This window comes from Mycetohabitans sp. B8, from assembly GCF_021991875.1.
Lineage (GTDB): Bacteria > Pseudomonadota > Gammaproteobacteria > Burkholderiales > Burkholderiaceae > Mycetohabitans.
In genome coordinates, this window is the sequence record NZ_JAHLKR010000019.1 from 287,644 (window position 1) to 345,314 (window position 57,671).

General features: G+C 62.4%; 52 protein-coding genes, 1 tRNA gene and 3 pseudogenes. 25 read left to right on the forward strand and 31 right to left on the reverse strand.

The genetic code is table 11. The annotated features are described in order from the left end of the window. Positions 1-106 precede the first annotated feature (106 nt). The 3 genes from KQH60_RS12040 to KQH60_RS12050 are packed head-to-tail and all read left to right on the forward strand — an operon-like array spanning position 107 to position 2,752. The gene (locus KQH60_RS12040) at positions 107-1,003 is read left to right on the forward strand and encodes a metal ABC transporter solute-binding protein (RefSeq protein ID WP_237576659.1); all 897 of its coding nucleotides are present in this window, start codon (positions 107-109) and stop codon (positions 1,001-1,003) included. Then, a complete protein-coding gene (locus tag KQH60_RS12045) occupies positions 1,000-1,965 on the forward strand; it encodes a metal ABC transporter ATP-binding protein (RefSeq protein WP_237576660.1) in 966 nt (321 codons plus the stop codon). Before KQH60_RS12040 ends, KQH60_RS12045 begins: the two co-directional genes overlap by 4 nt. Continuing rightward, complete coding sequence (locus KQH60_RS12050) at positions 1,958-2,752, forward strand: metal ABC transporter permease (RefSeq protein ID WP_237576661.1); 795 nt, start codon at positions 1,958-1,960, stop codon at positions 2,750-2,752. Before KQH60_RS12045 ends, KQH60_RS12050 begins: the two co-directional genes overlap by 8 nt. A 253-nt stretch (positions 2,753-3,005) precedes the next feature. On the opposite strand, the gene KQH60_RS12055 is transcribed toward KQH60_RS12050, so the two are convergent. The 4 genes from KQH60_RS12055 to KQH60_RS12070 form a co-directional block, all read right to left on the reverse strand. Further along, complete coding sequence (locus tag KQH60_RS12055; protein ID WP_237576662.1) at positions 3,006-4,445, reverse strand: MFS transporter; 1,440 nt, start codon at positions 4,443-4,445, stop codon at positions 3,006-3,008. A gap of 439 nt (positions 4,446-4,884) precedes the next feature. Beyond that, a complete protein-coding gene (locus KQH60_RS12060) occupies positions 4,885-6,396 on the reverse strand; it encodes an efflux transporter outer membrane subunit (protein ID WP_237576780.1) in 1,512 nt (503 codons plus the stop codon). 10 nt (positions 6,397-6,406) lie between these two features. Continuing rightward, entirely contained in the window at positions 6,407-9,580 is a 3,174-nt protein-coding gene (locus tag KQH60_RS12065; RefSeq protein WP_237576663.1) for an efflux RND transporter permease subunit, read from the reverse strand. A gap of 18 nt (positions 9,581-9,598) precedes the next feature. Beyond that, the gene (locus tag KQH60_RS12070; protein ID WP_304611070.1) at positions 9,599-10,867 is read right to left on the reverse strand and encodes an efflux RND transporter periplasmic adaptor subunit; all 1,269 of its coding nucleotides are present in this window, start codon (positions 10,865-10,867) and stop codon (positions 9,599-9,601) included. Between the two features lie 403 nt (positions 10,868-11,270). Here KQH60_RS12070 and KQH60_RS12075 point away from each other — a divergent pair, with 403 nt between their 5' ends. Continuing rightward, positions 11,271-11,909, forward strand: coding sequence for a TetR family transcriptional regulator (locus KQH60_RS12075; RefSeq protein ID WP_237576665.1), 639 nt, complete (start codon positions 11,271-11,273; stop codon positions 11,907-11,909). A gap of 16 nt (positions 11,910-11,925) precedes the next feature. On the opposite strand, the gene KQH60_RS12080 is transcribed toward KQH60_RS12075, so the two are convergent. The 4 genes from KQH60_RS12080 to KQH60_RS12095 all read right to left on the reverse strand — a co-directional run bounded on the left by KQH60_RS12080 (position 11,926) and on the right by KQH60_RS12095 (position 14,796). Further along, positions 11,926-12,084, reverse strand: a complete 159-nt coding sequence (locus KQH60_RS12080) for a hypothetical protein (protein WP_237576666.1) — start codon at positions 12,082-12,084, stop codon at positions 11,926-11,928. A gap of 100 nt (positions 12,085-12,184) precedes the next feature. Continuing rightward, the gene (locus KQH60_RS12085; RefSeq protein WP_237576667.1) at positions 12,185-12,616 is read right to left on the reverse strand and encodes a carboxypeptidase-like regulatory domain-containing protein; all 432 of its coding nucleotides are present in this window, start codon (positions 12,614-12,616) and stop codon (positions 12,185-12,187) included. A gap of 155 nt (positions 12,617-12,771) precedes the next feature. Further along, complete coding sequence (locus KQH60_RS12090) at positions 12,772-14,127, reverse strand: ATP-binding protein (protein WP_237576668.1); 1,356 nt, start codon at positions 14,125-14,127, stop codon at positions 12,772-12,774. A gap of 9 nt (positions 14,128-14,136) precedes the next feature. Continuing rightward, positions 14,137-14,796, reverse strand: coding sequence for a response regulator transcription factor (locus tag KQH60_RS12095; protein WP_237576669.1), 660 nt, complete (start codon positions 14,794-14,796; stop codon positions 14,137-14,139). 199 nt (positions 14,797-14,995) lie between these two features. On the opposite strand from KQH60_RS12095, the gene dacB reads away from it, so the two are divergent. After that, a complete protein-coding gene (gene dacB, locus KQH60_RS12100) occupies positions 14,996-16,777 on the forward strand; it encodes a D-alanyl-D-alanine carboxypeptidase/D-alanyl-D-alanine-endopeptidase (protein ID WP_237576670.1) in 1,782 nt (593 codons plus the stop codon). Between the two features lie 412 nt (positions 16,778-17,189). After that, a complete protein-coding gene (locus tag KQH60_RS12105) occupies positions 17,190-18,281 on the forward strand; it encodes an SGNH/GDSL hydrolase family protein (RefSeq protein ID WP_237576671.1) in 1,092 nt (363 codons plus the stop codon). 74 nt (positions 18,282-18,355) lie between these two features. On the opposite strand, the gene KQH60_RS12110 is transcribed toward KQH60_RS12105, so the two are convergent. The 11 genes from KQH60_RS12110 to KQH60_RS12160 form a co-directional block, all read right to left on the reverse strand. Further along, the gene (locus tag KQH60_RS12110) at positions 18,356-19,399 is read right to left on the reverse strand and encodes an L-threonylcarbamoyladenylate synthase (RefSeq protein WP_237576781.1); all 1,044 of its coding nucleotides are present in this window, start codon (positions 19,397-19,399) and stop codon (positions 18,356-18,358) included. A 77-nt stretch (positions 19,400-19,476) separates the two neighbouring features. Beyond that, a complete protein-coding gene (locus KQH60_RS12115; protein WP_237576782.1) occupies positions 19,477-20,628 on the reverse strand; it encodes a 5-(carboxyamino)imidazole ribonucleotide synthase in 1,152 nt (383 codons plus the stop codon). A 192-nt stretch (positions 20,629-20,820) separates the two neighbouring features. Beyond that, positions 20,821-21,393: a 5-(carboxyamino)imidazole ribonucleotide mutase gene (gene purE, locus KQH60_RS12120; RefSeq protein ID WP_237576672.1), complete on the reverse strand. Its 573-nt coding sequence runs from the start codon at positions 21,391-21,393 to the stop codon at positions 20,821-20,823. A gap of 12 nt (positions 21,394-21,405) precedes the next feature. Continuing rightward, positions 21,406-22,302, reverse strand: a complete 897-nt coding sequence (locus tag KQH60_RS12125) for a phosphoribosylaminoimidazolesuccinocarboxamide synthase (protein WP_237576673.1) — start codon at positions 22,300-22,302, stop codon at positions 21,406-21,408. Between the two features lie 126 nt (positions 22,303-22,428). Next, positions 22,429-23,493 (reverse strand): class II fructose-bisphosphate aldolase, encoded by a 1,065-nt coding sequence (gene fba / locus KQH60_RS12130; protein ID WP_237576674.1) that lies wholly within the window; start codon positions 23,491-23,493, stop codon positions 22,429-22,431. Between the two features lie 169 nt (positions 23,494-23,662). Then, on the reverse strand, positions 23,663-25,099 hold the full coding sequence (gene pyk, locus KQH60_RS12135) for a pyruvate kinase (RefSeq protein ID WP_237576675.1): 1,437 nt from the start codon (positions 25,097-25,099) through the stop codon (positions 23,663-23,665). Between the two features lie 160 nt (positions 25,100-25,259). Continuing rightward, positions 25,260-26,474 (reverse strand): phosphoglycerate kinase, encoded by a 1,215-nt coding sequence (locus tag KQH60_RS12140; RefSeq protein WP_237576676.1) that lies wholly within the window; start codon positions 26,472-26,474, stop codon positions 25,260-25,262. Between the two features lie 220 nt (positions 26,475-26,694). Further along, a complete protein-coding gene (locus KQH60_RS12145) occupies positions 26,695-28,176 on the reverse strand; it encodes a glycosyltransferase family 39 protein (protein ID WP_237576677.1) in 1,482 nt (493 codons plus the stop codon). A gap of 78 nt (positions 28,177-28,254) precedes the next feature. Further along, the gene (locus KQH60_RS12150; protein ID WP_368669350.1) at positions 28,255-29,220 is read right to left on the reverse strand and encodes a glycosyltransferase family 2 protein; all 966 of its coding nucleotides are present in this window, start codon (positions 29,218-29,220) and stop codon (positions 28,255-28,257) included. Between the two features lie 772 nt (positions 29,221-29,992). Further along, entirely contained in the window at positions 29,993-30,316 is a 324-nt protein-coding gene (locus KQH60_RS12155) for an AzlD domain-containing protein (protein WP_237576678.1), read from the reverse strand. Next, complete coding sequence (locus KQH60_RS12160) at positions 30,313-31,068, reverse strand: AzlC family ABC transporter permease (protein ID WP_237576679.1); 756 nt, start codon at positions 31,066-31,068, stop codon at positions 30,313-30,315. Before KQH60_RS12160 ends, KQH60_RS12155 begins: the two co-directional genes overlap by 4 nt. A gap of 272 nt (positions 31,069-31,340) precedes the next feature. Between KQH60_RS12160 and KQH60_RS12165 the strand changes: the two genes are divergently transcribed. The 6 genes from KQH60_RS12165 to KQH60_RS12190 all read left to right on the forward strand — a co-directional run bounded on the left by KQH60_RS12165 (position 31,341) and on the right by KQH60_RS12190 (position 35,814). Next, positions 31,341-32,261 carry a branched-chain amino acid transaminase gene (locus tag KQH60_RS12165; RefSeq protein WP_237576680.1) on the forward strand — a complete coding sequence of 307 codons (921 nt, stop codon included), beginning with the start codon at positions 31,341-31,343 and terminating at the stop codon, positions 32,259-32,261. Positions 32,262-32,292: 31 nt separating this feature from the next. Next, the gene (locus tag KQH60_RS12170) at positions 32,293-32,487 is read left to right on the forward strand and encodes a zinc-finger domain-containing protein (RefSeq protein WP_237576681.1); all 195 of its coding nucleotides are present in this window, start codon (positions 32,293-32,295) and stop codon (positions 32,485-32,487) included. Between the two features lie 165 nt (positions 32,488-32,652). Continuing rightward, positions 32,653-33,678, forward strand: a complete 1,026-nt coding sequence (gene waaF / locus KQH60_RS12175; protein ID WP_237576784.1) for a lipopolysaccharide heptosyltransferase II — start codon at positions 32,653-32,655, stop codon at positions 33,676-33,678. 71 nt (positions 33,679-33,749) lie between these two features. Then, positions 33,750-34,196 carry a nuclear transport factor 2 family protein gene (locus tag KQH60_RS12180; RefSeq protein WP_237576682.1) on the forward strand — a complete coding sequence of 149 codons (447 nt, stop codon included), beginning with the start codon at positions 33,750-33,752 and terminating at the stop codon, positions 34,194-34,196. Continuing rightward, entirely contained in the window at positions 34,174-35,187 is a 1,014-nt protein-coding gene (locus KQH60_RS12185) for a hydrolase (RefSeq protein WP_237576683.1), read from the forward strand. Before KQH60_RS12180 ends, KQH60_RS12185 begins: the two co-directional genes overlap by 23 nt. A 6-nt stretch (positions 35,188-35,193) precedes the next feature. Next, entirely contained in the window at positions 35,194-35,814 is a 621-nt protein-coding gene (locus tag KQH60_RS12190) for a DUF2946 family protein (RefSeq protein WP_237576684.1), read from the forward strand. A gap of 30 nt (positions 35,815-35,844) precedes the next feature. Here the strand turns inward: KQH60_RS12190 and KQH60_RS12195 are convergent, their stop codons facing one another. Then, positions 35,845-37,581: a M48 family metalloprotease gene (locus tag KQH60_RS12195; protein WP_237576685.1), complete on the reverse strand. Its 1,737-nt coding sequence runs from the start codon at positions 37,579-37,581 to the stop codon at positions 35,845-35,847. Between the two features lie 280 nt (positions 37,582-37,861). On the opposite strand from KQH60_RS12195, the gene moaC reads away from it, so the two are divergent. Then, the gene (gene moaC / locus KQH60_RS12200) at positions 37,862-38,341 is read left to right on the forward strand and encodes a cyclic pyranopterin monophosphate synthase MoaC (RefSeq protein WP_237576686.1); all 480 of its coding nucleotides are present in this window, start codon (positions 37,862-37,864) and stop codon (positions 38,339-38,341) included. A 78-nt stretch (positions 38,342-38,419) separates the two neighbouring features. On the opposite strand, the gene KQH60_RS12205 is transcribed toward moaC, so the two are convergent. Next, positions 38,420-40,225 (reverse strand): PglL family O-oligosaccharyltransferase, encoded by a 1,806-nt coding sequence (locus KQH60_RS12205; RefSeq protein ID WP_237576687.1) that lies wholly within the window; start codon positions 40,223-40,225, stop codon positions 38,420-38,422. A gap of 160 nt (positions 40,226-40,385) precedes the next feature. On the opposite strand from KQH60_RS12205, the gene KQH60_RS12210 reads away from it, so the two are divergent. Then, the gene (locus KQH60_RS12210; RefSeq protein WP_255779122.1) at positions 40,386-40,964 is read left to right on the forward strand and encodes a pilin; all 579 of its coding nucleotides are present in this window, start codon (positions 40,386-40,388) and stop codon (positions 40,962-40,964) included. 251 nt (positions 40,965-41,215) lie between these two features. Here the strand turns inward: KQH60_RS12210 and KQH60_RS12215 are convergent, their stop codons facing one another. The 6 genes from KQH60_RS12215 to recA form a co-directional block, all read right to left on the reverse strand. Further along, entirely contained in the window at positions 41,216-41,929 is a 714-nt protein-coding gene (locus tag KQH60_RS12215) for a YjbE family putative metal transport protein (protein WP_237576786.1), read from the reverse strand. A 186-nt stretch (positions 41,930-42,115) separates the two neighbouring features. Then, the gene (gene sucD, locus KQH60_RS12220) at positions 42,116-42,997 is read right to left on the reverse strand and encodes a succinate--CoA ligase subunit alpha (protein ID WP_041754466.1); all 882 of its coding nucleotides are present in this window, start codon (positions 42,995-42,997) and stop codon (positions 42,116-42,118) included. Between the two features lie 86 nt (positions 42,998-43,083). Next, positions 43,084-44,250 (reverse strand): ADP-forming succinate--CoA ligase subunit beta, encoded by a 1,167-nt coding sequence (gene sucC / locus KQH60_RS12225; protein WP_237576688.1) that lies wholly within the window; start codon positions 44,248-44,250, stop codon positions 43,084-43,086. A 17-nt stretch (positions 44,251-44,267) separates the two neighbouring features. Beyond that, positions 44,268-44,897, reverse strand: coding sequence for a DUF2889 domain-containing protein (locus KQH60_RS12230; RefSeq protein ID WP_237576689.1), 630 nt, complete (start codon positions 44,895-44,897; stop codon positions 44,268-44,270). A gap of 158 nt (positions 44,898-45,055) precedes the next feature. After that, positions 45,056-45,484: a recombination regulator RecX gene (gene recX / locus KQH60_RS12235; RefSeq protein WP_237576690.1), complete on the reverse strand. Its 429-nt coding sequence runs from the start codon at positions 45,482-45,484 to the stop codon at positions 45,056-45,058. A gap of 54 nt (positions 45,485-45,538) precedes the next feature. After that, positions 45,539-46,603, reverse strand: a complete 1,065-nt coding sequence (recA, locus tag KQH60_RS12240) for a recombinase RecA (protein ID WP_237576691.1) — start codon at positions 46,601-46,603, stop codon at positions 45,539-45,541. Between the two features lie 321 nt (positions 46,604-46,924). Between recA and KQH60_RS12245 the strand changes: the two are divergent. The 7 genes and pseudogenes from KQH60_RS12245 to KQH60_RS12270 all read left to right on the forward strand — a co-directional run. Continuing rightward, positions 46,925-47,138 (forward strand): annotated as a pseudogene (locus tag KQH60_RS12245) (response regulator); the annotation flags it as partial. Positions 47,139-47,221: 83 nt separating this feature from the next. Further along, positions 47,222-47,298 (forward strand) — tRNA-Met (locus KQH60_RS12250). Between the two features lie 307 nt (positions 47,299-47,605). After that, positions 47,606-47,767: a hypothetical protein gene (locus KQH60_RS12255; RefSeq protein ID WP_237576692.1), complete on the forward strand. Its 162-nt coding sequence runs from the start codon at positions 47,606-47,608 to the stop codon at positions 47,765-47,767. A gap of 297 nt (positions 47,768-48,064) precedes the next feature. After that, positions 48,065-48,541: a BsuBI/PstI family type II restriction endonuclease gene (locus KQH60_RS12260; protein ID WP_237576693.1), complete on the forward strand. Its 477-nt coding sequence runs from the start codon at positions 48,065-48,067 to the stop codon at positions 48,539-48,541. Between the two features lie 302 nt (positions 48,542-48,843). Beyond that, positions 48,844-48,982: pseudogene (locus KQH60_RS15090) on the forward strand (LysR family transcriptional regulator); the annotation flags it as partial. 126 nt (positions 48,983-49,108) lie between these two features. Further along, positions 49,109-50,200, forward strand: coding sequence for an AI-2E family transporter YdiK (ydiK, locus tag KQH60_RS12265; RefSeq protein ID WP_237576694.1), 1,092 nt, complete (start codon positions 49,109-49,111; stop codon positions 50,198-50,200). Positions 50,201-50,287: 87 nt separating this feature from the next. Further along, positions 50,288-50,792: pseudogene (locus KQH60_RS12270) on the forward strand (alkaline phosphatase); the annotation flags it as partial. A 511-nt stretch (positions 50,793-51,303) separates the two neighbouring features. On the opposite strand, the gene KQH60_RS12275 reads toward KQH60_RS12270, so the two are convergent. From KQH60_RS12275 to KQH60_RS12285, 3 genes are all read right to left on the reverse strand, one after another. Continuing rightward, the gene (locus KQH60_RS12275; RefSeq protein WP_237576695.1) at positions 51,304-52,569 is read right to left on the reverse strand and encodes an Nramp family divalent metal transporter; all 1,266 of its coding nucleotides are present in this window, start codon (positions 52,567-52,569) and stop codon (positions 51,304-51,306) included. An 87-nt stretch (positions 52,570-52,656) separates the two neighbouring features. After that, on the reverse strand, positions 52,657-52,932 hold the full coding sequence (locus KQH60_RS12280; protein ID WP_255779140.1) for a DUF6723 family protein: 276 nt from the start codon (positions 52,930-52,932) through the stop codon (positions 52,657-52,659). Between the two features lie 383 nt (positions 52,933-53,315). After that, a complete protein-coding gene (locus KQH60_RS12285; RefSeq protein WP_237576696.1) occupies positions 53,316-53,468 on the reverse strand; it encodes a DUF6566 family protein in 153 nt (50 codons plus the stop codon). A 2-nt stretch (positions 53,469-53,470) separates the two neighbouring features. On the opposite strand from KQH60_RS12285, the gene KQH60_RS12290 reads away from it, so the two are divergent. The 4 genes from KQH60_RS12290 to KQH60_RS12305 all read left to right on the forward strand — a co-directional run bounded on the left by KQH60_RS12290 (position 53,471) and on the right by KQH60_RS12305 (position 55,786). Next, entirely contained in the window at positions 53,471-53,674 is a 204-nt protein-coding gene (locus KQH60_RS12290) for a hypothetical protein (RefSeq protein ID WP_237576697.1), read from the forward strand. Positions 53,675-53,906: 232 nt separating this feature from the next. After that, positions 53,907-54,776: a manganese catalase family protein gene (locus tag KQH60_RS12295; protein ID WP_237576698.1), complete on the forward strand. Its 870-nt coding sequence runs from the start codon at positions 53,907-53,909 to the stop codon at positions 54,774-54,776. Positions 54,777-54,873: 97 nt separating this feature from the next. Next, on the forward strand, positions 54,874-55,059 hold the full coding sequence (locus KQH60_RS12300; protein ID WP_237576699.1) for a hypothetical protein: 186 nt from the start codon (positions 54,874-54,876) through the stop codon (positions 55,057-55,059). 76 nt (positions 55,060-55,135) lie between these two features. Next, entirely contained in the window at positions 55,136-55,786 is a 651-nt protein-coding gene (locus tag KQH60_RS12305) for a phosphoribosyltransferase (protein ID WP_237576700.1), read from the forward strand. A 128-nt stretch (positions 55,787-55,914) separates the two neighbouring features. On the opposite strand, the gene KQH60_RS12310 is transcribed toward KQH60_RS12305, so the two are convergent. Next, complete coding sequence (locus tag KQH60_RS12310; RefSeq protein WP_237576701.1) at positions 55,915-57,357, reverse strand: F-box domain-containing protein; 1,443 nt, start codon at positions 57,355-57,357, stop codon at positions 55,915-55,917. Positions 57,358-57,671 lie beyond the last annotated feature (314 nt).

A 57,671-nucleotide genomic window follows, 5' to 3' on the forward strand; every position in this document is an offset into this window, starting at 1 on the left:
TCTACTCTCGTGCGATGACGCCAGCACGCCCGCGCCCGGCCACCGTCGGAGCGGGCCCTTCGTCGATCCCGGTCCGCCGCGTCGCGGGCCTATCCGGAGCCGTTTGATGAAACGCCTTGTCGCGACCGTTGCTGCATCGATCGCCCTCTGCCTGCCGCTACTCGCCGCACCCGTACACGCTGCAGCCGCCCAGACAATCCAAGTCGTCGCAGCCGAGAATTTTTATGGCGAACTGGTCCAGGCGCTGGGTGGCCCGCATGTGTCGGTCACCAGCATCCTGAGCAACCCCGATCAGGATCCGCACCTGTTCGAAGCCAGCCCGAAGACCGCGCGGGCGCTCGCCTCAGCGCAACTGGTCGTCTACAACGGCGCGAACTACGATCCATGGTTGCCCAAGCTGCTCGCCGGCTCGCGTGCAAGCCGCCAGCCGCGCACCGCGATCGTCGCCGCCGAGCTGGTCGGCAAGAAACCGGGCGACAATCCGCACCTGTGGTACCTGCCCGCGACCATGCCGGCAGTAGCGCGTGCGGTCAGTGCATTCCTCATGCAGGCGGACCCAGCACACAAGGCCGACTATGCTATCCGGCTGACACAATTCATCGACTCGCTCAAGCCAATCGATGAGAAAATCGCCGCACTGAAGCAACGTTATCAAGGCGCACCGGTGACCGCGACGGAACCCGTGTTCGGCTACATGGCCGAGGCTATCGGCTTGACGATGCGCAACGAACGTTTCCAGCTTGCGGCAATGAACGAGACTGAGCCCAGCGCAGCCGATGTCGCCGCCTTCGAGCGCGACCTGAGGACGCGGCAGGTGAAGGTACTGATTTACAATAGCCAGGCCAGCGACACGTCAACCCAACGGATGCTGAAGATTGCGCAGCAGTCACATGTGCCGACGGTGCACGTCACTGAAACGGAGCCGGACGGCAAAACGTACCGGCAATGGATGCTGGAACAACTCGACGCCTTGGAAAAGGCATTGCAAGGACAGGCTCAATGACTGACCCGGCGATCGAGCTGAATCGCGTCACGCTCGAATTGGGCCCGCGCCGTCTGCTCGACGATGTCAGCTTCACGGTGGGCAACGGCGAGTTCATCGGCGTACTGGGTCCCAACGGTGCCGGCAAAACCACGCTCATGCGTGCGCTGCTCGGCCTGGTGCCCCCCGCCCACGGCACGCTACGCGTGCTCGGGCAGCCCGTCACGCGCGGCCATGCCGCGATCGGCTACATGCCACAGGTGCGCAGCACACCGGCGGCGCAGCGCCTGTGCGGCCGGGACTTTGTCGCATGCGCGGTCGACGGGCACCGCTGGGGGATCACGCTGGCCCGAGGCCGCACACGCCGAGCGGTGGACGACGCGCTGGCGATTGTTGGCGCGTTGGCGCTGGCTGGTCGGCCCCTCGCCGAACTGTCCGGCGGCGAACGCCAGCGCCTGCTGCTCGCGCAATGCCTGCTCGGCCAGCCCCGATTGCTGTTGCTGGATGAACCGCTGATCAGCTTGGATCCGAACCACCAAGCTGGCGTCGTCGAGTTGGTGCGTCGAGTGCAACGCCAATTGGGCATCACCGTGCTATTCAGCGCCCATGAACTCAATCCACTGCTCAACGCGATCGACCGTGTGCTCTACCTAGGCAACGGCCGCGCCGCGCTCGGCACCGTCGACGAGGTCATCACACCACCGGTGCTGTCACGGTTGTATGGCGCGCCGATCGACGTCATGCGACTTGCCGGACGGATCTTCGTCATGTCTGGCGGCGTGGAAATCGACAAGCGCGATCACGCGCACGAAGATGACGGCGGCCACAGCCACAGCCACAGCCACAGCCACAGCCACAGCCACAGCCACAGCCACAGCCACAGCTATCAGCATAGCGCTGCGCCGGGCCCTGGCCCTGATCACCTGTCGATGGCACGCCAGCCCGACCACGCCCTCGCGCGCCGTGGAATACACGATGTTTGAATACGAGTTCATGATCAACGCGTTCGCAGCGTCCGGTATCGTCGCGATCGTCGCCGGCATCGTCGGCTTCTTCCTGGTGATGCGCCAGCAGACCTTTGCAGGACATGCACTGTCGCATGTCGGCTTCACTGGCGCCACCGGCGCCGCGCTGCTCGGCGTTTCACCACTGTGGGGCATGATCGGCTTCACGGTCGCGGCCGGCATTGCGATGGGCGCGCTCAGCGAACGCTTGTCTGGACGCGACGTCGCCATCGGCATCACACTGTCGTTGTCGCTCGGCGTCGGCTTGCTGTTCCTGCATTTTTTTACCGCCTATGCAACGCAGGTCACCACGCTGCTGTTCGGCAACGTGCTGGGCGTGAGCACCAGCGTACTGGCATCGCTTGCCTGGCTGGCGCTGCTGGCCCTTGCCGCGTTAGCGGCCATCGCCCGGCCACTGATCTTCTCGAGCCTGCAGCCCGACTTAGCTGAAGCCAAAGGCGTATCGCTGCGCGCCGTATCGGTGCTGTTCCTGGCGATCGTCGCCATCGCGGTCGCGCAATGCACGCAAATCGTCGGCGTGCTGCTCGTGTTCACGCTGATGGTAGGGCCGGCCGCTGCCGCGCAGAATCTCACCACGCGGATCGGTGCCGGCGTCGCATGCGCGGCCCTGCTCGCGCTCGCGCAGGCATGGAGCGGCATCACGTTGGCGTTCTACACCGACTGGCCGACGAGCTTTTGGATCACCACGCTGTCCGCCCTCGCGTACGGCGCCAGCCTGCTAGTACGGTGGCGGCGTCGGCTATAACGGCTTGCAATCGACGTCCCCCGTTTGCGTGCCGTCATCAGCTCCCGAACGCGGTCCGTCAGCCGCAACTCACACTTGCGGCCACCAACGAGCAACACACCGGCGGCCATCGACCTGCATCCTGTACGGGCCCGCTTCGGTGATGGGTACGTTCATACCGCACTTGGGCAGCGTCCACGTGGGCAACCTGCTGTTCATCGTCGGCCGCTACGCATTCTCTGAGCGCGGCAGCATCATGTCCGCCGGGCCCGGGTCAATCAGTCAGCACCGCATGAGCGTCGGGCGCGGGCCACTTGACACGCAGCAGTGTGGAACCGAGCACGCCGGCCAATAACGCAAATAGTGCGCCGATGCCAAACACGGCGTGATATCCGGCGTTGAGCGCAGCTTGCGCCATGGTGCCGGATGCGGCCAGCGCGTCGGTGCGTGCCGCCGCGACGCTGGCCAGCACGGCCAGTCCCAGCGCGCCCCCCATCATGAACGCCGTATTGACCACGCCGGACGCGAGCCCCGATTCGGATGGCTCCACTTCGCTCATTGCGGCCAACAGCAACGGATTGAACGCAATGCCCGCGCCCACGCCCAGCAGCGCCATGCCAGGCAGCACGTCCAGCAGAAAGCCGCCGTCCAGCGGCGCGCGCGCAAACAGCGCCAATCCGAGCGCCGCGGCCAGCAAGCCGACGCCAAGCGGACGGCGGATTCCGAAGCGCATGATCAGCCGGGCTGACAACCCCAGCGAAAAAAACGCCATGATGAGGTTCCCCGGCAGGAACGCGAGCCCCACTTCGAGCGGGTTGTAGCCGAGCACGCGCTGCATGTACAGCGCAGAGATGAAGAACCAGGCGAACATGGCCGCGGCCCACAACACGGCGACCAGGTTCGCGACTGAGACGTTGCGCAGGCGAAACAACCCGAGCGGCATCAGCGGCGCGCGCACCCGCGCCTCGATGACAATGAAGCCGATGAGCAGTGCAACGGCCAATGCGAGCAATCCGAGCGTCGTGGGCGAGAACCAACCGGCTTGGTTGCCGTTCACGATTGCGTAGACGGCCAACATCAGCGAGGCGGTCACCGTGATGGCGCCGCCAATGTCCACGCGTGCCGGCGGTGCGTCGGCACGGCGCGATGGCAGCCATGCCGCGCACAGCCCATAGACCGCGATGCCGATCGGCAGATTGACCAGGAAAATCCAGTGCCAACTCAACACGCTTGTCAACAAGCCGCCAAGCAGCACGCCAATGCTGCCACCGCCGGCGCATACAAAGCCGTATATGCCCATCGCGCGCGCGCGCTCGCCCGCTTCGGTAAACAGGTTCATGATCAGTGACAGCGACACCGCGGATACCACCGCTCCGCCCAGGCCTTGCACCGCGCGTGCGGCGACCAGCGCATGCTGCGTCGTCGATAGCCCGCATGCAAGCGACGCAAGTGTGAAAAATACGATGCCGGCCAGGAATACGCGACGGTGACCGTACAGGTCACCGAGCCGGCCGCCCAGCAGCAGGAAACCGCCGAAGGTCAGTATGTAGGCATTGACGACCCACACCAGTGTGGTTTCCGTAAAGCCGAGATCGGCACGGATCGACGGCAGGGCGACGTTGACGATCGTCGTGTCGAGCACGATCATCAGCACGCCAAGACAGAGTATCACTAACGCGAGCCAGCGTTTGCGGTGGTCCAGGCTGGCACTCATGTATGACAGTCTCCTTCGAAGCCAATGTGCGCCACCGCGCGCGGCCATGACCGCACGCAGTCGCATCGCGAGAGTGGGGGTAAGCCAAACTTACAATGGGTTGGCGCGGTATAGAACTATGAGAGCCGCTTGGTCGCCCCGCCCCCTCTCGCCGCCCTTCCCGCCGCGCGCGCCGCGAAGGCCAGCCCGGGACGACTGGGAGCGAGCGCAGGACGCCAACGAACGTCACGCGCATCGATGCAGGCGGATTGCACCCGTGCTGATACGGTACCAGCGCACGCCCACATCGTGCGTCCCAGTACGGTTCGACATGACCAGCATACAACTGAAATACGACCGGATGTACCGCAACGAAGCCGGTACAGCCTAGCGTGATGGTCCCTCCCGTTACGACCCGAAGGGTCCGGTGCGAATCGCCACACCGGAGCGCACATCGCGCTTAGCCGGCGCTCGCCGACGTCGCCACTGGCGCGCTCGCCGCACCCAGCACCGCCGGCGCGTCAGCCGGCCTCGGGGTATCGCCGGTGTGCTGCAGCCAGCCACCACCAAGGTATTGATACAGATCAACGAGGTTCGTCAGCCGGTTCAACCGCGCCGAAATTAGCGACTGCTGCGCGCCGTAGAGGTCGCTTTGTGCAGTCAGCACATTCAGATAACTGTCGACGCCATGGCGATAACGCAACTCGGACAACTCGAGCCGCCGTTGCTGCGAAGCCACATAGCGGTCCAGCGACTGAATCTGCTGATCATACGTGCCGCGCGCGGCTAGGCCATCGGCCACTTCGCGGAATGCAGTTTGAATCGCCTTCTCGTACTGCGCGATCGCAATTTTCTTGCCGACGTCGGCCAATTGCAGATTCGCGACGTTCAACCCGCCTTCGAAAATCGGCAAGTTGATCTTCGGCGTGAAGCCCCAGGCAGCCGATCCCGGCTTGAACAACCCGCCCAGCGTCGGTGATAGCGTACCGAAGTTGCCGGTCAACGAGATATTCGGGAAAAACGCGGCACGCGCGGCGCCAATATTCGCGTTAGCTGCCAGCAACCTCTGCTCGGCCTCCATCACATCCGGACGTCGCATGAGCAGATCCGACGGCAGGCCGGCCGGGATATCGGCAAGCAGGCTCTGCGCGTTCAGCGGCAGGCCGGCCGGCAGATCCTCCGGCAGCGGCTGGCCAACCAGCAGCACGAGAGCATTCTCGGCCTGCGCGCGTACGCGCTGCTGCGCCTGCAGGTTAGCACGCGCCTGCTCGACGATCCCCTGCGACTGGCGCAGGTCGAGCTCGGAGCCGGTACCGGTGTCGAACTGCAGTTTCGCCAGTTGATACGACGCGTTTGCGGTATCGAGCGTGCGCTGCGTGACCGCGAGTTGCTCGTCCGCGGCCAACACCGCCAGGTATTGGTCGGCAACCTGCGACACCAGCAAGATCTCGGCGGCTTTGCGCGCCTGGGCGGTCGCCAGATACTGCGCGAGCGCCTGATCTTTCAGGCTGCGCAAGCGGCCCCAGAAGTCGATCTCCCATGACGCCGACAAGCCAACCGAATACTGGTTGCTGATCGTATGGTCGAAGAACGACAAACTTCTCGGCGTACGCGTCTTGGTCTCGCGGCCCACCGCGTCCAGTGTCGGCAACAGGTCCGCGCGGGTCACGCGATATTGCGCGGCGGCCTGCTGCACCTTCAAGACCGCGACCGTGAGATCCCGGTTGTTATTCAGCGACAACTCGATCAATCGTTGCAAGCGCGGATCGTTGAAAAACTCGCGCCAGCCGATATCCGCAGCGGCCACGCCGTTGGCGCCCTGCTGGCCGGGCGCCACGCGCGGCTGCGTCACATACACGCCGCTGTGCGGAAATGTCGACGCGACGGGCGGCGCTGGGCGCTCATACTTCGGCTGGAATGTGCACGCCGATACCAACGCAGCAACGGCCACGGCGATCGCAAGCTTACTCATCGGTTTCATATCAATGCCCTTGCTGGTTCGAGCCGCTACCTTCAATGCGTGACCGCGTCGGCTCACCCGCCGGCTTGTTGTCCGAGCTAAAACGATCGCGGATCACGACATAGAACATTGGGATCATGAAAATCGCCAAAAACGTTGCGGTCAGCATCCCGCCGATCACGCCCGTGCCGATCGCGTGCTGGCTGCCCGAACCCGCGCCGCTGCTCACCGCGAGCGGGAACACGCCAAGAATGAACGCAAGCGAGGTCATCAGGATTGGACGCAACCGCAGGCGCGCCGCTTCCATCGCCGCAGCCATTGCGCTCATGCCTTCCTTCTGCTGCAGCTCGCGGGCGAATTCGACAATCAAGATCGCGTTCTTCGCGGACAAGCCCACCGTGGTCAACAGGCCCACCTGGAAGAACACGTCGTTTTCCAGCCCGCGCAACGTCACCGCCAACAGCGCACCGATCACCCCGAGCGGCACGACCAGGATCACGGCGAATGGGATCGACCAGCTTTCATACAGCGCCGCCAGACACAGGAACACGACGAGGATCGAGATCCCGTACAGGATCGGCGCCTGCGATCCCGACTGGCGCTCCTGGAACGACAAGCCGGTCCATTCAAAGCCGATGCCGGCAGGCAGTTTCGCGGCAATCGCCTCCATCGCCGCCATTGCCTGGCCGGTGGACTTGCCGGGTGCGGCCTGGCCCTGGATCTGGACTGCCGAGATGCCGTTGTAGCGCTCCAGCTTCGGCGAGCCAAAGGCCCAATTACCCGTGGCGATTGACGTGAACGGCACCATCGTGCCCGACGCGCTGCGCACGTACCAGTTTGCCAAATCCTCCGGGTTCATCCGGAACGGCGCATCCGACTGCAAGTACACTTTCTTGATCCGGCCATCGGTATCGAGAAAGTTGTTCACATACTGCGACGCCCACGCGATCGAGAACGTCTGGTCGATCGACGACGCAGACACACCAAGCGCCTGTGCCTTTTCGCGATCAATGTTGATCTTGAACTGTGGCGTGTCGTTCAATCCGTTTGGACGCACCAGCGCGAGCATCGGATCCTTCGCGGCCATGTCAAGCAACTGGTTGCGCGCCTCCATCAGTTTCTCGTGGCCAAGCCCGCCCCGATCCTGCAGCTCAAAATCAAAGCCCGATGCGGTGCCAAGCTCCGGAATCGACGGCGGATTGACCGGAATGACCTTCGCATCCTTATACGACGCGAAGTGACCGAACATGCGCTGCACAAGCGCCTGCACCTTTTGATGCGACGCATGCCGCCGCGAGTAATCCTTCATCCGGACGAACGCCAGCCCGGCATTCTGGCCACGGCCCGCGAAGCTAAAGCCGTTGACGGTGAACACCGACTCGACGACATCTTTCTCGTCTTGCAGCAAGTAGTTCTGCACATCCTGCAGCACCTTGGCAGTACGCTCCTGCGTGGAGCCGGCCGGCGCTTGCACCAGCACGAACATCGTGCCCTGATCCTCATCAGGCAGGAACGATGTCGGCAGCCGCATGAACAGCAACCCCACCGCGACGATCACGGCTAAGTAGATCATCAGCCAACGCCCGGAGCGCCGAATGACGTGCCGCACACCATCGTGGTACTTATCGCGACTGCGATTGAATGTGCGGTTGAACCAGCCGAAAAAGCCCGTTTTCTTCTCGTGATGACCGGCCGGGATCGGCTTGAGGATCGTTGCGCACAACGCCGGCGTCAGAATCAACGCGACCAGCACCGACAGCACCATCGCGGAGACAATGGTCAGCGAGAACTGCCGATAGATTGCGCCGACCGAACCACCGGATAGCGCGACTGGCACAAACACCGCCGACAACACCAGCGCCACGCCAATCAGCGCGCCGGTAATCTGCCCCATCGCCTTGCGCGTCGCCTCACGAGGCGACAATCCTTCCTCGGCCATCACCCGCTCGACATTCTCCACTACCACGATGGCGTCGTCGACCAGCAAGCCAATCGCCAGCACCAGGCCGAACATCGATAGCACGTTGATCGAGAAGCCCGCCGCGTTCATGATCGCGAACGTGCCAAGCAGCACCACTGGCACCGCGATCGTCGGGATCACAGTCGCGCGCAGGTTCTGCAGGAACAAGTACATGACCAGGAACACCAGCACGATACCCTCGAGCAGCGTCTTGACCACTTCCTCGATCGACAGTTTGACGAACGGGGTCGTGTCGTACGGGTACTCAACGACCAGCCCCTGCGGGAAGTACTTCGACAGCTCGTCGATCTTCTGGCGCACCGCCTTGGCCGTGGCCAGCGCGTTCGCGCCAGTGGCCAGCTGAATGCCGAAGCCTGCCGTCGGTTGACCGTTGTACTTGGTATCGAAATTGTAGTTCTCACCACCAAGCTCCACGCGCGCGACATCCTTCAACCGCACGCGTGAACCGTCTGGGTTCACTTTTAATAAAATGTTGCCGAATTGCTCCGGCGTATTAAGCAGCGTGGCCTCCGTGATTGTTGCTTGCAACATTTGCCCGGGCTTCGCAGGCGTGCCGCCAATCTGGCCGCCGGCGACCTGCACATTTTGCGTCAGCAACGCCTGCTGTACATCGATCGGCGTCAGGCTGTAGTTCGTCAACTTGGCCGGATCGAGCCAGATGCGCATCGCATATTGCGAGCCGAACAGCGTAACCGTGCCAACGCCATCGATCCGGCTAATCGGATCCTGCACCTTCGAGGCAACATAGTTTGCGAGGTCGTACTTCGACATGTTGCCGTCTTTCGACACGAACGCCATCACCAGCAGGAAACTGCTGCTCGATTTCGTCACCTTTGTGCCAAGCTGCTGCACCACTTGCGGCAGCAATGGCGTAGCCAGCTGCAGCTTGTTTTGCACCTGGACCTGCGCAATATCCGGATCCGTGCCTGGCGCGAACGTGAGCGTGATCGTCGCGCTACCGGAGTCGTCGCTGGTGGATGACAGATACAGCAAGTGATCAAGCCCGCTCATTTGCTGCTCGATGACCTGCGTGACGGTATTCTCAACCGTTTTCGCGGATGCACCCGGATAGTTTGCGCTGACCTGAATCGCCGGCGGCGCAATCGTTGGATACTGCGCGACGGGCAACTGGAAGATCGACACGCCCCCCGCCAGCATCAAAATAATCGCGATCACCCAAGCAAAGATCGGGCGATCAATGAAGAATTTAGCCATGAAGCGATGCTCCTCGGATTATTGCGCGGCGCTAGCACCGGCCGACGCGCTCGCGGCAGCCTGGCTGGCCTCACCGGGCTGCACGCCGGATGCGGCCGACGCCGCGTCGGGCGACGGGCTCGCCGTCATTTCGGGCGGCAGTTGCGCAGGCACCGGCTTGACGGTTGCACCCGGGCGCACCTTCTCGGTGCCCTGCACGATGACGCGCTCACCCGGGTTCAGGCCGCTTTCGACAATCCAGTTCGCGCCATAGGTTCGGCTGGTAACCAGCTGGCGCAGCGTGACCTTGTTGTCCGAGCCGACCACCAGCGCGGTCGGCATGCCTTTCTGGTCGCGCGTAATCCCGACCTGCGGCACGACAATTGCCCGCTCGTTGACCCCCTCGACGACCCGCGCGCGCACAAACATACCGGGCAGCAGCACGCGATCCGGGTTTGGAAACAATGCCCGCAGGATGACCGAGCCGGTGGACTGGTCGACCGTCACGTCAGCAAACTGCAGCTTGCCCTCGATCGGATAAAACGTACCGTCCTCGAGCATCAGCTGCACTTTCGCGCTGTTTGGGCCCTGGGTGCGCAAGCGCCCCTCCTGGATCTCGCGCCGCAATCGCAAACCATCAGCGCTCGATTGGGTCAGATCGACATACATCGGATTGAGTTGCTGCACAGTGGTCATCAACGTGGCCTGGTTCGCCTGCACGTATGCGCCCGGCGTAACAACGGACAGACCGATGCGGCCATGAATCGGTGATACCACGTCGGTATAGCCCAGGTTAATGGCCGCCGTCTGCACCGACGCCTTGCCAACCGCGACATCCGCCTCAGCCTGCCGCTCGGCGGCTACCGCATTGTCGTACTCCTGCTTGCTGATCGCATTCGACGCAACTAGCACCTTGAAGCGCTCCGCCTGAGCACGGGTCGATGCGAGATTGGCTTGCGCCTTGGCGAGCGACGCCTTCGCACTGGCGAGCGCGGCCTCGTACGGCGCCGAGTCGATTTTGTACAGCCGCTGGCCGGCCTTGACCTCACTACCCTCGGTGAATTCGCGGCGCTGCACGATGCCGTCCACGCGCGCGCGCACCTGCGCGACGAGGTACGCGCTGGTGCGCCCGGGCAAATCGGTGATCACCGGCACCGGCGTGGGCTCCACCGTCACCACGCCGACTTCGGGTATCTGCGCTGGTGGAGCGGCCGGCTTCTTGCCGCACCCGGCAAGCATGAAAGCTGCGGCTACCGCGGTCGCCGCGGTAACGGGGAAAAAACGTACTCGAACCCAATCGACGCGCATGGAACGCACCTCTGTATCTGACTGTGGCTAAGAATTGGAAGGACCCCACGCCTAGAACTGCCGGGTCGCGTCTGCCGACGCCTGATCGCCGGCCGTGCGCAGTACTGCGGCGCCCGGAACCCAAATGCGCCGCCTAAGTTGCATGCGACTGAGGAACGCAGCGAGCTTGACTTCGCGTCACGCGCGCCGATCAGCTACCGTACCCGGCGCGTCGTGCACTCCCGGAGAAAACGCCGGTTGGCCTGACGATCAACGGATGCTATTGTATATACATTCATTGCTGAATGTATATTACCGTAAAATTTTGATAGCCATCGATTGCGCACTGGCCCACGTCATGTGCGATCCACCCGGGCCGTGCCGGCTCTGCGATTCGCACAAGAGCGCTTGCAGCAACGAGACCATGAGAAGGACCAAAGAAGAAGCCCTTGAGACGCGCAACCACATTCTTGACACAGCCGAAAGAGTATTTTTTGAACGGGGTGTGGCGCGCACGTCACTTGCGCACGTCGCCGTGGCAGCCGGGTTGACGCGCGGCGCGATCTACTGGCATTTCAAAAACAAGGCCGACCTGTTCACCGCGATGGTCGACCGGGTCACGCTGCCAATGGAAACGCTGGTCGAGGCCACCGTTGACTCGCGCGAACAGGACCCGCTTGGCAGATTACGCGACGTATTCGTGTTCTGTCTGCGCGATGCCGCACAAAATCCCCGCAGCCGGCGGGTTTTCGAGATCCTGTTCACGAAATGCGAATACACGGAGGATATGGGCCCCGTGTTGGAGCGTCACCGCAACGCGACCCGCGATGGCCGTGCGCGGCTGGAGATCGGGCTGCGCAACGCGATGGCCAAGGGCCAATTGTCCGCCGAGTTGGATCCGCAGCGCGGCGCACAGTTGCTGCACGCGTTCTTCGGCGGCATCCTGCGCGATTGGCTGCTTGACCATACGTCAATCGCGCTGGCGCAGGAAGCGGAACGCATCGCGGACAGTGGTTTCGCGATGCTGCGCAGCAGCCCGGCGACGCTCGCCGCGCCCTGCTGACACGCCGCCAACGCGCTTACCGGCTCAGGTACAGCGCCCAGTAGTACGCGAGCGCGAGCATCGCGGTCAGGCCCCCGGTGATCGCGGCAGCCGACATACGTCCGTGGTGCGTGTGCTCATCGCGCGGTGCCAGCCCGTGCAGCGGCGCATCGGCACTGGGCCGCCGCTTGGACACGGCAGGCCGCGCGTTTTGTGGCCGTCATGATGTCTGCACCTAGTATTGGCAAAATTGCGCTGCCACACATCGTGCGTCGCGCCCGCAAAACGCGCCGCGTTTACGACTGCGACCAGCGAAACGCAAGCGTCGCGTGGCGCCCCAGTGCAATCGACTTAGTCTGCGCCGCGTCCTTGTACTGCACGCGTACCGTGTAGCGTCCGGGCGCGAGCTTGACCAGCATGTACGGACCCTCCGAAATTGTATCGAGCACGCTCTGGCCGCCCGCCTGCGTGATGGTTACATGCACGTCGGCCAGGTATTCGTTGCGCGAGCCGGTGAACTGCAACGCGAGCGGCCAATGCGGCGCCTCGCGGCGCAACGCCTGCGACTCGTCCAACCCAACGCCGCCCGACGTATAGCTGACCTCGCCTTGCGTGCTGACCGGCGGCAAGCCGTTGTTGTCCTGCGCCCCGGCCCGTGTAGCAAAGCCGGTGACGCCGAGCAAGCCGGCCGCCAGCATGGCAAGCCCCATTCGATGGCGGTTTTTCATCGTGTCACTCCTCTCCTAGACTGGTTCAAGGACGGCAGGTCCGCGGCGCGCCGCGCACACGGACCTCCCTACTTTACCGACCCGATCAACGGCATACGGTTCCAGCGAACCACGCGGCCAGTAAAATTTGTTACCCTGGCGTTTTTCATGGGTCGTCACATCGGGGCCGGAGTAGCTGCGCGCGCGCCGCCCGAGTGCCGCGCAAAGGTGACGCTGACGCGCAATCCGCGTCCGCCCGGTCCGTCGTCCAACTGTAATGACGCACCGTGCTGCTGCGCGACACCCCGCACGATGGCCAGGCCCAACCCGCTGCCACAGATTTGTGCGAGCGACTCATCGCGTGCCGGCATTCGATAGAATCGATCGAACACGCGCGCGCGCTCCGATGCTGGGATGCCGGGCCCGGTGTCAACGATCTGCACGCGCGGCCGGCCAGCGCCGTCGACATCGATCGACACGTCGACGCGCCCGTCCCGTGGCGTGTACTTGACCGCGTTATCGACCAGGTTGCCGATCATCATGCGCAACGCGTCGGGGTCGCCGGACACCGTCGCGTCCGCGGCCCCGTCCATGCCCAGGTCTACGCCGCGTTGCGCGGCGAGCGTCGTATACGCGCGCACGCTATCCTCGACCACCGCGCGCAACGACACGGGCACCCCTGCGCTGACGCAGTCCGCGCAGGGCTCGGCACGCGCGAGCGCCAGCAATTGCTCGACCAGCCGCGTCGCGCGCTCGACCCCGTGCTTCAGGTCCGCCGTCGCCTCCCGCCGCGCCGCGTTGTCCCGCGCACGCTCCAGCAGCTGCACCTGGATCTGCAACGCGGCCAGCGGCGTGCGCAACTCGTGCGCGGCATCGGCGACAAACGCGCGCTGCGTATCCAGCGCATGCGCCAGCCGCTCGAGCAATCCGTTGAGCGCGCGCACCAGCGGCTGCACCTCGTTGGGCAGCCGCCGGTCCGGCAACGGGTCGAGCGCGTCCGGTTGCCGTGTGTCCAACGCAAGCGCCACGCGGCGCAACGGCTTCAGCCCGCGGCCGATGACTAGCCAGACGGCCACGCCCAGCAGCGGCAACAGCATCAGCGAAGGCCACAGCGTGCGCAGCGCCACTTCCGCCGCCAGCCGGCTGCGCACGCTCATCGGCTGAGCGAGTTGCACAACATTGTCGCCCACCACCGCGCTATAGACCCGCCAGTCGCCACTGGACGTGTGTTCGGTCGAAAAACCCAGCCTGGCGCGCGGCGCGAGGGGGGCGCGTGGGTGCGAATAGTACAGTTGCACGCCTTCGCGGCTCCAGATCTGGATCACGACACCGCCGCTTTCCGGATCGCCCGCGCCAAACGCGGAACTGAACGGCTCCGATGGCAACGCCGCGGCAGTCTGCTGTAATTGGAAGTCGAACAGTTCATTGGCTTCAGCCCGGGCCTGCCGAAAAGTGAGCCAGCCTGCCAGGCCGAAGCCCGCTAGCAGCACCGCGATCAGCGAAATCAGCAGTTGTCGGCGAATCGAATTCATCGGCCCGCGTCACGCCTTCGGCATCATGTAGCCCAGCCCACGCACGGTACGAATCATTTCCGCACCAAGCTTCTTGCGCAGTGAATGGATATAGACTTCGACCGTATTGCTGCCAATCTCCTCGCCCCAGCCATAGATCTTTTCCTCCAGCTGGCTCTTGGAGAACACCGCGCCAGGCCGCGCGAGCAGCGCCTCGAGCAACCCATACTCGCGCGCGGACAACGCAACGGGCACACCATCGAGCGTGACCTCGCGCGCGGCCGGATTCAACGTCAAGCCGCGGTGCCGAATCACTGTCTCGGCCCGACCGGCCTGACGGCGCACCAGGGCCCGCATGCGGGCGCCAAGCTCGTCCAGATCGAACGGCTTGACCAGGTAATCGTCCGCGCCCGCGTCAAGCCCTTTGACACGATCGGCCACTGCATCACGGGCGGTCACGATCAGCACGGGCAGCACATGTTTTTTGGCGCGCACCGTCTTGAGCACATCCAGGCCGTCGCGCTGAGGTAATCCGAGGTCAAGCAGCATCAGGTCGTACGGCTCGCCGTCAGCGGCCAGGATCGCCGCGGCGCCGTCCTGGACCCAATCCACTGCCCAGCCGTCCGCGCGCAGCGCCTTGCGCACACCTTCAGCGATCATCGGGTCGTCTTCGACGAGTAAAACACGCATGGGGCTGACTGTTCGTCCCTCCACAATTGAGTCATGCGCACATTCTATCCTTGTCGCCACACCGGTTTGGCGCATCACCGCACCGTGTCAAATTTTGTATCGTGGAGCCGTCAGCCTGCCACTGTCACTACAATGAGCACTTTGCGCGCAACCAGCCGCCATGTCGGCGTCAGCGCGTTTTTATCGCTCGCGCTTCTCTATGCTTCCGCATCCGTTCGCTTTCTTTGGCCGCGTCCCCCGGCTCGGCCTCGCCCGTCTCATCCTGTCCGCTGTCCGATCGCTCAGCCGTAATGTCGATGTCCGCCAGGGCACTGCGTGCGTCACGACCCTCCCGCGGCAAGCGGGCGTGGCGGCACAGCGCTCGCGCCGCCAGTGGCTGGCCGCGATACTCGCGTGTGCGGCATGGGTTGCACTGCCAAGCGTGCCCACGCCGGCCTTCGCCGACGCGAAGCCCCAGGTCAAGGGAAGGCAAGCCAAGAGCAAGGCAAGTCGCAACGCGACGGCCAACGCATCGTACGTCAAGGCCCGCCCGAAGCGCTGCAAAGGCAAGACCGCCGACTGCGCGGTCAACGTACCGTCCGGCCCGCTGCCCGCGCCGGTGATGGACGGGCTCGCGCGTGCACGGGTGCCGCCCTCGTCGGTCAGCGTCGTCGTGCAGCGCGTGGGCGACACGCGGCCGTTGCTCGCGTGGAATGCGCGCGCGCCCATGCTGCCCGCCTCGACGATGAAACTGGTGACCACCTACGCCGGCCTGTCGATCCTCGGTCCGGATTATCGGTGGCGCACGAGTGCATACCGGGACGGCAGCATCGACGCCTCCGGCGTGCTGCACGGCAACCTGTACATCCAAGGCACGGGCGATCCGAAGCTCACGCCGGAAGAATTGCTCGACCTGGTGGACAAGATCCACAAGCAAGGCATCATTGCGGTGGACGGCGACCTGATCCTGGACAAGCGATGGTTTGACGCATCCACGCGCGACCTGCCTGCGTTTGACGAGAACACCAACTCACCGTACAACGTCGGCCCAGATCCGCTGCTGTATGCGTTTAAGTCGCTGTCCTTTACGTTGAACCCGTCGCCGAGCGGCGACGTGGCCATCAACATGACGCCTGCGCTCGCGCAACTGAAGATCGTCAACCAGTTGCGCGAGACGCGCGGCGCGTGCACCAGCGTGCTGCACAGCATGACCCCAGCCATCAAGCTCACGCCGCAAGGCATCGTGCAAGCGGTATTCAGCGGCGACTATCCGACGCGCTGCGGCGAGCGTACCGTCAACATGGCTGCACTGGATCACTCGAGCTTTTTTGCCGGTGGTTTCCTGGCACTGTGGAAGCAGACCGGGGGCACCTTCACCGGCACGGTGCGCGAAGGTGCGACGCCACCCAACGCCCACCTGGTGGTCACCCATCGTGGGATAGAACTCTCGACGATCGTGCACGACATCAACAAGTTGTCGAACAACACGATGGCACGCAACCTATTCCTGTCGATCGGTGCAGTGGGCGCGCGCCCGATTGCGTCGCACCTGCCCGTCAATCTCGCCCCGCCGGTGCCGTCCACGCCCGCGCGCAGCGCGCAGGTCATCCGTGACTTTTTGGCCAAAAGCGGGCTGGCGATGCCCGAGTTGAAACTGGACAATGGCTCCGGCCTGTCGCGCAACGAGCACATCAGCGCGGCCTCGATGGCTAAGCTGCTGGTGGCGGCCAACGCCAGCCCTGTCGCGCAGGCCTTCGTCGCGTCGTTGCCCATTGCCGGCGTGGACGGCACGATGCGTCACCGGCTCACCGGGGCACCAGTGGGCGGCAATGCGCGGATCAAGACGGGCACATTGCGCAACGTGCGCGCGATTGCCGGCTATGTCGCCGCTGCGAGCGGCGAAAGCTACGTGGTCGTGAGCTTGATTAACGATCCACGCGCCGCCGCCGCGCGGCAGGCACACGATGCCTTACTCGAATGGGTCTACCAACGCGCCCGGTAACGCTCGCTGGCGCCGTAGTTTCAAGCATCCAGAAAAACCCTGACGGCACGCGCGGTTGACCGTGTCTTATTGAATAAAGCCTCTAGCTGATAGACGCAATCATCGATCAGAGTCGGTGTACCCTTAACCCGTTCTTGCCGTGGCTGCTTAGACGGCTCTAGCGGGACGAAGCGCCGGTGCACCCCGCCCGGCATAACAATGACAATGCACGAGCGGCACCATGCCGCTCGAGACGCATATCGGAGGACGCGAGTGCGGTTCGACGCCATTTGGCTGCTGCCGGCGTCGGGGAAACATTTCGTTATCCATATCGATTTGATCCGCCGCGATGTCAACTCGGCAAGCGCGTGGCGCGCGGCCGCTTACGATCCATCCGGCCTGATGGCACGACCTATTTATATCAGGAGACACAATGAAGAATCAGAAGAACACGTTGCAGCGCTTCGTGCGCACAGCGATCGCATGTTCCACATTTGCGCTGCTCGCCGCGTGCGGCGGTGGTAGCAGCGGCGATCCATCGACGCAGACTCCAGCGGGAAACATCCGACTGCAAGTGGTCGCGTTCGGCGACAGCCTATCCGATGCCGGCACCTATGCAGTGACCAGCACGAGCACCGCCGGCCCGCTCGCGTTAGGCGGCGGCCGCTTCACGACCAATCCCGGGCAGGTGTGGACGCAGAACGTCGCGCAATACTACGGTGATACGCTCACGCCGGCGTTCAAAGCAGGCTTCGGCGTGCCGTTGACCGCGGCGGGCGGCTTGGATTACGCGCAAGGCGGGGCCACGGCCAATACCCGTGGCTCGACCACCAGCGCCGGCATGACGGCCGAGCCCGTCACCTGGCAGGTCAGCGCCTACTTGCAGGCGCACGGCAGCTTCAACAGCAACCAATTGGTGCTCATCGAGGCCGGGGCCAACGATGTGCTGAACAACGCGCAAGCGCTGGCGGCCGGCCAGATCACGCAGGCCGCGGCGATACAGAACATCACGACGGCGGCCATCACGCTCGCCCACGTAATCGACCAGATACTGCAGGCTGGCGCAACCAAGGTGGTCGTCGCGAACCTGCCCAACATTGGCGTGACGCCGCTCGGTGTGTCCAGCGCCGATGGCGGCGCCGAACTCACGCAACTGTCGGCCGGCTTCAACACCGCGTTGAAGGCGGCGCTCGCGCAAGGCGGCATCGACCAGAAGGTGATCCAGCTCGACGTATTCTCGTGGATCACCCACCTGGCAGCCAACTATCAAGCCAATGGGTTCAAGGTCGGTGCCACCGGCACCGCATGCGATTTGACCAAAATGGTCGCGTCGGCGCAACAGGCCGGCGAGCCCAATCCGGCCTCGTACGGCACGTCGCTGCTGTGCGCGCCGGACAGCTACACCGAGCAGAACGCGGACCAGACCTATATGTTCGCCGACCAGATCCACCCGACGACTCGCACGCATCAGTTGTTCGCGCAATTCGCGCAGGAGCAGATCGTGGCGCACGGCATCGGCAAGTAATTGCCCGGTAACGCGCGCAAGCCACGCGTGGATAGCGATGGGGCGCTCGACCGGGCTCCCCCGGTCCGGTCGCGTCAGACGCCGGCTTCGAACGCCGCCGCCGCGCGCCGCAGCCGGTCGTTGACCGCGGCCCACTCGGCGGTCGCCGGCAATGGCTCGATGAAGATACGCAGCACGTTCGCGCCGTCCAACTCGCGCAGCATCCGGTACAGTTCGCGCGCATACACATGCGGATCGTCGGGCGCGGCGACAAACTGCAAGTTGGGCCGCGCACGCAACGCCTTGGCCTGTGGCAGGCTGGCGCGCGCGATGACCGCCAGTCGTTCATGCGGCGCATGGGCGGCGACCTCGCACAGAATCGCCTCGAGCGGCAGCAACGCGAGCGGCGTGCGCGGCGCATAGTGAGCCTTCAGCGTGCCGGAGGCGCGCGGCGCCGTGGCATCGCTACCGTCGGGCAGCCGCGGCGCTGCGCCGAGCACGTCGGCGAGCTGCTGCGGGGTGATCCGCCCAGGGCGCAGCAATGCCGGAAAGCCACGCGACAGGTCGATGATTGTCGACTCGATGCCGACATCGCATGCACCACCGTCCAGTACGTGCACGCTGTCGCCAAACTCGTCGCGCACATGCTGTGCAGTCGTCGGACTCACATGGCCGAACTTGTTCGCGGACGGCGCGGCCACGCCGCCGTGGCCGCGCTGCAAGTCGGAGAACGCGCGCAGCAACGCCTGCGCCACCGGATGCGACGGACATCGCAGCCCGATCGAGTCTTGCCCGCCGCTCACCGCGTCCGGGATCGCGTCGGCTCGCTTCAGGATCAACGTCAATGGCCCGGGCCAAAACGCATCGATTAAGCGACGTGCGTCCGCCCCCAGCGTACGGACCCAGCCACCAGGATCGTCACCTGGCGCCAAATGGACAATGACGGGATGGGTCGCAGGCCGGCCCTTGGCTGCGTAGATGCGCGCCACGGCCTGTGGATTGCGGGCATCCGCGCCCAATCCGTACACTGTCTCGGTCGGGAACGCAACCAGTTCGCCGGCGTCCAGGCGGCGCGCGGCGGCATCGATCGCGGCCGGCGCCGGCCACCCGCGCGTCGGCGCGTCGCTGCCGGCAGACATCGGCGTTGGCGCATCACTGTCAGCAGACGTCGGCGTTGGCGTGCCGCGCCCGTCGTTACGTTGCCGGGTGCCGTTCATTAGAGTGGGATATGCAAAAGGCGCGCGCAATCGCGCGCGGCCGCCCGGGCTTCGTCCAGCGTCAGCGCAGTCAGCGTCAGATGGCCCATCTTGCGCCCGACGCGGGCTTCTTCCTTCGCGTACAGGTGCAGGTGCGCACCCGGTATCGCGGCAACCTCGTGCCATGGCGGCACACGCGGCGTCTTGTCTGCAAACCACACATCACCGAGCAAATTCAGCATGACCGCGGGCGAATGCTGGCGCGTGCAGCCCAGCGGCATGCCCGTCATCGCGCGTACCTGCTGCTCGAACTGGTTCGACACGCACGCATCGATCGTATAGTGGCCGGAATTGTGTGGCCGAGGCGCCATCTCATTGGCCACCAGCGAGCCGTCCTTTAACACAAAGAACTCCACGCACAGTACACCAACATAGTCTAATTGTGCCGCAATCGACAGCGCCGCAGCCTGCGCCCGCTCGATGAGCGCCGCATCCGCACCTGGCGCCGGCGAGATCGTCTGCGACAGAATGCCGTTAAGATGGATATTCTGTGCGACTGGAAACACCACCGTCGTGCGGTCCGCGCCGCGCGCGACGATGGCCGAGATCTCGTACGCGAGCGGCAGCCGCTGCTCGAGTACGCACGCGACGCCGCCCAGCGCCGCATGCGCGGCGCGCACCTCGTCCGGGTTGCATACGCTCATTTGCCCCTTGCCATCGTAGCCGAGCCGCGCGGTCTTCAGGATGCCCGGCAGCACCGCCGCCAGGGCCTCATCGGACAGGGCCTGCAGCGCGGACGACGACTCGATCACCACGTGTGGTGCGACCGGTACGCCGGCCTGCTCGATCCAGCGCTTTTCGGCGATACGGTCCTGCGCGATGGCAACGCACTGCGCAGACGGACTTACGCAGGTGGTGCGCGCCAGCCAGTCCAAGCTGGCAGCGGGCACATTCTCAAACTCGGTCGACACCGTCGCGCACAGCCGTGCCATTTCAGCGAGCGCCTCGCGATCGTCATACGCGGCACAAAGATGGCGGTCCGCAACGCCGCCCGCCGGACAGGTCATCTGCGGATCCAGCACGGCGACACGGTAGCCCATCGCCTGCGCGGCAAAACAGAACATGCGGCCGAGCTGGCCGCCGCCGATCATGCCTAGCCATGCGCCCGGCATGATCGGCGCGCGCGGATAGGCGGCTGCGCCGAATGTGGGCGAGCCGGCACGCACGGCGGAGGAAGAACCCGCATTCACGGGTAAACAAGCGTCTGTCATCTTGTCAGGATAATTAGATCGGCGGCTGGGCCCCTGGGACACACAGTTCAATGCCGAGGACGCTGCCAGCGCCTCGACCTGCGGCGCTTAGCGTCAGTCTGCCGGCAGCACCATCGCCCGCGCGGCGTCGTTCTGGCGCACGCGGAACGCCGCGAGCTTGGACGCAAAGCCGTCCGCGTCGACCGGCGCGCCGGCGCTGCCCGTGCTCGCGAGCAACGCAACGGCGAACAACGCGGCATTGGCCGCGCCGGCCTCGCCGATCGCAAACGTCGCGACCGGCACGCCTTTAGGCATCTGCACGATCGAGTGCAGCGAGTCTACACCCCGCAGGTACTTGCTCGCCACCGGCACGCCGAGTATCGGCACCGTCGTCTTGGCCGCGAGCATGCCCGGCAGGTGTGCAGCGCCGCCCGCGCCGGCAATGATCGCGCGCAACCCACGCGAACGCGCCGCTTGCGCATACTCGAACATCTCATCGGGCATCCGGTGCGCGGACACGACGCGTGCCTCGTAAGGCACGCCGAACTCACGCAGGATCGCCACGGCGTGCTGCATCGTATCCCAATCCGATGACGACCCCATAACCACGCCAACCAGCGGGCTCGGGTGACTGTGCACACCGCTGGACTGTGCTGGCTGCTTTGCTAGCTGCTGAACTTCATTCATTGCGCGCTTCCGTTATCTATGCAGCGGCTGGCCCGTGAGCCGCTCGAGGGCTTCGCGGTATTTCGCCGCGGTCTTGTCGATCACCTCGTGCGGCAGCTTCGGCGCCGGCGGCACCTTGTTCCACGGCTGCGCGTCCAGCCAATCGCGCACGAACTGCTTGTCGAACGACGGCGGGTTGGTGCCGACCTGGTATGGGTCCGCAGGCCAAAATCGCGACGAATCGGCGGTCAGCACCTCGTCCATCAGGTACAGCTTGCCGTCGTCATCAAGCCCGAACTCGAACTTGGTGTCCGCGATGATGATCCCGCGCGTGGCCGCGTAGTCCGCGGCCGTCTTGTACAGCGAGATGCTGATGTCGCGAATGCGCGCGGCCAGCTCGGCGCCAATACGCTGCTCGACCTCAGCAAACGTGATGTTCTCGTCATGATGGCCGATGTCCGCTTTCGCTGCCGGCGTGAAGATCGGCTCCGGCAGTCGTTGCGCGTTCTGCAGGCCCGCCGGCAGCGCGACGCCGCACACCGAGCCGCTGGCCTGATAGTCCTTCCAGCCGCTGCCGGCAAGGTAGCCACGCACCACCGCCTCCACCAGGATCGGCTGCAGGCGCCGCACCACTACCGCACGGCCGGCGACTTGCGGCACCTCGTCGGGTGCGACGACACTTTCCGGCGCCACGCCGGTCAAGTGGTTCGGCACCACGTGCGCAAGCTTATCGAACCAAAAGTTGGCCATTTGGTTCAGCACGCGCCCCTTGTCCGGAATCGGCTCGCCCATGATCACGTCGAACGCTGACAGGCGGTCAGTCGTCACAATCAGCAACTTGTCGTCGCCGACCGCATAATTGTCGCGAACCTTGCCGCGGCCCAGCAGCGGCAGCGACTTTAGCGTGGATTCATAGAGCACAGAGGGCATCGTCGGGTCCCAGAAAGTGGAAAAGCCGTTCCGCAGCAATGCGGGAACGGCGTGTATTGTAAACCGTGCGCGGCACGGCGCCGCGCCGCGGGGCCGGCAACACGCGCCGGCCCGGCTGGCGGCGAATTAGCGCACCACTTGCTTGAGCGCGCCCGATTTGTATTGCTCGGCGATCTTGTCCAGCGGCAACGGCTTGATCTTGCTGGCCTGCCCTTCGCAACCGAATTGCCGATAACGCGCCAGGCACACCTTCTTGGCCGCTTCGCGCGCCGGCTTCAGGTAGTCGCGCGGGTCGAACTTGCTCGGGTTCTCGACGAAATAGCGGCGGATCGCACCGGTGATCGCCAGCCGCAAGTCCGTATCGATATTGATCTTGCGTACACCGTGCTTGATGCCTTCCTGAATTTCCTCGACCGGCACGCCATACGTTTCCTTCATATCGCCGCCAAACTCGCGGATCTCCGCCAGCAACTCCTGCGGCACCGACGACGAGCCGTGCATCACCAGGTGCGTGTTCGGAATCCGCGCATGGATTGCCTTGATCCGATCGATGGCAAGAATGTCGCCTGTCGGCTTTTTCGTGAACTTATAAGCGCCATGGGACGTCCCGATCGCGATGGCCAGCGCATCGCACTGCGTCGCGCGCACGAAGTCGGCCGCCTGCTCGACGTCGGTAAGCAGTTGCTCACGCGTCATCGTCCCTTCCGCACCATGGCCGTCCTCCTTGTCACCCTTCATCGTCTCGAGCGAACCGAGCACGCCAAGTTCGGCCTCGACCGTTACGCCGATCGCGTGCGAGAACTCGACCACTTGTCGCGACACTTCGACGTTGTACTCGTAGCTGGCGACCGTCTTGCCGTCGGCCTGTAGCGAGCCGTCCATCATCACGCTGGTAAAGCCGCTGCGGATCGCCGCCATGCAGACCGCCGGCGATTGTCCGTGATCCTGGTGCATCACAATCGGCAGATGCGGATAGGACTCGACCGCCGCCTCGATCAGATGGCGCAGGAACGCTTCACCCGCATATTTGCGCGCACCCGCCGACGCCTGCATGATCACCGGCGCATTCGCCTCGTCCGCGGCCGCCATGATCGCCTGCACCTGCTCAAGGTTGTTGACGTTGAACGCCGGCAATCCGTAGCCGTTTTCAGCCGCGTGATCCAACAGTTGACGCATCGATACGAGAGGCATGTTTCACTCCTTCAATAAGAATTCTTCCCGGCACTGGCCGCGCTACCGTGGGCCGCGCGCATCCGTGTTGCGCCGCACGCCGCGCGCTGCCTCGGATCGGACGCTGTCGCATCGGTCATCCATCGGCCATTATTGTACGTTGACTGGGACGCGTCCAGCGGCGAAAACCTCAGACGATGTCGCCCACTTTGACGATCTTCAGCGTATTGGTACCGCCAGCCTGTCCCATCGGCTCGCCCACGGTCAACACAACAATATCGCCACGCACCGCATAGCCGTTCTTCACCAGCACCTCGAGCGCCTGCTGTAGCGCCGTATCGCGGTCCAAGCTCGATTCCAGGTGCAACGGCACCACATTGCGGTACAGCGCCATCCTCCGCTCGCTGGCCACGCGCGGCGTCAATGCATAGATCGGCACATGCAACCAATGCCGGCTCATCCATAACGCGGTCGCACCCGACTCGGTCAGCGCAATAATCGCCTTGGCACCCAGGTGGAACGCGGTGAACAGCGCTCCCATCGCAATCGACTGGTCGATGCGGGTGAACGTGCGATCCAAGAAATCCTTGTCCAACTCGACATGCTCGGACTTCTCCGCCTCCACGCAAATGGCTGCCATCGTCTCGATGGTCTCGACCGGATACCGGCCGGCCGCGGTCTCCGCGGATAACATCACCGCATCGGTGCCGTCCAGCACCGCGTTGGCCACGTCCGAGACTTCCGCCCGTGTCGGCACCGGGTTCTGGATCATCGATTCCATCATCTGCGTGGCGGTGATCACGGTTTTGTTCGCCTCCCGCGCCATCCGGATCATGCGCTTTTGCAGCGCCGGCACCGCCGCGTTACCGACCTCCACCGCCAAATCGCCGCGCGCCACCATGATGCCATCCGATGCATCGAGGATCTCCTGCAATGCCGGGATCGCCTCGGCACGCTCGATTTTGGCGATCATCTTCGGCTTGTGGCCGTACGGCGCGCCGGCAATGTTCGCGAGCTGCCGCGCCATCTCCATGTCCGTCGCATTTTTTGGAAACGACACGGCGACCAAATCCGCGCCGAGCGCCATCGCCGTACGTATATCCTCCATGTCCTTTGCCGTCAGTGCGGGGGCGGACAGACCGCCGCCCTGCCGATTGATCCCCTTGTTGTTCGATAATTCACCGCCAACCTTCACGCTCGTGTGGATCTCGTCGCCGATCACCCGCTGCACGCTCAACACGATCAGGCCATCGTTAAGCAGTAGGACGTCGCCGGCCTTCAAATCGCGCGGCAGGCCCTTGTAGTCCAGGCCGACGCGCTCGTCGTTGCCCAGTTCGCACGCGGCATCCAGCACGAACGGCGCGCCAGCAGCGAGCATCACACGGCCGTTCTCGAACTTGCCGACGCGGATCTTCGGACCTTGCAGGTCCGCCATGATCGCCACTTCCCGGCCCGCCTGCCGCGCAGCCTCCCGCACGAACTCGGCACGCTGGCAATGATCATCGGCGGTGCCATGCGAGAAATTCAGCCGCACAACATCCATCCCCGCCGCGATCATCCGCGACAGGATGTCCGGCGAGCTGGACGCGGGTCCAATGGTGGCGACAATCTTGGTAGCGCGATGCATGAGTCTCCTCGACTGGGGTTAAAGCGCTGCTGCGGAGGCGATTGCCCGGAGCGCATGCGACACCGGCGCAACGCCGCTGCACGCAGCCGGCCGGGTCAGGGCAGCCGCGCCGCGATGTTACGACGTCGGCGGTAAGTTGCGCAAAGTCGGTCGTGACCGTTTATGCGCCGGCGTTGCCGGCTTGCGCACGGCTTTGCAGCACCTCGACCGCAGGCAGCGTCTTGCCCTCGAGGAACTCGAGGAAAGCCCCTCCTCCGGTCGAGATATAACTGACCTTGTCATGAATACCGTACTTCGCAATCGCCGCGAGCGTATCGCCGCCGCCGGCGATGGAGAACGCCGGCGACTTCGCGATGGCCTGCGCAAGCGTCTTCGTGCCGTTGGCGAATGGGTCGAACTCGAACACGCCGACGGGCCCGTTCCACACGATTGTGCCGGCCTTTTCCAGCTGCACGGCCAGCGCGGCCGCGGTCTGTGGACCGATATCCAGGATCATATCGTCATCGGCCACCTCGCTTGCCGCCTTGGTCTGTGCCTGGGCATCCGGCGCAAACGCCTTCGCGGTCACCACATCGGTCGGAATCGGCACCGATGCCCCGCGCGCGTTCGCCGCGTCGATGATCGCCTTGCCCTCACCGACTAGATCCGCTTCGGCCAGCGATTTGCCGATCGGCAGCCCAGCGGCCAACATGAACGTGTTCGCGATGCCGCCGCCCACGATCAGCTGGTCGACCTTTTCGGCAAGCGACTTCAGGATGGTCAGCTTCGTCGACACCTTCGAGCCCGCCACGATCGCCACGAGCGGACGTTTCGGGTTGCTAAGCGCTTTGCCCAGTGCATCGAGTTCCGCCGCGAGCAGCGGACCGGCGCACGCGATCTTCGCGTACTTCGCGATCCCGTGCGTGGTCGCCTCCGCGCGGTGCGCGGTGCCAAACGCATCATTGACGTAGACATCGCACAGCGCGGCCATCTTTTGCGCAAGCTCGTCCGAGTTCTTCTTCTCTCCCGGGTTGACGCGGCAATTCTCGAGCAGCACGACATGGCCAGGCGCCACGCTCACACCATGCTCGACCCAGTTGGCCACCAGCGGCACGTTGCAGCCGAGCCACTCACCCAAGCGCTTGGCCACGGGTGCAAGGGAGTCTTGCGGCTTGAACTGCCCTTCGGTGGGCCGGCCCAGGTGCGATGTCACCATCACCGCCGCGCCGGCATCGAGCGCCTGGCGGATCGCTGGGATCGACGCGCGGATGCGAGTGTCCTCGGTGATGTTGCCGGCATCGTCTTGTGGCACGTTCAGGTCGGCACGGATGAACACGCGCTGGCCACGGAGCTTTCCGTCCGCGATGAGGTCGGTCAAACGCAGAACTTGAGTCATGAGGTTGGCTTGACGGAGTTGAGAAAAGGATAAAGCCGCGGCGCGAACGGCCGCTGTTTGCCATTCGGATGCCGTACTTGCATTTATTTTTTATTTTAGCGCATCACATAGTGATGCCCCGCAGCAGTGGCCAACCCAAAGTGTATCGTGCTTACACACTACGCACAGCATAGTATTTGCAAGCATCTCAACCAAGACAGTGTCAATATTGACTGGATCTTCAAGAGCGGGGTGGCATTAAAAAGAGTTGGTATTTGCGCGCTGGCAGTGTCATGCCCCAGGCCTGCTTTTTCACCTCACATAATGATGGCGACGCTGCGCTAATTGAGCTTGCTGCCGCAATGCAGTCCAGGTCGCTGTCCCGGCAGACAAGCAGAGCACCCTCACGCGCCACGTCGGCGACACTCACCCACGGTGTCTCGTAGGGATGACGGAAGTCCCAAAAACGCGTGTAGCCACGACTATAAAATGCAATTGACCGCGCCTCGTTGATTGCCCCGCCTACTATCGGAATGTCCCCGCCAAACCGCTGGCGCCAAAGATTGCTTGCAGCCGCCGCTAGTTCGGCTCGCGGCTCGGCACCTCCTTCTGTATTGCGCTTCGCGCCCAACCATCCGACAATAGACGCTATCAACAATACAATCAGCCAGTAGGCCAACATCACCCGCGGTGCGCGCGCCGGCGTTATCTCGAATCCGCCGCGACGAAGTACCACCAGCCAAAACGGAACGATAGCGAACCACTGAGCCATGCCCCATACGGAGGCCATCTGCGTTTTCGCCGCCACTGCTGCCACGCCTACAACGATAAGCGGGGCTGCGACAAGCCACCAAAGGCCTGAACGCTCGGGGGGAGCAACACAACTGCGCGCCATCGCGAGAGCCGCTTGCCGCCAATGTGTCCGGGTCAGTAGCGCAACGAAGCAAAAGCTTGGCAACAGGTAGCCCAATTGCGCAGCCGTGTAGATGCAAAAGCGTACAATGGCATCACCTACCGTTCCACCCGTACGGTTTTGCGCGTAGCGGAGCGTTAAAAAATCATTGGACACGAGCCAGTAAACATGAGGTAGCAGGACGACTGCCGCGGCGCCTGCTACCAGCCACGAGCGCCGACTCAACAAAGTGGCACGCCAAGCCGGATGCATCAATGCGGCCACGCATAACGCTACGAGCAATACTACTGAAAAGTACTTGCCCAGCATCGACGCACCGGCAAGTACGCCAAGGGCAATCGCGCAGCTCGCGCGACGATTTTGCATGAAGCAAACAAAAAAATATGCAGTCCACGGCCAAAGCAACAGTAAAACTGCATTAGCATTGAATTTGATTGCAAGATTTGAGTACAGTGGTGAAACTGCCATCGCCAAGCCTGCTAAGATGGCAAGCCGGGTTGGCAAGAAGCACTTGGCCAGGGCCACAATACCGAGCAACCCCACCATTGCGTTAAGCGCCGAAAGTGAGAAATACGCAATATCAGTATGGGGAAAAACGCGGAACCAGGCTGCAGTAACCCATGCAAACAAAGGGGGGTGCTTCGAATAGCCGGCTTGCCATTCTATGCCCCACACGTAGTTCTCAACCATGTCGCCCTGTCTGTCAAGGTTGCCCCATGACAGCCACGCGGCGAATGTCCATACGAGCGCATGTATCGGTAATAACCAAAGCATTCGCAAATCGCGTCCTACGCCGCTCTTTTCTTTCATATGGATAATGGCATCAAAAAACAAAATTAAATTAATAAAATTTTATAAAAATTTGTTGTTGCAACGGACTATATACTTTTAACGGTAGATTTTTCTGACAATATAAGAAGGTCTTCTTTTGGCTTCCATATATATGCGCCCCACGTACTCGCCTATCATACCAATACCTATCAATTGGACGCCGCCCAAAAAAAGGACCATGGTGATGATCGATGCATAGCCTGGTACATCGACTCCCCGAAATAGCGTGCGCAAAATCAAATACGCAGCATAGAATAGAGCCAAACCCGCAACAGTGCCACCGATATACGTCCACATACGCAATGGCAACGTTCCAAAGCTGGTCAGTCCTTCAAGAGCCAAATTCCAAAGCTTCCAACCAGAAAACTTCGATTTTCCGTCTGCCCTCGGTTTGCGCACGTACTCGACTACACTTGTACGAAAGCCCACCCATGCAAACAATCCCTTCATAAACCGCCGGTTTTCGGGCAACTGCTTCAGCGCCTCCACTACTTGGCGGGACATCAGTCTAAAGTCACCCGTGTTTTCAGGAATTGTTGTGTCAGAGATGGCGTTATGCAGTCGGTAGAAAAGCGCTGCGGTTCCTCGCTTGACATAGGTATCTGTGTGCCGGCTCACACGTTTGGCCAGTACCATATCGAAACCCTCCTGCCACCGTGCCACCAATTGCTGGATGATATCCGGCGGATCTTGCAAATCCGCATCAAACGGGATGATTGCCGCGCCCCGGGCCTCGTGAATACCGGCTGTTAACGCCGCCTCCTTACCGAAATTGCGAGACAATTCAATAATGCAAATGTGAGGGTCGCTCGCGCGTGCCGCTAAAAGTTTTTGCTGCGTGGAATCGGTACTACCATCGTTGACACAAATCACTTCATATTGCGCTTTAGGTATGCTGCGTAACACTGGCAAGACGGCGCGAAAGAATGCTTCGACCATGAATTCTTCATTGTAAAAGGGCACAACAAGTGAAATCAATGGAAAATTCGTCGCCGCATGAGATTTGGCTCCTTCCTCGTCCACGCTGCTCACCGGGGCCGAGCTATGCCAGCCACCTCCACAATGTGGACAGACATACTGCACTGTCGCAGGCAAGCCGTTTCCTGACGGCTTGCCATCATGCTGCCTATAACCAGCAGCATCACCCTGCCATGAAATGGAAAGGGTAGATCTTTGCGCTAAGTATTTCAGAGCTATTATCCTAATATAGTAGGGTTCGTTGGGGCGGGGGGGCTGGTTTAATTGGCGCAAGTGACTTACATTTTCGCGCTCACTAGGTTGGCAAACCACTATACAACGACTTTATTACCCACACACCCAATCCGTGCGCTACACAACCACCGTGATCACACTACTTGAGCGACACCTTGCCGAGAGAATCGCCTACTAAAAAACACATTTACCAACTTAACTACGAGCCCCCGTAACATAAGCATTACCATATAAAATTTAATTATGTCACTGCAATGACTTCCACCGCCTCAACATGGCGGCTAAAAAATACATTTTTTCCAATGATAGCGCAAGCCACCTCCATTTTAAAAGCTTAGTTTGTGCGCAGCGATCTATACCGCGATGCAACATTTTGCATAGCGAACGTCATTAAATGACTTCACTTCGCATTTACCCGTTCTTACTTACCCGTCCTTGTTACAACTTGTCCTGCATCAGCGAGACGGCGCGACGTATTAGCGCGCGCCTATACCGGGGCTCTTTCTCCAGAAACGCTTGTCAGGCATCGAAGTGGCGTACTTTATATGCCGCCTACCCCAAACGCCTCTGGCAGCAACCACACTTAACACCCCAATCGCAACGCGGTAAATACCGCCATTCCGACGACGATCGTCCCAATCATGCTGCGCCGCCACAGGAACCACAGCGTGCCGGCGACCGTGCCATACAATGCGTGGTTGTCGAGCGCAAACGATAGCCCTCGCGGCGTCATCGCGACATCCGGCACGACCACCGCGATCAGCGCCGCTGCGGGTGCATAACGCAATGCGCGCAGCACGCGCTCTGGCAACACGGTGCGCTCGCCGCCCACCAGGAAAGCGGCTCGGGTCACACCGGTGACGATCATCATGCCGATCATCGTGAGCCAAATCTCGGTCGAGCTCATTGCGACACCCCGCTGCCCTGTCCAGCGCGCCGCAATGCCTTCGCCGACCTATTGCGCGCATAGGTGTCGCTGGCGAGTCCCGCGAGCAGCGCGGCCAGGATCGCCAGCGGCAGCGACAGCCGATATGGCATGTCGATGCCGACGAGTGCGACGATCGCCGCGATGACCACGGCCGCCAGCGTCGAGCGGCCGACGATCGCCGACACCATGATCGGGATCAACACGAGCGTGCCCGCCAGGCTCAAGCCCCAGTCGTGCGGAAAAAAGCTGGCAAGCAAGATGCCGATGATCGAGGACGCCTGCCACATGATCCAGCTTGACGCCGCCATGCCCCAGAAGAACGCCTCCTTGCCAGGCTCATGCCCGGGCTTGAAACCGCGCGCCTGGAACAGCAGGTAGATCACGTCCCCGTTGAAATAGCCTAACAGCAAACGGCGCGGCATCGACAGGTACGAAAAATGGGGCGCCAGGCCGGCACTGAACACAATAAACCGCGTATTGACCATCGCCGCGGTCAGCAGCACGGTCCACATCGGTAGCTTCGCGGCGAGCAGCGGCAACACGGCCAGTTGCGAGGAACCAGCATACACGAGCAGTGACATGCCGATCGCCTGCGGCACGGTCAGCACCGACTTGCTCATCGCGATGCCGGTCACCAGCCCCCAGGAAAACATCGCGGCAAAAGTCGGCGCATAGGTGCGCACGCCGTCGACAAAGGCGCGGCGGTCGACATCGGACAAACGCTGGAACATGGCAGCAACGGTGAATTGAATGGAGCGGGCTAGCGATCGGCGATTGCAGCGGCGACTTCCTCTAGGTAAGCACACGGATTATATGACTGACCCGGTCACGCATCCACGAATGGACGATCTGCTCGCCGCTGCATTGGACGCCAGCGGGCCCCTGCAAGGTGTACGCCGTATGCGCGTCGGGGCTCGAATTGACGCTAAAATAACGTCCTTTGGCTGAGTCATTGCACGTTCCGTGCGGGCGGCCAACGACAGACACCGCGAGGAGAATCCCTATGTCAATGGCCGACCGCGATGGCAAAATCTGGATGGACGGCAAGCTGATCGATTGGCGCGACGCGAAGATCCATGTGCTGACGCATACGCTGCACTACGGGATGGGCGTATTCGAAGGGGTGCGTGCGTACCAGACCCGCGAGGGCACCGCTATCTTCCGGTTGAAGGAACATACGAGGCGCCTGTTCAACTCGGCAAAGATCTTCCAGATGGATGTGCCGTTCGACCAGGAAACGCTCATCGCCGCGCAGCGCGACGTCGTGCGAGAAAACCAACTCCAGTCGTGCTACCTGCGCCCGATCATTTGGGTCGGCTCCGAGAAACTCGGCGTGTCGGCAAAAGGCAACACGATCCATGTCGCGATCGCGGCATGGCCGTGGGGCGCCTACCTCGGCGACGAAGGGCTGTCCAACGGCATTCGCGTGAAGACTTCGTCGTTCACGCGCCACCACGTCAACGTGTCGATGGTGCGCGCCAAGGCGTCGGGTTGGTACGTCAATTCGATCCTTGCCAACCAGGAGGCGGCCGCCGACGGCTACGACGAGGCGCTGCTGCTGGATGTGGATGGCTATGTATCCGAGGGCTCCGGCGAGAACTTCTTCCTCGTCAACCACGGCAAGCTGTATACGCCAGACCTGTCGTCGTGCCTGGACGGCATCACGCGCGACACGATCATCACGCTGGCGAAAGACTTCGGCATCGAAGTCATCGAGAAGCGCATCACGCGGGACGAGGTGTATACCGCGGACGAGGCGTTCTTCACCGGAACCGCAGCCGAAGTCACGCCGATCCGCGAACTGGACAACCGCACGATTGGCACCGGCCGCCGCGGACCGGTCACCGAAAAGCTTCAGTGCGCGTTCTTCGATATCGTGTCGGGGAAGAACAAACAGTACGCGCACTGGCTGACCCAGGTCTGAGCCTGCCTCTTTTGAACCCAAGATCGACCCTATGAGCGAACTGAAGGAAATGCCGCTGATCGAACTCAGCGTGAAGGACCTCCCCGCCTATTGCCCGAACCCGGCGATGCCCCGCTGGAGCGCGCATCCGCGTATTTTCATCGACGTCACGCACGGCGAGGCCCGGTGCCCTTACTGCGGCACGCGCTACAAGCTGCGCGACGGCGAGGTGCTCAAGGGCCATTGAGTCCCAGCGCCACGCACCAGCGCAGGCTGGTCGTGAAAGCTGTCGCACCGCGGTGCGACGGCCTTCGTGCGCAGCGCTTCCGTGTTGCTTCCCCCGCAATCGACCCGCTTCCGGCACCCAGGCGAGAGCCGGCCGGAGCGCTTTTTGACTGGAATTTCTGACCCGATGCGCCGTGCGCTCATAATCGCGCCCAATTGGATTGGCGACGCGTTGATGGCTCAGCCATTGTTCGCGCTGATCAAGCGGCTGCACCCGCGGATCATCCTCGATGCCGTCTCGCCCGCGTGGGTGGCGCCAGTGCTCGCGCGGATGCCGGAGATCCGCGAGATCCATTTGACTGACCTCGAGCACGGCAAGCTGCAGCTATGGCAGCGGTGGCAACTGGCCAGCGACCTGCGTGACGCCGGCTATGACGCAGCCTACGTGTTACCGAACTCGCTGAAATCGGCACTGATTCCGTGGCTTGCCAGCATCCCGCTGCGCATCGGCTATACCGGCGAGAGCCGCTATATGCTGCTGAACGTGCGGCATCCGAATCCGCCGAGGGGCGAGCGAGCACCGATGGTGCCGCATTACGCGGCGCTCGCCTACGCGCCGGGCGCCAAGCTGCCAGCCAACTTGCCACCGCCTCGGCTGGAGATCGACTTGAATGAACCGGTGCGCGTGTCGCACCGGTTCAATCTCGACACGCGGGTGCCCCTGATCGCGTTCTGCCCCGGCGCCGAATACGGGCCGGCCAAACGCTGGCCGCCGGAGCACTTTGCGGCGCTGGCCCGGATGATCGGCCAGTCATTTCCGTACACGCAAATCGTCGCACTGGGCTCGCCCAAGGACAGCGCGCTTGCTCAGGCCATCGCGGAACGCGCGCCGAACGTGCGCAACCTCTGCGGCCAGACATCGCTTGGCGAAGCCTGTGCACTGATCACGCGCGCGAGCGCGGTGGTCACCAACGATTCCGGCTTGATGCATGTGGCCGCGGCATTGCGCCGACCGCTTGTCGCGCTCTATGGATCGACCGACCCGCGACATACCCCGCCCCTGTCCGAGCTCGCGAAGGTACAATGGCTGCATCTCGAGTGCAGCCCGTGCTTCGCGCGCGAGTGCCCGCTCGGTCACCTGAATTGCCTGCGCGAGCTGTCCGCCGAACAGGTATTCGGCGACCTGCGCGCAATGCTGATCGCCAACCGCTGAACTGTGCCGGGGCGCGCCGCGCTTGCCGCGCAAAACGAGCGCCCCGCCAGAACCGAACCCATCGACGCGCCATGCCACGTTTCGCCCGCCTTTTCGACGCCGCCGCCGACGCGCTCAACGCGTACTACCAAGCTATTGCCGACGCGAACTTGGACCATGCGATGAGCCTGTGGATTGACGAGGAATTCGCCAGCTGCATCTGCGCGAACGGCACGCACATGCATGGCCTTGGCGAAATCCGGGACGGGCTGGCGAAGCAGTTCGAGGCGGCACGCGTGACGATCGAGCCGGTCGACATCCGCGTACACGACAGCCTGAGCACCGTGGTCTACGCGATCGCCGAGGCACACCGTCCGGCCGACCAGACCGAACCCGCGACGATGGTGTTCTCGACCTATGTGCTCGTGCATGAGCGCGGCGAATGGCGGATCGCCCACATCCATGCGAGCCCGATGCCGGACAAGGCTGCCGGCCAGTTCGCCGCGAAGATGCGCCATGGACAGGGTTCGCTACACTGAGCGTTCGTCGGGCGCGGCCCACATTGATTTGATCTACCAGCCACCCCGCTGGCTACCGAATGCCCATATCCAGACGATCGTGCCGGCGCTGCTCACGCGCGTGCCACGAGTCGCCTACCGACGCGAGCGATGGACCACACCCGATGGCGATTTCATCGAGTTAGATTGGCTCGATACCGCCGGGCAGGCGCCAGATGCACCGCTCGTCGTGCTGTTCCACGGCCTGGAGGGCAGTTCTGGCAGCCATTACGCGCGCACGTTGATGGCGGCCGTCGCGCTGCAGGGCTGGCGCGGCGTGGTTCCGCATTTCCGCAGCTGCAGTGGCCCGATCAATCTAGCACCGCGTTTCTATCATCTGGGCGACAGCGCCGAAATGGACTGGATTCTACGCCGCCTGCGCGACGCGCATACGGGCCCGCTGCTCGTTGCCGGCGTGTCGCTGGGCGGCAACGTGCTGCTGCGCTGGCTCGGCGAACGGCGTGAGGACGCTGGCAGACTGGTTGATGCCACGGCTGCCATCAGCGCGCCGCTGGACCCGAACGTAGGCGGCATCGCGCTGTCCAGCGGCTTCAACCGCCTGTACACGCGTAATTTCCTGCGCACGCTCAAGCGCAAGGTCGTCATCAAGGCGCAACAATATCCCGGCCTATTCGACGTCACCTCCGCGCTGCAAGCGCGCGACTTCCGGGCGTTCGATGACATCGTCACCGCGCCGCTGCACGGCTTTCGGGGCGTAGATGATTATTGGAAGCGCGCGGCGTCCAAGCCGCTGCTGCGCGAGATCACGGTGCCAACGCTGCTGCTCAACGCGCGCAACGACCCATTCCTGCCCGCGCATGCGCTGCCGGCGGCGCGCGACGTGTCGGCGGCCGTCGAACTGGACCAACCGGAATACGGCGGCCATGTCGGTTTCATGACGGGGCCGTTCCCAGGACGCATCGAGTGGCTGGCACGTCGCGTGCTTAGCTATTTTCAACCCTACGCTCGGTGACTCGCGATGGATGACATCGTCAAGAAAGCACTGGCCAAATGGCCCGACGTCCCACACTGCACCGGCTGGCTGCTGCTGGACAGACGCGGCAACTGGCGCATGCGCGATGAAGCGGCGCAGGCAGGCGGCGAGCCGGGCACACCGATCCGGCACCCGGCGCTGCTCGGCTTCATCAATCGCAACTACCAAAGCGACGAAGACGGCCAGTGGTACTTCCAGAACGGGCCGCAGCGAGTCTACGTCGAGTTGGCATACACGCCCTATGTTGTCAGGATGTCCAAGAATGAAGATTTGTCTGAAGCATTACGCGGCGACGTGCTGACGCTGCGCGACCACACCGGGGCACCGTTCGTGCCTTGCGCGTGCTACCTCGACGACGCCGGCGGCGTATTGTTCGTCGATGATGGCGCACCGGCGCGGGTCGCAGTGTTGCACGATCATGACCTGGCGCTCTTGTGCGAGCACATCGATTTTGATGACGACGGACAACCGCATACGTTCGTCTGGCGCCCACACGTGTCGTTGCGAATCCAGCCCATCGAGCGCGTCGATGTGCCGACGCGCTTTCATTTCGAGCCCAGCCCCGCCGCGGTCGCAGCAGCGCGCCCCGCCGACCCGATGGCCTGAGCGTGCGGCATGACGGCCCCCGCGGACTCGCTACCCGCGATGCTTGTCGTTGTCCCGCTCTTCCCGATAGCGCTCGTCGAATTCCCGCAGCCGCGCAGCGATCACCGACATGTCGTAGTATGACGCACCCTGTGTATCGCGCGCCTGCCTAAGTTGGCGGATCGCCGATGGCCACGCGCCGTCAAGCGCCAGCATCTCCGCTTGCGCGCGGCGCTGCTGGACCGTGTCACCCAACGCGGCACTGGCTTGCGCCAGATAGCGCCACCATTCGCTGCGCTGCGGCTCCGCGGCCGCCTGCGCCCGTGCCAACGCCTGCGCGTCGGCGTACCGGCGCGCGGCGATCATCGCCTGCAAATACGCGTCGATCGCCGCGTGCGAAGCGGGATAGCGGCGCCGTGACAGTTGGGCTTCGCGCAGCGCATCGTTCAGCCGTCCAGCGCGGCGGACAATTTCTGAGCCCAGCACATCCAGGCTGACCGTGGACGACATGTCATCCGGCTGCGCCGACTGCAACGCACCGAATGTCGCCCGCGCGCGGCGCAACGAAGTCTGCGCGGTCTCATAGTGCGCCTGCAGCATTTGCGCCAGCGCGATGCCATACCAGTTCGCCGCTACACTCGGAGCGGTCTGGTCATCGATTTCCGTTCGCAGGCGCTGCTCGATATCCGCAAGATCGCTTGCTGACTTGTTCTGCAGCACCCGCACGCGTGCCTGCACGAATACATACTCCGACGACTGCCGCGGCTGGCGATACGCTGCATGGCGGGCCCGGTCCGCCATGTCGGCGATCCGCTCCCCAGTCAGCGGGTGCGTTCGCGCGTAGGGCGGCACGCCGACATCCGCGACCGTACCACGCTCCATGCGCTCGAAGAACGATGGCATTCCATACGGGTCGAAGCCCGCGCCTTCCAGCATCATGAAGCCGACGCGATCCGCCTCGCGCTCGGCGGTGCGCGAAAACCGCAATTGATTGTCGACGGCGAACGCCTGTCCGCCGATCGCCACCGCCGAGCCCAGATCCGCGCTATGGGCCAGCGCACCCGCAAGCAAGCCAAATAGCATGCCGGCGATCGCCGCATAGCTGTTGCGCTCGCTGACCGTGATCATCCGCGCGATATGCCGTTGCAGCACGTGGCCCATCTCGTGGCCAATGACCGACGCCAGCTCCGATTCGGTGCGTGTCGCGATGATCAAGCCCGTGTTCATTCCGATGAAGCCGCCCGGCATCGAGAACGCGTTGATCTGCGTGTCGCGCACCGAGAACAGGTCGAAATCCGGCACGTAGCCACCGATGTAGCGCTCGCGGGCCGCGGCCGCGAGCCGTAAGGCGACCGAGTTCAAATAATCCCGCACCAGCCAGTCGCCCAGGTAGTCGGGATCATGTCGCACCTCGCGCATCACCCGCTCGCCAAGCTTGCGCTCAGCCTGCGGCGACAACGAGCCGCCCGAGCCGTCGCCGAGGCTGGGCAGCGAGTGCACGTGCGGCCCAGGGGACGTACCTGTGAACCGCGACGTACCCGGGCGCTCGATGCTGCCCGCATTGCCGCGATACACGCCGAATACATCGCTCAGTGAATCGGAATAGCGCGGATCATATTGCCCAATATCACGGCTCGCCGCGCTAGCCACCGAATCCGTCGGCGTGCCAGTGGACACCCGCACGCCGGCACGCACGGTGTCGGGCGCGCCGGACGGCTGGGCGCTTGGCAGCCGCGGCCAAACCAGCGCAACGATGACGGACAACGCAATAAAACGTTTGATCTGCATGACTCGGTCAAGACATCCCGGCACACGGCTGGGCAACGGCAGCACCCGTTCAGCCGCCGCACCACCGTGAATACACACATAGGCCCAGACGCCGCAGTGCTCGTGCGTGCGTGCGCGCGCCCGCGCGTGCCACTGCTATGATACCGGGATGCCTGCGGGCCTCGGTAAGTCACTATTACACGCCGATGCGCCGCGGACCGGGCCAGCCTACCGTGGACCGGCGAGCCCCCGCAAGCCGCACACCGCCGCTGTTCAGCAACGATCCCGTGCCGTCACTATCATGTCAGAACTGACCCATTTCGATGCATCCGGCCACGCGCAGATGGTCAACGTCGGCGAAAAGGATGCAACCCGCCGTGTCGCGATTGCGCGTGGCACGATCGCGATGCGCGCCGAAACACTAGCGCTCATCCGCGAGGGGCGCGCCGCCAAGGGCGACGTGCTCGGCGTCGCGCGTATCGCGGCGATCCAAGGCGCCAAGCGCACATCAGACTTGATCCCCCTGTGCCACCCGCTCGCGCTGACCCGCGTGAGCGTCGATTTCACTTTAGACGAAACGCCGGCCGCCGTGCACTGCACCGCCCGCGTCGAGACGATCGCCCGCACCGGCGTCGAAATGGAAGCGCTCACGGCGGTGCAGGTCGGCCTGCTGACCCTCTACGACATGTGCAAGGCCGCCGATCGAGGCATGACGATCACCGATGTGAAGCTGCTCGAGAAGCACGGCGGCAAGTCCGGGGATTGGGTGGCAGGGGAATAGGCTCGGCCGGATTAGGCTCGGCCAGACCGCGGATGTGACCCAACGGATCCCGCGTTAGGGCGAGATGAACAAAGCCGATTACTCCCCACTGTCTTCGTCGGCCTCCTGCGCCGCCGGCACGATCCCATAGCGGGCGACAAGCGCCTGCTTGAATGACGCAAGCACACTGCCTGCATCGTCACACGCCCGATACACCGCGGCAAGCTGCATCGGCCAATCCTTCAACATGTCCGCAAACATCTTTAGCCGGCGCATGGTCTGCAGCGCGCCATCGGTATCGCCAGCGATCGCCTGCAGCACCGCATATCGCCGCACGACGGTTTCTCCAGGCAACAGAGCCATCGCCTGACGGTGCATCGCCAACTTCTTGTCGAGATCGGTCTTATCCAATGGCAACAATGTCGCGAAACCATATTCGCCCCATGCGGAAAACAGCACCGCCGGATCGGCCCGGTATTGTTCATAGGGATTGGAGCCGTAGTAGAGCACTTCCGAGCGCGCATAGTCGCGCTGGATTGGGTACAACGCGACGAGGCCAGCAAGCACCAACGCCCCCTGCACCGCTCGGGCGGCCGCTGCGGGCGCCGCCCGCAGCGGCGCGGTCTCCAGCAGTCCAATGACGAGCCACGTCGGCAGCAGGAAGAACATGTACTGCTGCGGATACTCGACCAGCGCGTGCATCAGCACGATGCCGAGCAGCGCCACGCCGAATACCCGTTCAATCCGCTCGCCACCGCGCAGAACGCGCACGAACCACAGCAGCAGTCCCACCACGACGATCGCCAGTCCCAGCGCACCGGTCTTGGCCAGCAGGTCGATCCCGATGTTATGGGAATTGTTCGCGATCTCAACGCTGCCGAGCTTGTCGACGAGTTCGTATTGAATGCGCGGAAATTCGCCCCAGCCGACGCCGAACCACGGGTGCATCTCGAACATCGCGAGCCCGTATTTCCAGAGCGCCAACCGCGGCGCAATCTGGCTGGCATCCTGGAACCGTTCGGCAGCGGACTGACCCAGATTCAGGCCGAAAGACGCATTAGCCCAGCGCGTCGCGATATTGACGGCGACGAAAATGACTAGCAGCAACACCGGCGTCACCCAATCGCGCAGCGAACGCCGAGTATTGTAGCGTCCACCATAAGACTTTACGCGATTGCGATGCGCGTCGAACGCCATCCATGCCCCCGCCAGCACGATGACGCCGGTCTGCAACCAGGGGCCGCGCGAGACCGTCAATGCCTGACCAGCTGTATAGACCACTGACAACACGATCCATACCGGGTAACGTAACCGTCGCTGCTGAACCAGATACAGCGCCGCGGCCAGCGCAAACGCGATGTACGTGGCCAAATGGTTCGCCTGCGCCATGTTGCCGAACGGCCGCCGCCCTATCTGTACGTTGTAGCTGACCACGAAGGGCGCCACGCGGTTTTCCAAATGAAATAATTGGACGAATTGACAAAACACTGCGAATACGCCACCTGCCAGCAGCGCGTACGCCATCACATTGAACACGCGTTGCATCGAACCGAGGCGACTGATCCAGTATCCCGTCTGCGTCGCGATCAACGCGGCAAGCAGGAACCCGCCACCGAGCAGATTCATCGATGGCTGAACGGTATCCATAATGAACGGCTGCGCGAACAACAACGCACCGAACAGCAGCGGCACGAGCGCCACCCGCGGCGCACCGATCGCCGCGCGCTCGCCGGACGCAAACACCCACGCGAAGACCGATGCCCCGGCCAGCAGGTACAACGCGAGCGCCGAGTACTCGGCGTAGAAAGTCGGGATCGGATACGTATGTAACGTGACCGCGTAAGGCAGGATCCAGGCCAGGATAAGAAAGACAAACGTCAACAATCGCGGCAACGATACGAGCATGGCGGGTTAGACTCGGGGAAACCGGCGCACTATACAAAAATTCTGCACCGCTGTGGCAATGCATTAGCTATTTAGCTGACTGCAGCTAACTCAGCCTGTTGCGCAAAATTGCTCGGACCGCGTTCGATTCCCGAAGCGGCCCCTTGTAAGGAGCGCACCGATGACTGCCTCGAGCCGCCAGAAGCCTGACAATTCTTACCGCACCACGGCACGGGAACCGACACCATCATGCGCGGCATTCACGCTGGTAGAACTGATGATCGTACTGGCTATCATTGGCATCGTCGCGTCATTTGCGCTACCAGCGTACCGTGACTATCTGACTCGCAGCCGGGTCGGCGAGGGCCTATCGCTGGCCGCGCCGGCGCGGCTAGCCGTGGCGGAAAACGCCGTGGCGGGCGCTCAACAACTCGGCAGCGGCTATACACGAGCATCGGCAACGCGCAACGTGGAGTCGATTGACATCGACGACAAAACGGGGGCCATCACGATCAGCTATACCTCCCTGGTCGCACCATCCGGCGAAAACACGCTCGTGCTGGTGCCGTCGACATCCGACGATCCGGACGCACCTCGTGCACAAGTATCCGTCAGCAGCAACCGCAGCGGCGCAGGCACACTAACCTGGGAGTGCTTCGCCGCAGGCAAGACCACTTCATCGCTTCCGATTCCCGGGCCAGTGCCAGATCCAAGGCCAACGCTGCCGGCCCGTTTTGCGCCGCCGGAGTGCCGTGCATGAGCCGCATCCAAGTTCGCGTACCGCAGCGCATTAGCACGCTGGGGGTGGCGACATCGCAGTGCCGCCATCGGCATACTGAGCATAGCGACATCGAAGGACCCATACCCGTGTCCCGAACCTGCGAGCGTCGCAATGCCGTGAACGAGCGGCATCGTCGCGTGATCGCCATGAGGACTACGCGCCTGAACGACGCCGGCAGCGTCGTGATGGCATGCCAAGCCGCGTTGGCCACCGCCTCCCGTGTCCGCGTATCAGCGAGCGCGCACGACTGTGCCATGCCGGCTAAGGCGTTTCAGCCACCTGCCGATCCCGATCACGATCAATGCACCGACGACGCCGGCGACATAGTGATACGCTTGCGTGCCGTCCTCAAGCCATCGCGCAACGAGAGAATCACCGATGATCAGGCCACCGGCACTCCAACCAAGCAACGCGGCACTGAGTGTGACGATCGCCGGAAAACGATCCAGCAGCTTGAGCGCCAGCGTGCTGCCCCATACGATCCACAGCATACTCAACAGCAACCCGAAGATAACCTGCCCCAGCCGATGCGCCGACGCAGTCGCATCGGCCGCGCCGGCTATTGCGATCACGTCGTCCAAGCTCATCACGAAATCGGCGACGATGATGGTGCACACGGCCACCCACAGCTTGCCTGCAGCCTTGACGCTGCCATGTGCATCCAGATGCGGCTGCATCAACTGGATGCCGATCCACAGCAGCAACAAGCCACCAACGAGCTTCAGGACTGGCACGTCGAGCAACAGGACGGCGAACGCAATCAGCACGACGCGCAGCACGATGGCGCCGACCGTACCCCACAGCACGCCTTGCATCCGCTGCACAGGCAGAAGGTTCCGGCAGGCCAGCGCGATGATGACGGCATTGACGCCGCCCAGCAGGATATCAATGATGACGATCTGGAGCACGGCGCTCCAGTTCAGCGAGGTGAGCAGTTCGAGCAGGGTGGCCGGCGCGGAACGGAAAAGACCAACCGGCTTTCAGACTCGTTGCTTATAGAAAGCGTCGAACACGAAAGGGTTTCGAAAGAATATCGAATTCCGCGCTTCACCGGCTGGAAAAAGACACGGCCGACCACCGCGACGCGGTGGCCGGCCGTGCCGGAAGTGATGCGTGCGTGTCGGCGGCGCTTACAGCACCGACTTCAACAAGCGCCCCATCTCAGATGGGTTCTTTGTTACTTTGATGCCGCACGACTCCATGATTTCGAGCTTCGCTTCGGCAGTGTCGGCACCGCCCGAGATCAATGCGCCAGCGTGACCCATCCGCTTGCCGGGGGGCGCCGTCACACCGGCGATGAAGCCCACGACCGGCTTCTTCATGTTGTCCTTGATCCAGTACGAGGCATTCGCCTCGTCCGGGCCGCCGATTTCACCGATCATGATGACCGCGTCTGTATCCGGATCGTCGTTGAACATCTTCATCACATCGATGTGCTTCAGACCGTTGATCGGGTCGCCACCGATCCCGACAGCCGACGATTGCCCCAGGCCAAGGGCGGTCAACTGGGCAACCGCCTCATACGTCAGCGTACCCGAACGGGAGACAACGCCAATGCGACCCTTCTTGTGGATGTGGCCCGGCATGATGCCGATTTTCAACTCATCGGGCGTGATCACACCCGGGCAGTTTGGCCCGAGCAACAACGTTTTGCGGTTTTCGCGGCGCATCCGATCGCGCACCTCAATCATGTCCCGGACCGGAATGCCTTCGGTGATGCAGATTGCCAGGTCCAGATCGGCTTCAACTGCTTCCCAGATGGCCGCAGCGGCGCCGGCTGGCGGCACGTAGATCACCGACACGGTTGCACCGGTCTGCGCCTTGGCTTCCTTGACGCTACCGAAAATCGGAATGCCCTCGAAATCCTCACCGGCCTTCTTCGGATTCACACCCGCGACATAGGCAGCGCGGCCATTCGCGTACTCGCGGCAGGCGCGCGTGTGGAACTGGCCGGTCTTGCCGGTGATACCCTGCGTGATGACCTTCGTATCTTTATTGATCAGAATCGACATGTAATGACCTCTTTCGTTCGGCGTCGCGGCTCGCGAAGGCGCGGTGGCCACGACACCATGCGTATCCTCGAAGTGAGCGCGACGGCTTACTTGCCTTCGGCTGCGGCGACAACCTTCTGCGCGGCTTCTTCCATGCTGTCCGCGGAAATAATCGGCAACCCGGAGTCGGCGAGCATCTTCTTGCCGAGGTCCTCGTTGGTACCCTTCATCCGCACGACCAGCGGCACCTGCAGATGCACCGCCTTCGATGCCGCGATCACGCCCTCGGCGATCACATCGCAACGCATAATCCCACCGAAGATGTTCACGAGGATGGCCTTCAGGTTCGGGTTCTTCAGCATGAGCTTGAACGCTTCGGTCACCTTCTCGGTCGTCGCACCACCGCCGACGTCGAGGAAGTTCGCCGGTTCGCCGCCGAACAACTTGATCGTATCCATCGTCGCCATCGCCAGGCCAGCACCGTTGACCAGACAGCCGATGTTGCCATCCAGGGAGATGTACGCGAGATCGAACTTCGACGCCTCAATTTCGGCCGGGTCCTCTTCGTCGAGGTCACGGTATGCAACGATCTCCGGATGACGGAACAGCGCGTTCGAATCAAAATTGAACTTTGCGTCCAGGGCGATAACGTTGCCGTCGCCGGTCAAGATCAACGGGTTGATTTCAGCCAGCGAAGCGTCCGTTTCCCAAAACGCCTTGTACAGTCCGTGCAGGTTCGCACGGGCCTGCGCGAGCGAGGCGTCCGGCACACCGATTTTCTTGGCAATCTCGTCTGCTTCAGCGTCTTGCAAACCCTTGGCTGGATCGACCGCAACCTTGTGGATCAGCTCGGGCGTCTTCGCGGCCACTTCCTCGATGTCCATGCCGCCTTCGCTGGAGGCCATCAGCACGACCTTTTGCGAGATGCGGTCGACGACGAGACCGACATACAGTTCCTTCTTGATGTCCGCGCCTTCTTCGATCAGCAGCCGGTTGACCTTTTGCCCTTCGGGGCCGGTCTGGTGCGTCTTGAGTTGCATGCCGAGGATCTGGTTCGAATACTCGCGCACCTGATCAAGCGATTTCGCGACTTTGACGCCACCGCCCTTGCCACGGCCACCAGCATGGATCTGGGCCTTCACCACCCAGACCGGGCCGCCGAGTTCCTCGGCCACCTTGACGGCTTCATCTACCGAAAACGCGGGTTTGCCGCGCGGCACCGTGACCCCGAATTTCCGCAGGATCTCTTTACCCTGGTACTCGTGAATCTTCATGCGTGATTCCCTTCAGTCTAAGAGTTGGAATGAATATCGCTGTGTGCGGCGCTTGGCGCAGCTTCGCGCACGGTAGCGCGGACTTCGCGCGGCACGTGGCCATACCAGCGCGGATAGATTGGCGTGGCTACGGGGCAGTCAAGCTTCAACGTGTGACAGCAATCAAGCTGAAACGGCATCGCGTCGCAAGTTACGCCCGTGTCCGGCGCGCTTGTCTGCGACACCTCGCCGACGCAGTTCTGGATAGCTGCGGTCGGCGATACCACGCGCAGATCGTTCAGATGCGTGCAGCCCGCGGCCCCACCAAAACGCTCAGTGGCGGCATGCCGGAGCCCGCGACGCAAGTCCAACCCAATCAATGCGCAATAGCTTGGATTGGCGTCTTCGCAATGCCCCAGATAAGAAACCCATTCCGACGACGAGCGCGCATCGACGGCATTCATCTGACGATCAATCGTCACGCGCAGCCGAAGTTCGTGGATAGGTAGTCCGGTCGGCCTAACGCCGGTTGCGAGTTGCGTGTCACGCGCGTTGCAATCGGTCAGGCATGCTTCGATGTCCCACAAGCTGTCTTCGCGCTCGAACGTTTGCACGTCAATCGCACAGCGATGACGCACCCGACGAGGAGCAAAGGGAGGGAGCGGCATAGAAAGGGGGACGGCCGGATGGAAAACCCAGCGATTTTAGCATACCGGTCCGGTGGCCTAGCGACGCCCGTACGCCCACCGCGGAACGCGCTTCACCGCCAGGAACGCATATGCGCAGCACGGCACGCCGCGTGGCACAACACGGTCTGCGCGGACCGTCATTCATCGCCAGCTTCGTCGTCAATCCCGCTGACGAGTCGCGAAACGACCGCGTGGGAAAAGCCGCGGGCAGCCAGGAAACGCGCCTGCTTGGCACGCTCGGCCGGCGTCTGCGCGGCATGACCTTGAAATTTCTTTTGCCACACCGCTTTCGCCCGTTCCCATTCGGTTTCCCGTAATCGATTGCCGATGTCGTCCAATAGGTCGCCATGCAACGCGTGCCGCTTCAACTCGCCAACGATCCGGGCCGCGCCGAAGCGGGACGCACGGCGATGCACGACACTTTCGGCAAACCGGCTGTCGGACAACCAGCCGTCCCGCTCCAGTGCATCGAGAATCGGCTCGATGCTGTCGCCTTCCTGGGCGTCGCGCTTAAGCTTCGCGGCCAGTTCGGCACGGCTGTAATCTCGGCGCGATAAATACCCCAATGCGCGCCCCTTCAGGCTTGGCGCGGGGCGCGGGAACTTCGTGCGCACTTCGCGTTACTCTTGCCCGCCCTCGGCGACTACCGCGCCGGCCGGCATCGCCACAACACCGAGCGACTCGCGGACGCGATTTTCGATCTCGCGCGCAAGGTCTGGATTTTCACGCAGGAACTCCCGCGCATTGTCCTTGCCCTGGCCGATCTTCTCGCCTTTGTAGCTATACCAGGCACCCGCCTTCTCGACGATCTTCGCCTGGACGCCAAGATCAATGATTTCACCGTGTCGCGAAATCCCCTCGCCATACAAGATGTCGAAAATCGCCTCGCGAAACGGTGGCGACACTTTGTTTTTGACCACCTTAACCCGCGTTTCGTTACCGATGACTTCGTCGTTCTTCTTGATCGAGCCGATCCGACGGATATCGAGCCGGACCGACGCGTAAAACTTCAACGCATTGCCACCGGTGGTGGTTTCCGGGTTGCCAAACATCACGCCGATCTTCATGCGAATCTGGTTAATAAAGATGACCAGGCAATTGGTCCGCTTGATCGTGCCGGTCAGCTTGCGCAGCGCCTGCGACATCAGCCGCGCCTGCAGGCCGGGCAGTGAATCGCCCATTTCACCTTCGATTTCGGCCTTCGGCACGAGCGCGGCCACCGAGTCGATGACGATCATGTCGATCGACCCCGAGCGCACGAGTGCATCGGCGATTTCCAGTGCCTGCTCGCCAGTATCAGGCTGAGAAATCAGCAGTTCCGACGCGTTGACGCCCAGCTTGGACGCGTACTGGACATCGAGCGCGTGTTCCGCGTCGATGAACGCGCAGGTGCCGCCGATTTTCTGCATCTCGGCGATTACCTGCAGCGTGAGCGTCGTCTTGCCGGACGATTCCGGCCCGTAAATCTCGACGACACGGCCACGCGGCAGCCCACCGACACCTAGCGCGATGTCTAGGCCGAGCGAGCCAGTCGATACGACTTGAATGTCTTCGACTGCCTCGCCATGGCCAAGTCGCATGATCGACCCCTTACCGAACTGCTTCTCGATCTGCGACAGCGCGGCAGCCAGTGCCTTGCTCTTCTCCGCAGTCAGTCCAGCTGAGCCTTTCTTGCTTTCTTCCATGAATCGTCCTTTGCTATGATGAGCGGCAGTCCGTTGCCGAGGCGGCATGCCTCGCATCGCAGCCATTCCGGCCAACCCCGGATAACACCGCTGCCCGCGCCAACGCACGGCTTCGGATACTGTATAAAAAAACAGTGTTGTTTGCAAGCGCGAAATACATGCGTCCTTTTTGCAACTAGCATGCCTGGTCCCGCTGCGTGCCGCGCCCCTCGGAGTAGAGTCCGTGCGTATTGCGTTGGACATTGCGTGTCGTTGCAATATGCAGATAAGGAAACGCCGAAAAGGGGGACAGGTTTGCGTCGCCGGCACTAAAACACGCCCGTGCGCATTTTTATTGCTGAAGATGACAGCATACTCGCGGATGGCCTGATCCGATCATCCGCCATTCGGGCTATGCGGTCGATCACGTCAAGACGGGGTCGAGGCCGACGTTGCGCTGTCGATGCAATCGTTCGACCTGCTGATTCTTGATCTCGGACTGCCGCGCATGAGCGGGCTCGACGTATTAAGCAGGCTGCGGCAACGCAATTCCAACCGCTTTGCATCGGTCGGGCTCCGAGGGGGACGTGAAAGCAGTTGACAGCGCGTCTGCTCATGTCCATAATCCGAGATTCTTTCGGCGAATTAGCTCAGTCGGTTAGAGCGACGGAATCATAATCCGCAGGTCCGGGGTTCGAGTCCCTGATTCGCCACCAAATGCAAAAGCCCTGTAGGTCTTTGACTTACTGGGCTTTTTCAATAAGGGCTCTGCGGCTTCGCTGCGAGCCCTTTTCTTTTACCGTTACCTCGCGGTGCAAATCATCAGCTTTCGCAGGAGGAGCGAGCCAGAGTTCGGGCGCTTGTCGATGAGTTGTTGTCACGCCGACAAAAATAATTGGGGTAACGCGGCTAGGTTGTACTTATCAGCCAAGGATCAACACTCGGGGATCTGTCAACATGGGCAGCACACGCACATGCGCCACCTTCCTCGTTCCAGAACTCACGCCCGAGCAAGAGACCACTATGAGCAGGTTGAACGCCACAAGCGATTATTTTGCCTATACGGTGGCTCGCACTCTCGACGACCAGGCGTGGGAAGTCAATACCCGCGTTGCGAACATATACAGCGCGTTGACGGCGCGTTACTCCAGTTGCGCCGAAGCGCGCACTGCTGAAGAGGCCTGAAGCACCTGGGAACGCTCAAGCGTACCCGATCAGGCTAAGCTTGAATTTCGAAAAATTTGGGCGGCCGAATGGCTCGCCCTTCAAGCCGCCTTATAGCGCTGTCGTTGACACGGATCGGTGGGGGTCATTTGTTTTGCAATACGGTCGAGAAAACCCGAGGAACCGGGCGCGTTCCGCACTAGACACCCCGCCTCCCCCGTCACCCGGGGCCGCGATAACGCCCGAGATGAAGGCGGGACTACAGTAGGATTCGCCGGAACCTAAAGAACGTAGCAACGCGCTACATCGGGCCCAACTTTGAACCAGACCACTAGCGATGTCGAGGTTTTCGCGCCACGCTTTTTAAAGCAGCCGACCGTACTTTGGCTGTCAAAGCCAGGCAACAAGGTCGTCGCCCGTGATGAAAGCCTAGCCACCGCCTTGGGCTTGAAGATAGACGCATCAAAAGCGCTCCCCGACATCACCCTCATTGACCTAGGCAGCGACGACGGTGGCAGCGACATGCTTGTGGTGTTCGCCGAAGTGGTCGCATCCGATGGTCCGATCACTCGGAAGAGAAAGGTCGCCTTAACCGCGATGGCGCTAGAAGCCGAGTTTGACGAGCGACATCTCGCGTTTTTGACTGCGTACTTGGATCGATCCGGCCAACCTTTCCGTAAAAGTATTTCTGAGCTTGCGTGGGGTTCCTATGCTTGGTACGCGTCCGAACCGGAACACCTCATGGAACTATGGACTAGCAGCTCCCGGAAGCTTTCCGCCGATACGCCCGAGTAATGCGCAAATGTGAAGGCGCGGTGCTGCAGGCGAAGAAAACGGCGACGCCCAGGTCCCCTTATTCGTAGCGCTAGTTGTCGTTCTCGCTACGCTCGGCGCGCGACTCATTCTTGCGTTGCTGAAATTTGTGCGTCCGATAGTGTCCCGCCTATATGCATGCCCGGAGCCTTCTGGGCACGGCGGAGCGCGCGGTGGATTAGGTCAAGAAACGCGTCAACTGCGTGCCGGGCGCCGACACACTGGCCGATTTGGGGCGGATTGTGCGCCTATTCGGGTGCGGGCACTCGCGCGACGGCCATCGGGTCGCGCTCCTGCCAAAGCACCGAGCGGCCCCGATGCCGATGACGTTGTTCGTCCCCCACCGCCAACCGGTATAGGCAGTTTCAAGTCTTTGCCGAACGGCTCGAGCTGCTGTTGAAACCGCGGCTGCCGCGACCTTGATGCCGCACCGGCCATAAGTTCATGCTTTTTCGCCATCGTACGGAACGCACGCGAGTCGGGACCGATCCTTGCTATGCCCACACGTGCCGAGTACGGCACGTTAATCACGCTGGAGGTATCGACGGTATGAACCATTCGCAAGCGCAAACAGACATCGCGCGGGCTTTATTAATCATTTTTGTTTTGTCGCTGCTGATCGGGGGTAGCCTGTATATCATGCGTCCGTTCCTGCCCGCGCTGATCTGGGCCACGATGATCGTCGTGGCCACGTGGCCGTTGATGCGCGGCGCGCAGGCGCGGCTCGGCGGACGACGCGGCCGGGCTACTGCGTTGATGCTGGCCGCCTTGTTGGTCGTCATCGCGCTGCCACTGTATGGCGCGGTGGTGGCCATCGCGGCCCACGCCGATACAATCCTGCAGTACGCTCGTGCGCTGCCGGATTACCGGCCCGCGCCGCCACCGGCTTGGTTGCACGAGGTGCCGCTGGTCGGCGAGCGCACCGCCTCGGCATGGCAGCGGCTCACCCACGCCGGCGTCGACGGCCTGATGGAATTCGTCGCCCCTTACGCGGACACCGGCGCGAAATGGATGGTGTCGCACGCGACCGCGGTCGGTGGCGTACTCGTGCATCTGCTGTTGACGCTGATCCTGTGCGGGGTGTTGTACATGCATGGCGAAACGGCAGCAGGGGCCGTGCGGCGCTTTGCCTATCGCCTTGCCGACGAGCGCGGTACGGCCGCGGTGCGCCTGGCCGGCCAGGCCATCCGCGCCGTTGCGCTGGGTATCGTCGTGACCGCGGCCGTGCAATCGGCGCTGGCCGGGGTTGGACTGCTCGCCGCCGGGATACCCGGCGCGGGCATAGTATGCGCGATCATCCTGATTCTGTGCCTGGCGCAGATCGGTCCGCTGCTGCCGTTGATCGGCGCGGCAATCTGGCTGTTCTACCAGGATGCGACTATCGCCGGGGTCGCCATGCTCATCTGGGCGTTCGTCGTTTCTAGTCTCGACAATGTCATCCGTCCGCCGCTGATCCAGCGCGGCGTGGACCTGCCGATGCTATTGGTGTTGGCCGGTGTACTCGGTGGACTGATCGCATTCGGCATCGTCGGACTGTTCATCGGACCGGTCATTCTAGCCGTCACCTATAAGCTGATGCACGCATGGATCGACGAGCAGGCCAAGGCCGTGTCCCGCCCCTATCGACAAGAACGGGCGTAGCCGTAACGGCGCGGGCGACCCGCGCCGTTACCCATACATTAGTCAAGTCTGTCAATTGATTTTCACATTGATTTCATATCATCGCCGGCGTTCAACCTAAAGGACGGCCAGCGCGCGACCGACCACATCGCGATCGACAGCGAGTGGATGCCGGTCGGCCTGAGCGCGCTGGCTGCCGCTGAACGACGAAGACCTGGCGCGCCCGGACGCGCTGGGCAATACCGCCCATGTCGACAAGATCGTCAATCTGGACAATCTGAAGTTCTCCGACAAGCTGCGCACGCTGTTCATCGGCGAAGAAGACAGCGGCATGCACGTGAACAACTTCCTGTGAACCTATAACGTTGACACCCAGACGCTTGCGCGCATCCTGTCCACGCCAGTAGGCACCGAATCGACCGAAGTGCATGCGGCCGCCGAAATCAATGGTTGAACGTACGTGACGAGCAACGTCCAACACGCGGATAACTGGATCGGCATTCCCAACATCGTGAAGCCGACATTGGAGCTCCTCGTGCGCGCGAACGACAAAGACGGCTATGGCGCGTCGGTCGGCTACCTGACGGCCGACCCGGCTTTGGTCAAGCTCTAATCGCGGGCGCGCGGCGTCGCGTGCACGCCGCACTCACGACAATGTCATCGCTGTTGCTGTTGCTGTTGCTGTTGTCAGCTAAGTTAATTCGTTTTCAGCCAAGTCAATTTACAGGCTCGCGAACGCGACAATGCCTATTGCGTGCCCGGTGGTCAGATTGGACACGACTCAAAACCCCGCGTCACCGCAAGAACGGTCGCCATCCAACGCGCTGCCACTGTCCACGCCGGTATAAATCGAGCTCTTCGTGCCGCTTTAGATTCAGATGTTTTGAACGGTGCTGACCGTGGTCGGGCTACCGCTAGCAATCAAGCCGCAGACGTAGCTGTCCCTCTGGCTGCCAAGATTCAACGACGCCCATTGATCAATCCGCCTCCCCGCCTTGCGCGGAACTGCACAGTTCCCGATGTCGACGCCACCCCTTTCGCGGTTTACGGCGATGAGACCAACTGACCCGCCGCCTGTCCGACGACAAGCCTTCACGTCGCATTGTTAAGATGCAATCGGGCTACTAGCGCAGTGTGTCGACGATCAACGCGACGTTCAGGCCAATCACCAGCACTGTGGCCGCCGTCGATAGCGCGGCAAGCCACGGACCGAGCCGATAGCGGCCCATCACGTCACGATGACGACACAACCAGAGCAGCGCGATCATCGGCATCGGCACCGTAAGACTCAATACCACTTGGCTGAGGATCAGGGCACGGGTCGCATCGACACCGGCGGCGACCACCAGGAACGCAGGCAGCATCGTCACTAAGCGGCGCACGACGACAGGAATGCGGAAACCAACGAAGCCTTGCATGATCATCTGTCCCGCCATCGTGCCAACCACCGAGCTGGACAAGCCCGAAGCGATCAGCGACACAATGAACAGCGCCGAGGCCGCGGCACCGAACAACGGCGTCAACGTCCGGTACGCCTGGTCGATCTCGGCGACGTGCGCATGGTCGGGATGAAATGCGCCGGCAGCCATCACCACCATGGCCATGTTGACCAGCCCTGCCACGCTCAGCGCAACGAGCACTTCAATCCGGTTGTAGCGCAGCAGCGTGCGACGGTCCGCGTCGCTTCGCGCGACGATGCGCTCGCCGGTCAGTCCTGAATGCAGGAAGAGCGCATGCGGCATGACCGTCGCGCCGACGATGCCGACCGCAATGGTCAATGCCGCGCGGTCCGGTATCGATGGATGAAGCGCGCCGTGCCCGACTGCGCGCCAATCGATCGGTACGATGAACAGCTGCGCAACGTAGGCCAACGCGATGATGCCAACCAGAGCACCAATCGCCAGTTCCAGCGGTCGAAAGCCGTGCCGCTGGAACGTCAGCATCAGGTACGTGAGCACGCCGACAATCACCATGGCGGCCAGCAGCGGAATGTGAAACAGCAACGCCACGCCGATGGCCCCGCCAATGAACTCGGCCAGGTCCGTGGCCATTGCCGCGAATTCGCTAACCACCCACATCGACAAAGTCACCGGCTTGGGCAGACGCGCCCGGCACAACTGGGCCAGGTTGCATCCGGTCACGATGCCGAGCCGCGCCGACAGGCCTTGGAAGAGCATCGCAACGAGGCTGGCGAACAGCACCACCCACAGCAACTGATAGCCATATCCAGCGCCGGCCTGGATATTGGTCGCGAAGTTGCCCGGATCTATGTACGCGACGGACACTACGACAGCCGGTCCGGCCAACGGCAGCAGGATGCGCACGCCGCGGCGGCGGCCGTCTAGTGCCTGTCTGACTTGTTGCGCGGTTTGCTCGCTGGAAATCGCCATGAATTTGCACATCCCCGTCTGCACACCTTCGTCGTATTGAACGTATCGGCGCCGGCGCGTGCGACGCCCTCCGGCAACGCCGTGGCGTCACCGCTCTGGATTGCGGCGGTCGTCGGCTACGACCTTGCGGCCGTATTCGAGCGCCGCCGCACGCGCCTGCTCAATCGTGTCAAACGGGCCAATCTCGGGAGCGCCCGAAAATGGGAAGATCACGCGGCGATCGGCCTGTCGCACGACCTTCAGCACACCGATAAAACGGCCATCCACGCCGGGCTTGGCGGTGACGAGCACCTTGAATCCTTCGCTCCAGGGTTCTTCGGCGCCAAACACCTGCCCCCCGGCTCGGGGTGTGTTGTACTGCACGGTCCTCTCCTGTCGACGCGGTTCCACATGCCAGCGCCGTGCGGTGCCCCGCCCCGGCTGCCACCACGCTTTGCTCGAAACACGGCACCGGCTTCACCTACCGGGCGGCACCGTTAGCCGTTAGCAGGGCTCGTTCCCGGCTGCGGGCCTTATCAATTTGCAAGCTTGCGCGAACGCAGGCCAGCCGCGCCGGCACACAAGTACGTTCAGCCCACGATACGCTCTATCCGAGATACGTTTGATAAGCGATATGTTTGATGCGCGATACCCGCGAGCACGTACAGCACCGCTAGCGCGTGGACGCGCCTGCCGGCACACGCTGCACCGACATCGGCGTACAATAAACGACATGCATCTCGCGCCCGGCGTCGCGTGGTTCACCGTCAACCAGCGCCCCGCAGCCTTTCAATCAACAAACGCGCCCGTTCCAGTCCGGCGCGCACGGCTTCGTCAGCGGTAAGCCATTCTAGCGTCGCCTCTTGCGGCATGTCGAACTGCACTGGGTTGCCATCGCGCGTGATCTGAACCTGCGGCAACCATGCGCATTGCGCTGCGCCATCACCATGACATGGTGGTCAAGGTAGTCGAGCACCGTGGCGCCCTGATCACTGGCGCCGGGCAAGCTGTTCATCACCATCCTCCGTCGATCTACGTTGCCTTCGGGTTGCCTCCACTGCAGTATCTGTCGCACGCTTGCGCCAAATCAGACTTTTTAACGAACGGATCGAGCCGTTCCGGCTAGGCGTGAACGCCTTGCGATCGCGCGGCGTGCACCGAACAGTCCTCCTATGGAAGCACGCGCATCGAGCCTACGCGCGACGCCGCTGTCGCAATGCTCGTGCCACGTACCCGTGTCACAACGCGTTTTCGCGTTGCGTTAGCGGGAACGCGCGTTGCGCAAACAAATCGGCGGCCGACGCTACGCGCGCGGCCTTGGCGAGCACAGCGACACCTTTCACTTCACAGGAGGCTTCATGTTCGTCCACAACAAACAATTGCAGTACACCGTGCGAGTCGATGGCACGAACCCCGGCCTGGCTAATCTGCTGCTGGAGCAGTTCGGCGGCCCACAAGGCGAACTGGCCGCAGCAATGCGTTACTTCACGCAGGCCGTCTGCGAGGAAGATCCCGGCCGCAAGGACATGCTGTTTGATATCGCTACGGAAGAACTCAGTCATCTGGAGATCATCGGGTCCATCGTCGCGATGCTCAACCGCGGAGCGAAGGGCGAGTTAGCCGAGGCGGTCGATGAGCAGGCCGAGCTTTATCGCAAACTGAATGGCGCCGGCAATGACAGCCATGTAACACAAGTGCTATACGGCGCCGGCACGCCGCTGACGAATTCGGCCGGCGTGCCGTGGAGCGCCGCGTACATCGATACGATCGGCGAGCCAACCGCCGACCTGCGCTCGAATATCGCCGCCGAAGCCAGGGCCAAGATCCTCTATGAACGGCTGATTAATGTCACCGACGATCCCGGCGTGCGAGACGCGCTCGGCTTTTTGATGACCCGCGAGGTCTCTCACCAGAAATCATTCGAAAAAGCGCTTTATTCGATAACTTCGAATTTCCCGCCGGGCAAGCTGCCACCCGCGCCAGAATATGCGAGCAGTTATTTCAAGATGTCCAAAGGCGCGCCGCCGGAACGTGGCCCGTGGAATGAAGGCGGCGACTTGAAGCTCGTGCAAGACCCGCCCCCCGCGGTCAATGGCGGCGACGGCAGCGCCACCGTCACACTTCAGCCAGACGAGGACGCCGCGCTGAACGCAATGAAGCAGCGGCTGAAATCGGATCCGTCTGTAGATCCCGGCACCGGTGCAGAACTGGGCATGAAAAAACCGTAACGCACGATTCACAGCCTAGGCAAGTTGTGCCAGTGCGGCGCACGGAACATAACTTGCTCGATATCGATGCAGATATTCATCCGACAGGAGTATCGAAATGGCAAACTACGCTACTTCAAACGACCCGCATCACAGTCCTGAGCAAGGTACGCCAAACAAGCCTGGCACATTTACCACGGACGTGTCTGAAACCGACGATCAAGGTACGACCGTGCGCGAAACGCAAGTACGCGAAGACGATCTATCCGAGGTCGATTCGAGCGAGCGCGGCGACAAAGAGTAAAGCGTGGCCCGATGTCGCAAAGCTGCCCTCTGAGCTAATGACGTGGTAGACAACGGTTATGCCGTTTTCGCCCCCTTTGCCTTTCGACAATCGCCGCGCGGCAGGCGTTGTGCTGGGTCATGCCCTTGCGCGTTATCGTGATGCTGCGCCGCTCGTCGTTGGCCTACCACGCGGCGGTGTACCCGTTGCATACGAGGTAGCCCGCGCCCTTAGTGGCACGCTCGATGTGCTGTTGGTACGTAAGCTCGGCGCGCCACAGCAACCTGAACTCGCGCTCGGCTCCATCATTGATGGGAAACCGCCGCAAGTGGTCTGGAATGACGACATCATTTCCATGTTGCGTCCCAGCAGTGACTACTTGCGCGATGAACAGCGCCGCCAATGGCATGAACTGAAACGACGCCGTGCGTTATATCGAGGCGGTATGGGGCCTGTTGCGGCCCCGCACCGTACGGTTATCGTCGTCGACGATGGCGTGGCCACCGGAAGCACGATGAAGGCGGCGCTACTCGCGTTGCGCAACTTGGGCGCTGCACGCTTAGTCGCAGCAGCGCCGGTTGCTCCACGCGACGTCTGGAATTCGATTGCGACGCTGGCGCACGATGCTATATGCCTCGCACCGCTCGATTCGTTCGGCGCCGTGAGTCTGTATTACGTCGATTTCACGCAAACCACTGACGACGAAGTCATCGAATTGATGACGCAGGCGCGCGCTTCGCGCGCCTGAGTGGCCTCAGCCGTGCGAAGCTGGCCGCAGGCACCAAAACGTCAGTGCGCAACCGAGCCGCATGCCGGTCACCGCGCTGGCGCCAGCCGACGTGGCGGCACGCGGATGGCAGCGTCGCTGAAAGCTAATCATTCATCCTTTGGCCCTGTCATACTGATGAAGTCGAGCAGCTTCGTGCGAGCTGCGTCGCTAAGCGGGTTACGCTCGATGAACGCCAGAAGTTCGCTCTTTGCGCCCTCCCATTGCTGTATGGAAAGCAGCGGTACCAATTGCTGGTACACCAATTCGTCGACCACATTAAACAGACAGGCGTCGTCGCAGCCGTCGAGCAACTGCAACGCATTGCGCCACACCGACCTGGACAGTGTCGTGTCGTCCAGTCCGACGGTGCTCTCGAGCAATCCCACTACAGCTGCCTCATACTGGTCGGGCCGCACGCGACGGGCAAGAGGCTCCAGCAACGCAAATTCGGCTGCATGATATTGCTGTGGCAGCAACACCAACGCAGTCGGCAGGCGCCGAAGCACAGGACCGAGCTGATCGTCCGGCAATGCCTCTGCTAGGCTACGCAGCTGCATATAATGCGCCGGCATGTGTTGCGCCGGCAGCAGCCATATCATATGGGCCAGTGCGCCAATTGGCGCCCCTTGATAAGAGCGGGGCAATCGCTGGACCCAATCTTGCATGAGCCGGTGGTATCTGGCCAGCGTGGCTGATTCAGCCGGGTCATCTTCGCAAAATCCAGGCAGCAGCGTCACCAGTTGCTCAATCAACTCCGACTGCGCAGGCACGTCCAACGAGGCAAGCCTGCTAACGAAAGCCGAGTATTCGCGCTCGAAGCGCGGCGGATCCAGCGGCAAGCATCTGAGCAGCCATGCAAGCGAGGCCCACAACGGGTCATGCCCGGCACCACTCTTTTCGATGGCCACATGGACGAAGTCGTACATTGGCAACTGGTCTTCGGCTGGCAATCCCGGTATTGTGCCAATCATACCTTTGCGTATTGGCAAGCCCGCATGCGTCGGCACCCGGCCCGCCATATCAAAGATCCGCTTGTATGCTTGCGCCCGGTATTGCCGGGGCAATTCCGGTATTCGAGGCCACAGCACCTCGAGCGACGTAGCCCCCAACCTCGATTCGCCGATCCGTTCAATTTCATCCAGCAGTTCCTGCGTGCTGCGCAAATCAAGCTGATGGACATTGTCAGCACGCTGATGACATAGCCAACTGCGTCGCACGTGCCATAGCGCGTAATAGGTACGCCGCGTCGTCGACGATAAACTGCCAATGTCGTCGAACGGCGTGTATGTTGCGATCTGCCGAATGATTTCGGGCGGCAGGTCTTGGAACGTCGTCGCGCGCCTCGCTGCGAAGCCCGCTGGCTGTTGTGCCGCGCGTTGGCCGGCCGACAGTGCGGCAAGCGCACCGCTCGCTGTTACACCCGGCGGCGCAGCGCCCGCAGCGCTAACTTGCTGTTGTTGCACGCATTGGGTGACAACCGCATTGCACGCGTGGATTGAATCGAAATCCATTAGCTCACCAGAAAATTTTTCGTAGGGGACCACAGCCATCGGCGGCTGCGTGGCCTCAACCCATATTAGGTCCTTGGCGCATAAGCTAGCTCAAACTACCTCGTCGGAGAGGGCAGCAAGCGGTCAGGCATAAGTTTGGGGCCGATATTGAAAAGACCCAAAATGCGCACGAAAATGCGCACGAAAAGGCGTGACAAATCGTCGCAGTGTCGGCCTGAAGGACGAATCGCCCTACCCCTTGCGATGTCCAAATAAATGGCGAATATAACCGTTCGGTGATACAATAGCCTGCTGCGTTGCAGCACCTTCGCCGCCGCCATCGGCGCCGCGAGCCGGAAGGCGCGCCAAGCCTT

Excerpts from the sequence above, each read along its gene's own strand:
- KQH60_RS12040 (WP_237576659.1), top strand. The coding sequence starts at position 107 with ATGAAACGCCTTGTCGCGACCGTTGCTGCATCGATCGCCCTCTGCCTG.
- KQH60_RS12045 (WP_237576660.1), top strand. The coding sequence starts at position 1,000 with ATGACTGACCCGGCGATCGAGCTGAATCGCGTCACGCTCGAATTGGGC.
- KQH60_RS12050 (WP_237576661.1), top strand. The coding sequence starts at position 1,958 with ATGTTTGAATACGAGTTCATGATCAACGCGTTCGCAGCGTCCGGTATC.
- KQH60_RS12055 (WP_237576662.1), bottom strand. The coding sequence starts at position 4,445 with ATGAGTGCCAGCCTGGACCACCGCAAACGCTGGCTCGCGTTAGTGATA.
- KQH60_RS12060 (WP_237576780.1), bottom strand. The coding sequence starts at position 6,396 with ATGAGTAAGCTTGCGATCGCCGTGGCCGTTGCTGCGTTGGTATCGGCG.
- KQH60_RS12065 (WP_237576663.1), bottom strand. The coding sequence starts at position 9,580 with ATGGCTAAATTCTTCATTGATCGCCCGATCTTTGCTTGGGTGATCGCG.
- KQH60_RS12070 (WP_304611070.1), bottom strand. The coding sequence starts at position 10,867 with ATGCGCGTCGATTGGGTTCGAGTACGTTTTTTCCCCGTTACCGCGGCG.
- KQH60_RS12075 (WP_237576665.1), top strand. The coding sequence starts at position 11,271 with ATGAGAAGGACCAAAGAAGAAGCCCTTGAGACGCGCAACCACATTCTT.
- KQH60_RS12085 (WP_237576667.1), bottom strand. The coding sequence starts at position 12,616 with ATGAAAAACCGCCATCGAATGGGGCTTGCCATGCTGGCGGCCGGCTTG.
- KQH60_RS12090 (WP_237576668.1), bottom strand. The coding sequence starts at position 14,127 with ATGAATTCGATTCGCCGACAACTGCTGATTTCGCTGATCGCGGTGCTG.
- KQH60_RS12095 (WP_237576669.1), bottom strand. The coding sequence starts at position 14,796 with ATGCGTGTTTTACTCGTCGAAGACGACCCGATGATCGCTGAAGGTGTG.
- dacB (WP_237576670.1), top strand. The coding sequence starts at position 14,996 with ATGCTTCCGCATCCGTTCGCTTTCTTTGGCCGCGTCCCCCGGCTCGGC.
- KQH60_RS12105 (WP_237576671.1), top strand. The coding sequence starts at position 17,190 with ATGAAGAATCAGAAGAACACGTTGCAGCGCTTCGTGCGCACAGCGATC.
- KQH60_RS12110 (WP_237576781.1), bottom strand. The coding sequence starts at position 19,399 with ATGTCTGCCGGCAGCGACGCGCCGACGCGCGGGTGGCCGGCGCCGGCC.
- KQH60_RS12115 (WP_237576782.1), bottom strand. The coding sequence starts at position 20,628 with ATGCCGGGCGCATGGCTAGGCATGATCGGCGGCGGCCAGCTCGGCCGC.
- purE (WP_237576672.1), bottom strand. The coding sequence starts at position 21,393 with ATGAATGAAGTTCAGCAGCTAGCAAAGCAGCCAGCACAGTCCAGCGGT.
- KQH60_RS12125 (WP_237576673.1), bottom strand. The coding sequence starts at position 22,302 with ATGCCCTCTGTGCTCTATGAATCCACGCTAAAGTCGCTGCCGCTGCTG.
- fba (WP_237576674.1), bottom strand. The coding sequence starts at position 23,493 with ATGCCTCTCGTATCGATGCGTCAACTGTTGGATCACGCGGCTGAAAAC.
- pyk (WP_237576675.1), bottom strand. The coding sequence starts at position 25,099 with ATGCATCGCGCTACCAAGATTGTCGCCACCATTGGACCCGCGTCCAGC.
- KQH60_RS12140 (WP_237576676.1), bottom strand. The coding sequence starts at position 26,474 with ATGACTCAAGTTCTGCGTTTGACCGACCTCATCGCGGACGGAAAGCTC.
- KQH60_RS12145 (WP_237576677.1), bottom strand. The coding sequence starts at position 28,176 with ATGAAAGAAAAGAGCGGCGTAGGACGCGATTTGCGAATGCTTTGGTTA.
- KQH60_RS12155 (WP_237576678.1), bottom strand. The coding sequence starts at position 30,316 with ATGAGCTCGACCGAGATTTGGCTCACGATGATCGGCATGATGATCGTC.
- KQH60_RS12160 (WP_237576679.1), bottom strand. The coding sequence starts at position 31,068 with ATGTTCCAGCGTTTGTCCGATGTCGACCGCCGCGCCTTTGTCGACGGC.
- KQH60_RS12165 (WP_237576680.1), top strand. The coding sequence starts at position 31,341 with ATGTCAATGGCCGACCGCGATGGCAAAATCTGGATGGACGGCAAGCTG.
- KQH60_RS12170 (WP_237576681.1), top strand. The coding sequence starts at position 32,293 with ATGAGCGAACTGAAGGAAATGCCGCTGATCGAACTCAGCGTGAAGGAC.
- waaF (WP_237576784.1), top strand. The coding sequence starts at position 32,653 with ATGCGCCGTGCGCTCATAATCGCGCCCAATTGGATTGGCGACGCGTTG.
- KQH60_RS12180 (WP_237576682.1), top strand. The coding sequence starts at position 33,750 with ATGCCACGTTTCGCCCGCCTTTTCGACGCCGCCGCCGACGCGCTCAAC.
- KQH60_RS12185 (WP_237576683.1), top strand. The coding sequence starts at position 34,174 with ATGGACAGGGTTCGCTACACTGAGCGTTCGTCGGGCGCGGCCCACATT.
- KQH60_RS12190 (WP_237576684.1), top strand. The coding sequence starts at position 35,194 with ATGGATGACATCGTCAAGAAAGCACTGGCCAAATGGCCCGACGTCCCA.
- KQH60_RS12195 (WP_237576685.1), bottom strand. The coding sequence starts at position 37,581 with ATGCAGATCAAACGTTTTATTGCGTTGTCCGTCATCGTTGCGCTGGTT.
- moaC (WP_237576686.1), top strand. The coding sequence starts at position 37,862 with ATGTCAGAACTGACCCATTTCGATGCATCCGGCCACGCGCAGATGGTC.
- KQH60_RS12205 (WP_237576687.1), bottom strand. The coding sequence starts at position 40,225 with ATGCTCGTATCGTTGCCGCGATTGTTGACGTTTGTCTTTCTTATCCTG.
- KQH60_RS12210 (WP_255779122.1), top strand. The coding sequence starts at position 40,386 with ATGACTGCCTCGAGCCGCCAGAAGCCTGACAATTCTTACCGCACCACG.
- sucD (WP_041754466.1), bottom strand. The coding sequence starts at position 42,997 with ATGTCGATTCTGATCAATAAAGATACGAAGGTCATCACGCAGGGTATC.
- sucC (WP_237576688.1), bottom strand. The coding sequence starts at position 44,250 with ATGAAGATTCACGAGTACCAGGGTAAAGAGATCCTGCGGAAATTCGGG.
- KQH60_RS12230 (WP_237576689.1), bottom strand. The coding sequence starts at position 44,897 with ATGCCGCTCCCTCCCTTTGCTCCTCGTCGGGTGCGTCATCGCTGTGCG.
- recA (WP_237576691.1), bottom strand. The coding sequence starts at position 46,603 with ATGGAAGAAAGCAAGAAAGGCTCAGCTGGACTGACTGCGGAGAAGAGC.
- KQH60_RS12255 (WP_237576692.1), top strand. The coding sequence starts at position 47,606 with ATGAGCAGGTTGAACGCCACAAGCGATTATTTTGCCTATACGGTGGCT.
- ydiK (WP_237576694.1), top strand. The coding sequence starts at position 49,109 with ATGAACCATTCGCAAGCGCAAACAGACATCGCGCGGGCTTTATTAATC.
- KQH60_RS12275 (WP_237576695.1), bottom strand. The coding sequence starts at position 52,569 with ATGGCGATTTCCAGCGAGCAAACCGCGCAACAAGTCAGACAGGCACTA.
- KQH60_RS12290 (WP_237576697.1), top strand. The coding sequence starts at position 53,471 with ATGCGCATTGCGCTGCGCCATCACCATGACATGGTGGTCAAGGTAGTC.
- KQH60_RS12295 (WP_237576698.1), top strand. The coding sequence starts at position 53,907 with ATGTTCGTCCACAACAAACAATTGCAGTACACCGTGCGAGTCGATGGC.
- KQH60_RS12300 (WP_237576699.1), top strand. The coding sequence starts at position 54,874 with ATGGCAAACTACGCTACTTCAAACGACCCGCATCACAGTCCTGAGCAA.
- KQH60_RS12310 (WP_237576701.1), bottom strand. The coding sequence starts at position 57,357 with ATGGCTGTGGTCCCCTACGAAAAATTTTCTGGTGAGCTAATGGATTTC.